The 57671-nt window shown below is 55.9% G+C and carries 45 protein-coding genes, 4 tRNA genes, 3 rRNA genes and 1 riboswitch (2 of these 53 only partly in view); of the genes, 19 read left to right on the plus strand and 33 right to left on the minus strand.

Going from position 1 to position 57671, the window contains the following annotated elements; genetic code table 11:
* Window positions 1-1033, plus strand: the 3' portion of a protein-coding gene (gene rhlB / locus ACW9E7_RS19670; RefSeq protein ID WP_111963512.1) for an ATP-dependent RNA helicase RhlB. Its footprint begins 236 nt before the window's first position; only the last 1033 of its 1269 coding nucleotides appear in the window; its start codon lies beyond the left edge, outside the window; the stop codon is at window positions 1031-1033.
* A gap of 6 nt (window positions 1034-1039) precedes the next feature.
* Complete coding sequence (gene gppA / locus ACW9E7_RS19675) at window positions 1040-2524, plus strand: guanosine-5'-triphosphate,3'-diphosphate diphosphatase (RefSeq protein WP_021242833.1); 1485 nt, start codon at window positions 1040-1042, stop codon at window positions 2522-2524.
* 50 nt (window positions 2525-2574) lie between these two features.
* Here the strand turns inward: gppA and rep are convergent, their stop codons facing one another.
* The gene (gene rep, locus ACW9E7_RS19680; protein WP_115877002.1) at window positions 2575-4599 is read right to left on the minus strand and encodes a DNA helicase Rep; all 2025 of its coding nucleotides are present in this window, start codon (window positions 4597-4599) and stop codon (window positions 2575-2577) included.
* A gap of 112 nt (window positions 4600-4711) precedes the next feature.
* Here rep and ppiC (ACW9E7_RS19685) point away from each other — a divergent pair, with 112 nt between their 5' ends.
* Window positions 4712-4993 carry a peptidylprolyl isomerase PpiC gene (gene ppiC / locus ACW9E7_RS19685; protein WP_004886860.1) on the plus strand — a complete coding sequence of 94 codons (282 nt, stop codon included), beginning with the start codon at window positions 4712-4714 and terminating at the stop codon, window positions 4991-4993.
* A gap of 50 nt (window positions 4994-5043) precedes the next feature.
* A complete protein-coding gene (gene ppiC, locus ACW9E7_RS19690) occupies window positions 5044-5325 on the plus strand; it encodes a peptidylprolyl isomerase PpiC (protein WP_023309650.1) in 282 nt (93 codons plus the stop codon).
* A gap of 93 nt (window positions 5326-5418) precedes the next feature.
* Here the strand turns inward: ppiC (ACW9E7_RS19690) and ilvC are convergent, their stop codons facing one another.
* Window positions 5419-6894 carry a ketol-acid reductoisomerase gene (ilvC, locus tag ACW9E7_RS19695; RefSeq protein WP_325814641.1) on the minus strand — a complete coding sequence of 492 codons (1476 nt, stop codon included), beginning with the start codon at window positions 6892-6894 and terminating at the stop codon, window positions 5419-5421.
* 152 nt (window positions 6895-7046) lie between these two features.
* Between ilvC and ilvY the strand changes: the two genes are divergently transcribed.
* Window positions 7047-7937 carry an HTH-type transcriptional activator IlvY gene (ilvY, locus tag ACW9E7_RS19700; protein ID WP_111963506.1) on the plus strand — a complete coding sequence of 297 codons (891 nt, stop codon included), beginning with the start codon at window positions 7047-7049 and terminating at the stop codon, window positions 7935-7937.
* Here the strand turns inward: ilvY and ilvA are convergent.
* From ilvA to ilvL, 7 genes are all read right to left on the minus strand, one after another.
* Entirely contained in the window at window positions 7934-9478 is a 1545-nt protein-coding gene (ilvA, locus tag ACW9E7_RS19705) for a threonine ammonia-lyase, biosynthetic (protein ID WP_039267211.1), read from the minus strand. The two genes, ilvY and ilvA, sit on opposite strands and share 4 nt — an antisense overlap.
* 2 nt (window positions 9479-9480) lie before the next feature.
* Window positions 9481-11331 carry a dihydroxy-acid dehydratase gene (ilvD, locus tag ACW9E7_RS19710; protein ID WP_458728248.1) on the minus strand — a complete coding sequence of 617 codons (1851 nt, stop codon included), beginning with the start codon at window positions 11329-11331 and terminating at the stop codon, window positions 9481-9483.
* A gap of 60 nt (window positions 11332-11391) precedes the next feature.
* Window positions 11392-12321 (minus strand): branched-chain-amino-acid transaminase, encoded by a 930-nt coding sequence (gene ilvE, locus ACW9E7_RS19715; protein ID WP_023309654.1) that lies wholly within the window; start codon window positions 12319-12321, stop codon window positions 11392-11394.
* Between the two features lie 18 nt (window positions 12322-12339).
* Window positions 12340-12603: an acetolactate synthase 2 small subunit gene (gene ilvM, locus ACW9E7_RS19720; protein WP_023309655.1), complete on the minus strand. Its 264-nt coding sequence runs from the start codon at window positions 12601-12603 to the stop codon at window positions 12340-12342.
* Window positions 12600-14246: an acetolactate synthase 2 catalytic subunit gene (gene ilvG, locus ACW9E7_RS19725; protein WP_048703488.1), complete on the minus strand. Its 1647-nt coding sequence runs from the start codon at window positions 14244-14246 to the stop codon at window positions 12600-12602. The genes ilvM and ilvG overlap by 4 nt, the downstream gene beginning before the upstream one ends.
* 2 nt (window positions 14247-14248) lie before the next feature.
* Window positions 14249-14299, minus strand: coding sequence for a peptide IlvX (ilvX, locus tag ACW9E7_RS19730; protein WP_166792073.1), 51 nt, complete (start codon window positions 14297-14299; stop codon window positions 14249-14251).
* Window positions 14300-14385: 86 nt separating this feature from the next.
* Window positions 14386-14484, minus strand: coding sequence for an ilv operon leader peptide (ilvL, locus tag ACW9E7_RS19735; RefSeq protein ID WP_001311244.1), 99 nt, complete (start codon window positions 14482-14484; stop codon window positions 14386-14388).
* A 341-nt stretch (window positions 14485-14825) separates the two neighbouring features.
* On the opposite strand from ilvL, the gene ACW9E7_RS19740 reads away from it, so the two are divergent.
* Window positions 14826-16346 carry a YifB family Mg chelatase-like AAA ATPase gene (locus ACW9E7_RS19740; RefSeq protein WP_458728249.1) on the plus strand — a complete coding sequence of 507 codons (1521 nt, stop codon included), beginning with the start codon at window positions 14826-14828 and terminating at the stop codon, window positions 16344-16346.
* A 30-nt stretch (window positions 16347-16376) separates the two neighbouring features.
* Here the strand turns inward: ACW9E7_RS19740 and ACW9E7_RS19745 are convergent, their stop codons facing one another.
* A complete protein-coding gene (locus ACW9E7_RS19745) occupies window positions 16377-16715 on the minus strand; it encodes a MaoP family protein (RefSeq protein WP_008501577.1) in 339 nt (112 codons plus the stop codon).
* Window positions 16716-16833: 118 nt separating this feature from the next.
* Between ACW9E7_RS19745 and hdfR the strand changes: the two genes are divergently transcribed.
* The gene (gene hdfR / locus ACW9E7_RS19750) at window positions 16834-17655 is read left to right on the plus strand and encodes an HTH-type transcriptional regulator HdfR (protein ID WP_133295337.1); all 822 of its coding nucleotides are present in this window, start codon (window positions 16834-16836) and stop codon (window positions 17653-17655) included.
* Window positions 17656-17753: 98 nt separating this feature from the next.
* Here hdfR and ACW9E7_RS19755 read toward each other — a convergent pair.
* The 9 genes from ACW9E7_RS19755 to btuB form a co-directional block, all read right to left on the minus strand.
* Window positions 17754-17829: transfer RNA gene (locus ACW9E7_RS19755), tRNA-Trp, on the minus strand.
* A gap of 53 nt (window positions 17830-17882) precedes the next feature.
* A tRNA-Asp gene (locus ACW9E7_RS19760) sits at window positions 17883-17959 on the minus strand.
* A gap of 55 nt (window positions 17960-18014) precedes the next feature.
* Window positions 18015-18130, minus strand: a 5S ribosomal RNA gene (rrf, locus tag ACW9E7_RS19765).
* 72 nt (window positions 18131-18202) lie between these two features.
* Window positions 18203-21107: ribosomal RNA gene (locus ACW9E7_RS19770) — 23S ribosomal RNA — on the minus strand.
* 172 nt (window positions 21108-21279) lie between these two features.
* Window positions 21280-21355 (minus strand) — tRNA-Ala (locus ACW9E7_RS19775).
* A gap of 107 nt (window positions 21356-21462) precedes the next feature.
* Window positions 21463-21539 (minus strand) — tRNA-Ile (locus ACW9E7_RS19780).
* Window positions 21540-21608: 69 nt separating this feature from the next.
* Window positions 21609-23150: ribosomal RNA gene (locus ACW9E7_RS19785) — 16S ribosomal RNA — on the minus strand.
* Together the 16S, 23S and 5S rRNA genes with 4 tRNA genes alongside form the textbook arrangement of a ribosomal RNA operon.
* A 381-nt stretch (window positions 23151-23531) precedes the next feature.
* Window positions 23532-24383: a glutamate racemase gene (gene murI, locus ACW9E7_RS19790; RefSeq protein ID WP_023309660.1), complete on the minus strand. Its 852-nt coding sequence runs from the start codon at window positions 24381-24383 to the stop codon at window positions 23532-23534.
* Window positions 24328-26181, minus strand: coding sequence for a TonB-dependent vitamin B12 receptor BtuB (gene btuB / locus ACW9E7_RS19795; protein WP_458728250.1), 1854 nt, complete (start codon window positions 26179-26181; stop codon window positions 24328-24330). Before btuB ends, murI begins: the two co-directional genes overlap by 56 nt.
* 66 nt (window positions 26182-26247) lie before the next feature.
* Window positions 26248-26423: riboswitch (cobalamin riboswitch) on the minus strand.
* Window positions 26424-26527: 104 nt separating this feature from the next.
* Here btuB and trmA point away from each other — a divergent pair.
* Window positions 26528-27628 carry a tRNA (uridine(54)-C5)-methyltransferase TrmA gene (trmA, locus tag ACW9E7_RS19800; protein ID WP_111963978.1) on the plus strand — a complete coding sequence of 367 codons (1101 nt, stop codon included), beginning with the start codon at window positions 26528-26530 and terminating at the stop codon, window positions 27626-27628.
* Between the two features lie 52 nt (window positions 27629-27680).
* On the opposite strand, the gene ACW9E7_RS19805 is transcribed toward trmA, so the two are convergent.
* Complete coding sequence (locus ACW9E7_RS19805; RefSeq protein ID WP_008501783.1) at window positions 27681-28040, minus strand: YijD family membrane protein; 360 nt, start codon at window positions 28038-28040, stop codon at window positions 27681-27683.
* Window positions 28041-28049: 9 nt separating this feature from the next.
* On the minus strand, window positions 28050-28688 hold the full coding sequence (gene fabR, locus ACW9E7_RS19810) for an HTH-type transcriptional repressor FabR (protein WP_008501784.1): 639 nt from the start codon (window positions 28686-28688) through the stop codon (window positions 28050-28052).
* Between the two features lie 196 nt (window positions 28689-28884).
* Here fabR and sthA point away from each other — a divergent pair, with 196 nt between their 5' ends.
* Entirely contained in the window at window positions 28885-30285 is a 1401-nt protein-coding gene (sthA, locus tag ACW9E7_RS19815; RefSeq protein WP_008501785.1) for a Si-specific NAD(P)(+) transhydrogenase, read from the plus strand.
* Here sthA and oxyR read toward each other — a convergent pair.
* The gene (oxyR, locus tag ACW9E7_RS19820) at window positions 30268-31185 is read right to left on the minus strand and encodes a DNA-binding transcriptional regulator OxyR (RefSeq protein WP_008501786.1); all 918 of its coding nucleotides are present in this window, start codon (window positions 31183-31185) and stop codon (window positions 30268-30270) included. The two genes, sthA and oxyR, sit on opposite strands and share 18 nt — an antisense overlap.
* 486 nt (window positions 31186-31671) lie before the next feature.
* On the opposite strand from oxyR, the gene ppc reads away from it, so the two are divergent.
* Together ppc and ACW9E7_RS19830 are read left to right on the plus strand one after the other, a co-directional pair.
* Window positions 31672-34323 (plus strand): phosphoenolpyruvate carboxylase, encoded by a 2652-nt coding sequence (gene ppc, locus ACW9E7_RS19825; protein WP_458728251.1) that lies wholly within the window; start codon window positions 31672-31674, stop codon window positions 34321-34323.
* Window positions 34324-34418: 95 nt separating this feature from the next.
* Window positions 34419-35267, plus strand: a complete 849-nt coding sequence (locus ACW9E7_RS19830; RefSeq protein ID WP_288459957.1) for an AraC family transcriptional regulator — start codon at window positions 34419-34421, stop codon at window positions 35265-35267.
* Here the strand turns inward: ACW9E7_RS19830 and ACW9E7_RS19835 are convergent.
* The 5 genes from ACW9E7_RS19835 to ACW9E7_RS19855 are packed head-to-tail and all read right to left on the minus strand — an operon-like array spanning window position 35254 to window position 40217.
* A complete protein-coding gene (locus ACW9E7_RS19835; protein WP_288459955.1) occupies window positions 35254-35610 on the minus strand; it encodes a PTS fructose-like transporter subunit IIB in 357 nt (118 codons plus the stop codon). The two genes, ACW9E7_RS19830 and ACW9E7_RS19835, sit on opposite strands and share 14 nt — an antisense overlap.
* Window positions 35611-35612: 2 nt before the next feature.
* Window positions 35613-36488: a [formate-C-acetyltransferase]-activating enzyme gene (locus ACW9E7_RS19840; protein ID WP_288459952.1), complete on the minus strand. Its 876-nt coding sequence runs from the start codon at window positions 36486-36488 to the stop codon at window positions 35613-35615.
* Window positions 36454-38751 (minus strand): formate C-acetyltransferase, encoded by a 2298-nt coding sequence (locus ACW9E7_RS19845; protein ID WP_288459950.1) that lies wholly within the window; start codon window positions 38749-38751, stop codon window positions 36454-36456. Before ACW9E7_RS19845 ends, ACW9E7_RS19840 begins: the two co-directional genes overlap by 35 nt.
* A gap of 51 nt (window positions 38752-38802) precedes the next feature.
* On the minus strand, window positions 38803-39123 hold the full coding sequence (locus tag ACW9E7_RS19850) for a PTS fructose-like transporter subunit IIB (protein WP_111963972.1): 321 nt from the start codon (window positions 39121-39123) through the stop codon (window positions 38803-38805).
* A gap of 14 nt (window positions 39124-39137) precedes the next feature.
* Window positions 39138-40217: a PTS fructose transporter subunit EIIC gene (locus ACW9E7_RS19855; RefSeq protein WP_288459947.1), complete on the minus strand. Its 1080-nt coding sequence runs from the start codon at window positions 40215-40217 to the stop codon at window positions 39138-39140.
* A gap of 305 nt (window positions 40218-40522) precedes the next feature.
* Between ACW9E7_RS19855 and ptsP the strand changes: the two genes are divergently transcribed.
* From ptsP to gldA, 3 genes are read left to right on the plus strand one after another with little or no spacing between them, the layout of a single operon-like run.
* Window positions 40523-43024 (plus strand): phosphoenolpyruvate--protein phosphotransferase, encoded by a 2502-nt coding sequence (gene ptsP, locus ACW9E7_RS19860; protein WP_288459945.1) that lies wholly within the window; start codon window positions 40523-40525, stop codon window positions 43022-43024.
* 14 nt (window positions 43025-43038) lie between these two features.
* The gene (gene fsa, locus ACW9E7_RS19865) at window positions 43039-43701 is read left to right on the plus strand and encodes a fructose-6-phosphate aldolase (protein WP_133295342.1); all 663 of its coding nucleotides are present in this window, start codon (window positions 43039-43041) and stop codon (window positions 43699-43701) included.
* Window positions 43702-43713: 12 nt separating this feature from the next.
* Window positions 43714-44817, plus strand: a complete 1104-nt coding sequence (gene gldA, locus ACW9E7_RS19870) for a bifunctional L-1,2-propanediol dehydrogenase/glycerol dehydrogenase (protein WP_136196031.1) — start codon at window positions 43714-43716, stop codon at window positions 44815-44817.
* Window positions 44818-44901: 84 nt separating this feature from the next.
* Here the strand turns inward: gldA and katG are convergent, their stop codons facing one another.
* The 3 genes from katG to argE form a co-directional block, all read right to left on the minus strand.
* Complete coding sequence (katG, locus tag ACW9E7_RS19875) at window positions 44902-47082, minus strand: catalase/peroxidase HPI (protein ID WP_136196032.1); 2181 nt, start codon at window positions 47080-47082, stop codon at window positions 44902-44904.
* Window positions 47083-47229: 147 nt separating this feature from the next.
* The gene (gene metF / locus ACW9E7_RS19880; RefSeq protein WP_023309676.1) at window positions 47230-48117 is read right to left on the minus strand and encodes a methylenetetrahydrofolate reductase; all 888 of its coding nucleotides are present in this window, start codon (window positions 48115-48117) and stop codon (window positions 47230-47232) included.
* 262 nt (window positions 48118-48379) lie between these two features.
* Window positions 48380-49531 (minus strand): acetylornithine deacetylase, encoded by a 1152-nt coding sequence (argE, locus tag ACW9E7_RS19885; RefSeq protein ID WP_136196033.1) that lies wholly within the window; start codon window positions 49529-49531, stop codon window positions 48380-48382.
* A gap of 88 nt (window positions 49532-49619) precedes the next feature.
* On the opposite strand from argE, the gene argC reads away from it, so the two are divergent.
* The 3 genes from argC (at window position 49620) to argH (ending at window position 52858) form a co-directional block, all read left to right on the plus strand.
* A complete protein-coding gene (gene argC / locus ACW9E7_RS19890) occupies window positions 49620-50624 on the plus strand; it encodes an N-acetyl-gamma-glutamyl-phosphate reductase (protein WP_111963965.1) in 1005 nt (334 codons plus the stop codon).
* Between the two features lie 6 nt (window positions 50625-50630).
* Window positions 50631-51407, plus strand: coding sequence for an acetylglutamate kinase (gene argB, locus ACW9E7_RS19895; protein WP_090420882.1), 777 nt, complete (start codon window positions 50631-50633; stop codon window positions 51405-51407).
* A 77-nt stretch (window positions 51408-51484) separates the two neighbouring features.
* Complete coding sequence (gene argH / locus ACW9E7_RS19900) at window positions 51485-52858, plus strand: argininosuccinate lyase (protein ID WP_039264229.1); 1374 nt, start codon at window positions 51485-51487, stop codon at window positions 52856-52858.
* A gap of 55 nt (window positions 52859-52913) precedes the next feature.
* On the opposite strand, the gene ACW9E7_RS19905 is transcribed toward argH, so the two are convergent.
* On the minus strand, window positions 52914-55346 hold the full coding sequence (locus ACW9E7_RS19905) for a bifunctional aspartate kinase/homoserine dehydrogenase II (RefSeq protein WP_133295346.1): 2433 nt from the start codon (window positions 55344-55346) through the stop codon (window positions 52914-52916).
* Between the two features lie 2 nt (window positions 55347-55348).
* Window positions 55349-56509 carry a cystathionine gamma-synthase gene (gene metB / locus ACW9E7_RS19910; RefSeq protein ID WP_045909121.1) on the minus strand — a complete coding sequence of 387 codons (1161 nt, stop codon included), beginning with the start codon at window positions 56507-56509 and terminating at the stop codon, window positions 55349-55351.
* A 276-nt stretch (window positions 56510-56785) separates the two neighbouring features.
* On the opposite strand from metB, the gene metJ reads away from it, so the two are divergent.
* The gene (gene metJ / locus ACW9E7_RS19915; RefSeq protein WP_015966498.1) at window positions 56786-57103 is read left to right on the plus strand and encodes a met regulon transcriptional regulator MetJ; all 318 of its coding nucleotides are present in this window, start codon (window positions 56786-56788) and stop codon (window positions 57101-57103) included.
* Between the two features lie 48 nt (window positions 57104-57151).
* On the opposite strand, the gene rpmE is transcribed toward metJ, so the two are convergent.
* A complete protein-coding gene (rpmE, locus tag ACW9E7_RS19920) occupies window positions 57152-57364 on the minus strand; it encodes a 50S ribosomal protein L31 (RefSeq protein WP_003862040.1) in 213 nt (70 codons plus the stop codon).
* A gap of 200 nt (window positions 57365-57564) precedes the next feature.
* On the opposite strand from rpmE, the gene priA reads away from it, so the two are divergent.
* Window positions 57565-57671: the beginning of a primosomal protein N' gene (priA, locus tag ACW9E7_RS19925; protein WP_367896976.1), read on the plus strand. It continues 2089 nt past the right edge of the window; 107 of the gene's 2196 nt are visible here — the first part of the coding sequence; the start codon lies at window positions 57565-57567; the stop codon falls past the right edge of the window.

Genomic DNA, 57671 nt, shown 5'->3' on the forward strand with positions numbered 1-57671 from the left:
CCGCAAAGTTAACCAGCCGCGCGCGCTAATTATGGCCCCGACGCGAGAACTGGCGGTACAGATCCACGCAGACGCTGAACCCCTGGCGCAGGCTACGGGCCTGAAGATTGGCCTGGCCTACGGCGGCGACGGCTACGATAAACAGCTGAAAGTGCTCGAAAGCGGTGTGGATATCCTGATCGGTACCACCGGCCGTCTTATTGATTACGCCAAACAGAACCACATTAACCTCGGTGCCATCCAGGTTGTGGTGCTCGATGAAGCAGACCGCATGTACGATCTCGGCTTCATTAAAGACATTCGCTGGCTGTTCCGCCGTATGCCTCCGGCCAATCAGCGTCTGAATATGCTGTTCTCTGCAACCCTCTCATACCGCGTACGCGAACTGGCGTTCGAACAGATGAACAACGCCGAATATGTTGAAGTGGAACCTGAGCAGAAAACGGGTCACCGCATTAAAGAAGAGCTCTTCTATCCTTCCAATGAAGAGAAAATGCGTCTGCTGCAAACGCTAATTGAAGAAGAGTGGCCAGATCGCGCCATCATCTTTGCGAACACCAAACATCGTTGTGAAGACATCTGGGGCCATCTGGCTGCAGACGGTCACCGTGTTGGCCTGTTGACCGGCGACGTCGCACAGAAAAAACGCCTGCGTATTTTGGAAGAGTTCACCCGTGGCGATCTCGATATTCTGGTCGCAACCGACGTGGCGGCACGTGGTTTACACATTCCAGCCGTGACGCATGTCTTTAACTACGATCTGCCAGACGACTGCGAAGACTACGTACACCGTATCGGTCGTACCGGTCGCGCGGGCGCAAGCGGACACTCTATTAGCCTTGCATGTGAAGAGTATGCGCTGAATCTCCCAGCCATTGAGACTTATATCGGTCACTCTATCCCGCAGAGCAAATACAATCCGGAAGCGCTGTTAAGCGAACTGCCGCCGCCTAAGCGTCTAACCCGCCCACGCTCCGGCAATGGTCCGCGTCGTTCAGGCGGCGCACCGCGTAATCGTCGTCGTTCAGGTTAAGAAAATATGCTCAGCTCCACCTCGCTTTATGCGGCAATTGATCTCGGTTCGAATAGTTTTCATATGCTGGTTGTGCGCGAGGTGGCGGGAAGCATACAAACGCTGACGCGCATCAAGCGCAAGGTCCGCCTCGCGGCGGGCCTGAGCAGCGATAACCACCTCTCACCTGAAGCCATGGAACGTGGCTGGCAGTGTCTGCGACTCTTTGCCGAGCGTCTGCAGGATATCCCGCATGCCCAAATCACCGTCGTCGCCACTGCGACACTTCGCCTGGCGGTGAACGCCGTGGATTTTATTGCCAGAGCGCAGGAAATTCTCGGTTGCCCGGTTCAGGTTATCAGCGGTGAAGAAGAAGCTCGTCTGATTTATCAGGGAGTTGCACACACCACGGGGGGTGACGATCGCCGCCTAGTGGTGGATATCGGCGGTGCCAGTACCGAGCTTGTGACCGGCACCGGCGCGCAGGCAACGTCGCTGTTCAGCCTCTCGATGGGCTGCGTGACCTGGCTTGAGCGCTACTTTACCGATCGTAATCTGGGTAAAGAGAACTTCGACGAGGCGGAAAACGCCGCGCGCGAGGTATTACGCCCGGTCATGGATGAACTGCGCTATCACGGCTGGAAAGTCTGCGTGGGTGCGTCCGGGACCGTGCAGGCCCTGCAGGAAATCATGATGGCGCAGGGAATGGACGAGCGGATTACGCTTGCTAAGCTTCAGCAGTTGAAACAGCGCGCCATTCAGTGCGGACGCCTGGAAGAGCTGGAAATTGAAGGCCTGACGCTTGAACGCGCGCTGGTCTTCCCGAGCGGGCTGGCCATTCTTATCGCTATTTTCACCGAGCTGAACATCCAGTGTATGACCCTGGCCGGCGGTGCGCTGCGTGAAGGCCTGGTCTACGGGATGCTGCATCTGTCGGTCGATCAGGATATCCGCAGCCGTACCCTGCGCAACGTGCAGCGTCGTTTTCTGGTTGATATCGATCAGGCAGGACGCGTATCGCAGCTGGCGTCACGCTTCGCCGATCAGGTTGCTAACGTCTGGGATCTTGATCACCTGAGCCGGGATTTACTCCTGAGCGCGTGCGCGCTACATGAAGTAGGGCTGAGCATTGATTTTAAGCAGGCACCGGCTCACGCAGCGTATCTGGTCCGCAACCTTGATTTACCGGGCTACACGCCCGCGCAGAAAAAATTGCTGGCAACGCTGCTGCTGAACCAGACCAATGCAGTCGACCTCTCCTCTTTGCATCAGCAAAACGCCGTACCGCCGCGCGTGGCCGAGCATCTCTGCCGCCTGCTGCGTCTGGCGATCCTGTTTGCCAGCCGCCGTCGCGATGATTTGCTGCCAGCCATTAATCTTGTGGCCGATGACGAGAAGCTTTCGCTGACGCTGCCGGAAAACTGGATTGAACGTCACCCGTTAGGGGCCGAGATGATCGAGCAGGAGTGCCAGTGGCAGAGCTATGTGCACTGGGTGCTGGAAGTAAAGTAATACGCTGAAGATTGCCGGGTGGCGGCTTCGCCTTACCCGGCTACTCATCATTACCCTTTCTCTTTGGCTTTAGCCAGCATGGCGCGAATGTTCGCCACGTTAGCCTGCCCCTTGTGCATCCGCTCTTCCGCGGTAATCACTTTGCGCTCCTGTTCCCAAATCAGGTCATCCTGCGGCAGCTCCAGCAGGAAACGACTCGGCTCCGGGCGGACGAGTTCGCCATACTGGCGGCGCTCTTTACACAGCGTGAACGTTAGCTCTTTCTGCGCGCGGGTGATCCCCACGTAGGCCAGGCGGCGCTCCTCATCGACGTTATCTTCATCAATGCTGCTCTGGTGCGGCAACAATCCCTCTTCCATACCAACCAGATAGACATACGGGAACTCCAGCCCTTTTGACGCATGCAGCGTCATGAGCTGAACCTGATCGGCCTCTTCTTCGCTCTCGCCGCGCTCCATCATGTCGCGCAGGGTAAAGCGGGTGACGACCTGCGTCAGGGTCATAGGCTCGTCGATTTCAGAGCCCTCCAGCATTTCGGTCATCCAGCTGAAAAGCTGGTTAACGTTCTTCATGCGCATCTCAGCCGCCTTCGGGCTGGCTGAGGTTTCATACAGCCAGGACTCATAGTCGATGCCGTGAATGAGATCGCGCACTGCAGCCACCGGCTCGCGCTCCGCGAGACGCTGTACTTCGCCGAGCCAGTGGGTGAAGCGGGTTAACGAGTCATACCCGCGTCCGGTTAACGTCTGGCTCAGCCCCATGTCGAAGCTGGCGGTAAACATACTTTTGTTGCGGGTCATCGCCCACTCGCCGAGCTTTTGCAGCGTCGCCGGGCCTATCTCGCGTTTTGGCGTATTCACGATACGCAGAAACGCGCTGTCGTCATCCGGGTTAGTGAGCACGCGCAGATAAGCCAGCAGGTCTTTGATTTCTGGTCGTGAGAAGAACGACGTGCCGCCCGAAATTTTGTACGGAATGCGGTTCTGCATCAGCATCTTTTCAAAGACGCGCGACTGGTGGTTACCGCGATAGAGGATCGCGTAATCCTTATATTCGGTTTTGTTGACGAAGTGGTGAGCGATGAGTTCTCCCGTGACTCGCTCCGCTTCATGATCCTCATTGTTGGCGCTGAGCACTTTCAGCTCCGTTCCGTAGCCCAGTTCGGAGAAGAGACGCTTCTCGAATACGTGCGGGTTATTGGCAATCAGGATGTTTGCCGCCTTCAGGATACGACCGGAGGAGCGGTAGTTTTGCTCGAGCTTAATCACCTGCAGCGCCGGGAAATCTTTGCTCAGCAGCACCAGGTTTTGTGGACGCGCGCCGCGCCAGGAGTAAATTGACTGATCGTCGTCGCCTACCACGGTGAAACGCGCCCGATTCCCCACCAGCAGCTTCACCAGCTCGTACTGACTGGTGTTGGTGTCCTGATATTCATCCACCAGCAGGTAGCGGATTTTATTCTGCCAGCGCTCGCGCACCTCTTCATTGCGCTGCAGCAGCAGCGTGGGCAGCAGGATCAGGTCGTCAAAGTCCAGCACGTTGCACGCTTTCATATGCGCATCGTACAGACCGTAGCAGTGGGCGAAGATCCGATCCCGTTCGCCTTTGGCGATCGCCGCGGCCTGGGCCGGCGTCATCAGATCGTTTTTCCAGTTCGAGATCGTCGAGATCAGCTGCTGCAACAGCACTTTGTCATCTTCGATCAGCCCCTCGGTGAGCTCTTTGAGCAACGCCACCTGGTCGGTGTCATCGAAGAGGGAGAAGTTGGACTTCATTCCCAGCGCCGCATACTCGCGTTTGATGATATCCAGCCCCAGCGTGTGGAAGGTGGAGATCATCAGGCCACGCGCTTCTTTACGGCCAAGCGTCTGACCGACGCGCTCTTTCATCTCACGCGCCGCTTTATTGGTAAAGGTGACCGCCGCAATGTGTCGCGCCTGATACCCGCAGTTGCGGATCAGATGGGCGATCTTGTTGGTGATCACACGGGTTTTACCCGAACCGGCCCCTGCCAGCACCAGGCATGGTCCAGTAACGAATTCGACCGCTTGTTGTTGTCCAGGGTTTAAACGCATGGGAGTGTTGCTCAATCTTCGAACGGGGTGTGGATTGTAGCAGAAAGCCGGGCGCAGATTTACCGGCTAATGATAAAGTGGAGAAATCGCGTTTAACCCGTAGAGCAGAACCATGAAAAAGACCGCAGCAGCCCTGCATATTCTGGTAAAAGAAGAGAAACTGGCCCAGGAGATCCTGGCCAAGCTGGAGCGCGGCATCAGCTTTGATCATCTGGCGAAGCGCTACTCTAAATGCCCTTCCGGGCGCAATGGTGGGGATCTCGGCGAGTTTCAACAAGGTGCGATGGTCGGCCCGTTCGATCAGGCGGTCTTTAGCTGCCCGCTTCTGAAGCCCTACGGCCCTGTAAAAACCAAATTTGGCTACCATATCATTAAGGTGCTTTATCGCCGCTGACGCGTGGTATATTGCGCCCCGATTTATTTCAACCTATTCAAGGCACGATCATGGCAAAAACAGCAGCAGCAGTGCACATCCTCGTTAAAGAAGAGAAACTGGCTTTGGATCTTCTGGAGCAGATTAAAAACGGTGCCGACTTCGGGAAGCTGGCGAAGAAGCACTCCATCTGCCCGTCAGGCAAACGCGGCGGCGATCTGGGTGAGTTCCGCCAGGGTCAGATGGTTCCGGCGTTCGATAAAGTGGTCTTCTCCTGCCCGGTGCTGGAGCCAACCGGCCCGCTGCATACCCAGTTCGGGTATCACATTATCAAAGTGCTGTACCGGAAATAAACAGCAAGGCCTTCTCTTAGAGAAGGCCTTTAATGTTTGCACCCTCTCCCCGTGGGAGAGGGTCGGGGTGAGGGCATCAGCCCGCCCCTGTTGTTAACCCGCTACCGCGATACGCTTCATATCGGTCATGTAGCCACGCAGTCTGTGACCCACTTTCTCGATCTGGTGGCTGCGAATGGCTTCGTTCACATCGCGCAGCTGCGCGTTGTCCACGGCACCTTCTGCAATCGCTTTACCCAGATCGCCAGTCTGCAGAGTAGTCATAAACTCTTTCAGCAGCGGTACGCAGGCGTAAGAGAACAGGTAGTTACCATATTCCGCGGTATCAGAGATCACCACGTTCATTTCGTACAGACGCTTACGGGCGATGGTGTTCGCAATCAGCGGCAGCTCGTGCAGTGATTCGTAGTACGCAGACTCTTCGATGATGCCGGAATCCACCATGGTTTCGAACGCCAGCTCAACGCCTGCTTTCACCATCGCGATCATCAGCACGCCTTTATCGAAGTACTCCTGCTCGCCGATTTTACCTTCGTACTGTGGCGCGGTTTCGAACGCGGTTTTACCGGTCTCTTCACGCCAGGTCAGCAGTTTCTTATCGTCGTTCGCCCAGTCCGCCATCATGCCGGAAGAGAATTCGCCGGAGATAATGTCGTCCATGTGTTTCTGGAACAGCGGTGCCATGATGGTTTTCAGCTGTTCAGACAGCGCGTAAGCACGCAGTTTTGCCGGGTTGGACAGACGGTCCATCATCAGCGTAATACCGCCCTGCTTCAGCGCTTCGGTGATGGTTTCCCAGCCGAACTGAATCAGTTTTTCCGCATATGCCGGGTCGGTACCCTCTTCCACCAGCTTATCGAAGCACAGCAGAGAACCGGCCTGCAGCATGCCGCACAGAATGGTCTGCTCGCCCATCAGGTCAGATTTCACTTCGGCAACGAAGGACGATTCCAGCACGCCCGCACGGTGACCGCCGGTCGCCGCTGCCCATGCTTTGGCAATCGCCATGCCTTCGCCTTTCGGATCGTTTTCCGGGTGAACCGCGATCAGGGTCGGCACGCCGAAGCCACGCTTGTACTCTTCACGAACTTCGGTACCCGGGCACTTAGGTGCAACCATCACCACGGTGATGTCTTTACGGATCTGCTCGCCCACTTCAACGATGTTGAAGCCGTGGGAGTAACCCAGCGCCGCGCCGTCTTTCATCAGCGGCTGTACGGAACGCACAACGTCTGAGTGCTGCTTGTCCGGGGTCAGGTTAACTACCAGATCCGCCTGCGGGATCAGCTCTTCGTAGGTACCCACTTTGAAGCCGTTTTCGGTCGCTTTACGCCAGGAAGCACGCTTCTCGGCAATCGCTTCTTTGCGCAGGGCGTAGGAGATATCCAGACCGGAGTCACGCATATTCAGCCCCTGGTTCAGACCCTGTGCGCCACAGCCGACGATGACCACTTTTTTACCCTGAAGGTAGCTCGCGCCATCGGCAAATTCGTCGCGCGCCATGAAGCGGCATTTGCCCAGCTGCGCCAGCTGCTGGCGCAAGTTCAGTGTATTAAAGTAGTTAGCCATGGGTGATACCTCGTGATGTTGTGTGTCTTATTGTTCGGTTCGCGTTTCAGCGAGAATGTACCCACATTACAACAGGAAATTTATTGCGGAAATTGATATATTCACAACGTCATGTTGCAATTTTTGCAATGTAAAAAGAGGGAGTGGAATCGGTGGATTTACGCGATCTGAAAATGTTCCTGCACCTGACGGAAAGCCGTCATTTTGGCCGCAGCGCCCGGGCGATGCACGTTAGCCCCTCCACGCTTTCACGCCAGATCCAGCGCCTTGAGGAAGACCTCGGCCAGCCCCTGTTCGTGCGCGACAACCGCACCGTCACCCTCACGGAAGCGGGCGAAGAGCTACGCATTTTTGCCCAGCAGACGCTGCTGCAGTACCAGCAGCTGCGGCACTCGATTGACCAGCAGGGGCCGTCACTTTCCGGCGAGCTGCATATTTTTTGCTCCGTGACCGCCGCTTACAGCCATCTGCCGCCCATCCTTGACCGCTTCCGCGCGGCGCATCCGTCGGTTGAAATTAAGCTCACCACCGGCGATGCCTCCGACGCAATGGAAAAAGTGGTGACGGGCGAAGCGGATCTCGCCATTGCCGGGAAACCTGAAACCCTGCCGGGCGCGGTGGCATTCTCCATGCTGGAGAATCTGGCGGTGGTACTCATTGCCCCGGCGCTGCCCTGCCCGGTGCGTAACCAGGTGTCGGTGGAAAAACCGGACTGGTCCACGGTACCGTTTATCATGGCCGATCAGGGGCCGGTGCGCCGTCGTATTGAGCTGTGGTTCCGCCGCCAGAAAATCAGCAACCCGTCGATTTACGCCACGGTCAGCGGCCATGAGGCGATGGTGTCGATGGTGGCGCTCGGCTGCGGCGTGGCGCTGCTGCCGGAGGTGGTGCTGGAAAATAGCCCGGAACCGGTGCGCAATCGCGTGATGATTCTGGAGCGCAGCGATGAGAAAACGCCGTTTGAGCTTGGCGTGTGCGCACAAAAAAAGCGGCTGCATGAGCCGCTTATTGATGCGTTCTGGACGATATTGCCGAACCACTAACCTGCCAGGAAGAACCTGAACGCCGGGTTATGGGTTTCGTCGTGACACTCATAGCCCAGCTCGTTCAGCCGCGTTTCGAAATCCGGCTCGTGCTCGCCCAGTTCAAACGCCGCCAGCACGCGGCCGTAGTCGGTACCGTGGCTGCGGTAGTGGAAAAGGGAGATGTTCCAGTGCGTGCCCAGCGTGTGCAGGAACTTGAGCAGCGCGCCAGGCGATTCCGGGAACTCAAAGCTGAACAGGCGTTCCCTGAGCGGCTTCGATGGACGCCCGCCGACCATGTAGCGCACGTGCAGCTTCGCCATCTCATCGTCGGAGAGATCGACTACGCTATAGCCGCCTTCATGCAGCAGATTAAGGATCTCTTTACGCTCCTCCACGCCACGGCTCAGACGCACGCCGACAAAAATGCAGGCGTCTTTGGCATCGGCAAAACGGTAGTTAAACTCCGTCACCGAACGGCCGCCCAGCAGCTGACAAAATTTCAGGAAGCTGCCCTTCTCTTCCGGAATGGTCACCGCCAGCAGCGCTTCACGCTGTTCCCCCAGCTCGCAGCGCTCGGACACGTAGCGCAGACCGTGGAAGTTCACGTTGGCACCAGAAAGCACGTGCGCCAGACGCTCGCCGCGAATGTTGTGCTGCGCGATGTATTTTTTCATGCCCGCCAGCGCCAGAGCGCCGGACGGTTCCGCCACCGCACGAACGTCTTCGAAGAGATCCTTCATCGCCGCGCAGATCGCATCGCTATCCACCGTGACGATATCGTCGAGATATTCCCGGCACAGGCGGAAGGTTTCGTCGCCAATACGCTTCACCGCCACGCCCTCGGCAAACAGCCCGACGCGCGGCAGGTCTACCGGATGCCCGGCATCCAGCGCCGCTTTCAGGCAGGCAGAATCTTCCGCTTCCACGGCAATGACTTTGATCTGCGGCATCAGCTGTTTGATCAGCACCGCCACGCCTGCGGCTAAGCCACCGCCGCCCACCGGAACAAAGACGCGGTCGAGATGGGCATCCTGCTGCAGCAGCTCCAGCGCCAGCGTGCCCTGCCCGGCAATCACCATCGGGTGGTCGAACGGCGGCACCCAGGTAAAGCCCTGCTGCTGCGCCAGCTCAATCGCTTTGGCTTTGGCTTCGTCAAAGTTGGCGCCGTGGAGCAGCACTTCGCCGCCGAAACCGCGCACCGCGTCGACTTTGATATCTGCGGTAGCAACCGGCATCACGATCAGCGCCTTCAGCCCCAGACGAGCAGACGAGAACGCCACGCCCTGGGCGTGGTTGCCCGCCGACGCGGTAATCACGCCGCGCGCTTTTTGCTCGTCGGTCAGCCCGGCCATCATCGCGTAGGCGCCGCGCAGCTTAAAGCTGTGCACCGGCTGACGGTCTTCGCGCTTGACCAGAATGACGTTGTCGAGGCGCGAAGAGAGTTTTTCCATTTTCTGCAGGGGCGTAACCTGCACGGCTTCATAGACCGGCGCGCGTAGCACCGCTCTCAGATATTCCGCCCCCTCAGGGGCGGCGGATAAGGGTTGTGACTCGGCCATCATTAGCCCCCAAGTTTAGATTTATCGCGCACCGCGCCTTTATCTGCACTGGTGGCAAGGCTCGCGTAGGCGCGCAGGGCGAAGGAGACTTCACGCTGGCGGTCTTTCGGCGTCCAGGCTTTGTCGCCGCGGGCCTCCTGCGCTTCACGACGGGCCGCAATTTCCTGGTCGCTCAGCTTCAGCTGAATGCCGCGATTCGGAATGTCGATTTCGATCAGGTCACCGTCTTCGATGATGGCGATGTTGCCGCCGCTTGCCGCTTCAGGGGAAACGTGGCCGATAGAGAGGCCGGAGGTGCCGCCGGAAAAACGTCCGTCGGTAATCAGCGCACACGACTTACCGAGTCCCATAGATTTCAGGAAGGTGGTTGGGTAGAGCATCTCCTGCATGCCCGGGCCGCCTTTCGGTCCTTCGTAGCGAATAACAACCACGTCGCCTTCCACCACTTTGCCGCCGAGGATGGCATCTACCGCTTCATCCTGGCTTTCGTATACCTTAGCCGGACCGGTGAATTTCAGGATGCTGTCGTCCACGCCTGCGGTTTTCACGATGCAGCCGTTTTCCGCGAAGTTACCGTACAGCACGGCCAGACCGCCGTCTTTGCTGTAGGCATGTTCCAGCGAGCGGATGCAGCCTTCGGCGCGGTCATCGTCCAGCGTGTCCCAGCGACAATCCTGCGAGAATGCCTGGGTGGTGCGAATACCCGCTGGACCGGCGCGGAACATTTTTTTCACCGCGTCGTCTTTGGTCAGCATGACGTCGTACTGGTCCAGCGACTCAGGCAGCGTCAGACCAAGCACGTTTTTCACGTCACGGTTCAGCAGCCCGGCGCGATCCAGCTCACCGAGAATGCCCAGCACGCCGCCCGCGCGGTGTACGTCTTCCATATGGTACTTCTGGGTGCTCGGCGCGACTTTACACAGCTGCGGGACTTTGCGGGAGAGCTTGTCGATGTCGCTCATGGTGAAGTCGATTTCGGCTTCCTGCGCGGCGGCCAGCAGGTGCAGAACGGTGTTGGTGGAGCCGCCCATGGCGATATCCAGCGTCATCGCGTTCTCAAACGCGGCCTTGCTGGCGATGTTGCGCGGCAGCGCGCTGGCGTCGTCCTGCTCGTAGTAGCGTTTGGTCAGCTCAACGATGCGCTTACCGGCGTTGAGGAACAGTTGCTTACGGTCGGCGTGGGTCGCCAGCAGCGAGCCGTTACCCGGCTGAGAAAGACCCAGCGCTTCGGTCAGGCAGTTCATGGAGTTGGCGGTGAACATACCGGAACAGGAGCCGCAGGTCGGACACGCGGAGCGTTCCACCTGGTCGCTCTGCTCGTCAGAGACTTTCGGGTCCGCGCCCTGGATCATCGCATCGACCAGGTCGAGCTTGATGATTTTGTCGGAGAGCTTGGTTTTCCCCGCTTCCATCGGGCCGCCGGAGACGAAGATCACCGGAATGTTCAGGCGCAGGGAGGCCATCAGCATCCCCGGGGTGATTTTGTCGCAGTTGGAGATGCAGACCATCGCATCGGCGCAGTGGGCGTTCACCATGTACTCTACGGAGTCGGCGATCAGCTCGCGCGACGGCAGTGAATAGAGCATGCCCCCGTGCCCCATCGCGATACCGTCATCCACCGCAATGGTGTTGAACTCTTTCGCCACGCCGCCGGAGGCTTCGATTTGCTCGGCAACCAGCTTACCGAGATCGCGCAGGTGCACGTGGCCCGGTACAAACTGGGTGAAGGAGTTCACCACGGCGATAATCGGCTTGCCGAAATCGGCGTCGGTCATTCCGGTGGCGCGCCACAGCGCGCGGGCTCCCGCCATATTACGGCCGTGGGTGGTGGTGGCTGAACGATACTTAGGCATGCTTTATTGACTCCCGTCTGACTATTTAATGGGACGGTGCGTGCCGTCCCAAATTTATGCTTAGTGATTAACCTGATCCAACCAGCCGTATTTATCTTCTGTTTCGCCGGTGAAGAGGCCAAAGAACGCTTGCTGAATACGTTTGGTGACCGGACCGCAGCGGCCTTCGCCCACCTGGATACCGTCCACGCTGCGTACCGGCGTGATTTCAGCCGCCGTGCCGGACATAAACACTTCATCTGCCAGATACAGGGATTCGCGGGACAGTACCTGCTCGCGTACTTCGATACCCAGATCTTTCGCCAGCTTGATGATGGCGTCACGGGTGATGCCCGGCAGCGCGGACGAGGTGAATGGCGGCGTGAACAAAATGCCGTCTTTCACTTCAAACAGGTTTTCACCCGCACCTTCAGAGATGTAGCCATTTACGTCGAGGGCGATACCTTCCTGATAGCCGTGGCGGCGCGCTTCGCTACCGACCAGCAATGAGGAGAGATAGTTCCCGCCTGCTTTCGCGGCGGTCGGGATAGTGTTTGGCGCAACGCGGTTCCAGGAAGAGACCATTGCGTCGATCCCCTGCTCCAGGGCTTCTGCACCCAGGTAAGCACCCCACGGGAACGCGGCAATGATCACATCTGTGGTATAGCCGGCTGGCGGGTTCACGCCCATACCGACGTCACCCACGAAGACCAGCGGACGGATATAGGCGCTGGTCAGGTTGTTTTTACGGATCACGTCGCGGCAGGCTTCCATCAGCTCATCAACGCTTTGTGAAACCGGAAAACGATAAATTTTGGCTGAGTCATGCAGACGCTGCATGTGTTCGCGATGGCGGAACACCACTGGCCCTTTGTGAGAATCGTAGCAGCGGATGCCTTCAAATACGGAGGTACCGTAGTGCAGCGCGTGGGACATCACGTGGACCTTCGCGTCCTCCCAGCGAACCATCTCACCGTTGAACCAAATGTAATCAGCTTTTTTTGTCGTCATTTTTTCGTCCTGTCACGCTTAAGCGCGGATTTGTTGTGATGTGGTTGTGCTCTGGCAGATGGCAACATGGGCAACGTCTACCAGCTTTGATAACTGACTAAACAGTAAGTCGACCGACCGCGGGCTGGCAACGGTTAATTCGATACTGATATTCCGGGCGTCAGTGGCCGCCTCCATATTCATAGAGCAAATCTGAAAACCACGATGACGCACCACACGCAAAACGCGTTCTAAGGTTTCCGGGTTGAAGCGAGCCTGTACGGCGACCTGATGCTGCATCATGATAATTTCTCCATCATTTGTGAGTTACTGGCACCAGGCGGTACCAACGGCCAGACGTTCTCGAGTTCGTCGATTGAGACATGAAGCAGGTAAGGCCCATCGCTGTTCAGCATGGTGTCGAGCGCCGCTTCAACCTGATCTTTACGGGTGATGTGCTGACCAGGGATGCCAAAGGCGCTGGCCAGGGTGAGGAAATCGGGGTTATCGGTGAGAGTCGTTTCGCTGTAACGCTCCTGGAAGAACAGCTGTTGCCACTGGCGAACCATCCCTAAACGCTGGTTATCAAGCAACACGATCTTCAGCGGTAACTGCTTGCGCTTAACGGTGCCGAGCTCCTGAACGTTCATCATGAAGGAGCCGTCACCGGAGATACAGATAACGGTATCGTTCGGGCGGGCAACCTGCGCGCCAACGGCTGCCGGCAGACCGAAGCCCATGGTACCCAAGCCGCTGGAGGTGATGAAGTTTTCCGGACGGGTGTAGGTCATGTGCTGCGCGGACCACATCTGGTGCTGGCCTACGTCGGTGGTGACGACGCTGTCAGCCGGTTTACGGTCGGACAACTGCTTCAACAGCAGCGGCGCGTAGATGGCCTCGCCGGGGTGGTCGTAACGCCAGGCGTGCTCGGCGCGCATATCAGCGGTGTGCTGACGCCATGCGTTGATATCCAGCGGCTGCTGCAATGCCGGTAACAGCGCGTTGAGATCGCCCTGCAAGGCGACATGCGCCTGACGCAGCTTGTTCATTTCCGCCGGGTCGATATCCATATGGATGACTTTGGCGTTCGGCGCAAAGGTATTCAGCTTGCCGGTGACGCGGTCGTCAAAACGGGCACCTACGGCGATGAGCAGATCGCACTCCTGCACCGCCAGGTTTGCCGCTTTGGTGCCGTGCATCCCCAGCATGCCCAGATAGTAGGGGTAATCCGCGTCGACTGCACCGAGACCTTTCAACGTGCAGGTCGCTGGCATCTGCGTTGTTGCGATAAATTCGCGCAGGGCAGGAACGGCCTGTGCCATGCCGACGCCACCGCCGACGTACAGCATTGGCTGTTTCGCCTGGGCCAGCATCTGACGGGCCTCTTCAACTTCCGCTTCCGGAAAGGCATCGTCGCTTTCAACGGTAGAGAAGTGCGGTTCCAGCTCGCCGAGTGCCACCTGGATATCTTTCGGGATATCGACCAGTACCGGACCAGGACGACCTGAGTTTGCCACGTCGAACGCTTCTGCCATTACGCGCGGCAGCTCTTCCAGAGACTGGACGAGGAAGCTGTGTTTGGTGCAGGCCAGCGATAAACCGAGGACGTCGACTTCCTGAAAAGCATCGGTACCGATGAACGGAGACGCCACCTGCCCGGTGATGGCGACAACGGGAACGGAATCCAGCAGCGCGTCAGCCAGGCCGGTGATCAGGTTCGTCGCGCCCGGGCCTGAAGTCGCCATACACACGCCGGTTTTACCGGTCGCGCGGGCATAACCGATGGCTGCCATCGCTGCGCCCTGCTCGTGTCGGCACAAGAGATGTTCCACGCCGCCGTCATACAGTGCATCGTAAATCGGCATAATTGCGCCACCCGGATAACCGAATACGGTTTCGACTCCCTGCGCGCGCAACGCATGTACTACCCACTGTGCCCCATTCATAGTTAGTTCCCCGTCATAAATCGGGAGAAACAGAATTTTGTGCTAGTCGTCATTCTCTGCTCCTCATTTACGTTTTTTAGTCATAAAAAAACCCCCGGACCTTTCGGTGCGGGGGTCTTAGTTCGTTAAGGCTTGATTTCTAAGCCTTTCCTCGTCCAAGTGCAGCCCCGCACGGTGGGATAATAATCACCACCACGCTAATCACGACCAGGCTAATCACTCGTAGAAGGGCTGTCATTTTCAGTTCTTTTTGCATCTTGTTCGAAGGAATACCTAAAGAGTTATCACAGTTTTTAAATCAAACACAAGATTTATTTATGACGAATTTGATTAGGTAGCGAATCATATTTCTAAAAACCGTTGTTTTATATACGGAAATTAGAAAATGAATATTTTTCATTTTTTCCCTGCGGTTCTTACCGTCAAAACGGTGCTTTTTATATTCTGCGAGGAGGTTTCCACGGTTATGCAAGGGTTTCAGTGTGCGCTTAAAATCTCTGAACGGGCGGCGTAAATTCGCAAAATGACGCTAAACAGACAAAACCGACGTTGGCATAGTCACACCAGGAGGTAGTGCAAATGTCACTGTCAGTTGTTTATACGCGTGCGGCTCTCGGGGTAAAGGCACCGCTTATTTCCGTCGAGGTTCATTTGAGCAATGGGCTACCCGGACTCACTCTTGTCGGGTTACCTGAAACGACGGTTAAAGAGGCCAGGGATCGCGTTCGAAGCGCAATAATAAATAGCGGTTATACCTTCCCCGCGAAGAAGATCACCATCAACCTTGCCCCCGCCGATCTGCCTAAAGAGGGGGGACGATACGATTTACCTATCGCAATTGCCCTTCTCGCGGCTTCTGAGCAGCTTAATACGACACGGCTAGGCTCGTATGAGTTCGTTGGCGAACTCGCGCTTACAGGCGCGTTAAGAGGCGTTCCCGGTGCGATATCGGGAGCGCTGGAAGCCATACGAGCAGGACGGCAAATCATTGTCGCCAATGAAAACGCATCAGAAGTGAGTCTTATCGCCGAGAAGGGGTGTCTCATCGCAGGGCATTTACAGGAAGTGTGTGCCTGGCTGGAAGGGCGTCATGAACTGTCCGAGCCGGAGGAGTGTGATGATGCTATAGCGGATGCACCAGAGGATCTCAGCGAGATTATGGGGCAGGAGCAAGGGAAACGGGCGCTGGAGATTACGGCTGCAGGTGGACACAATCTTCTGTTAATTGGCCCGCCGGGTACGGGTAAAACCATGCTGGCAAGCAGGTTGAGTGGGTTACTTCCACCGCTCAATAATCATGAAGCGCTGGAAAGTGCCGCCATATATAGCCTTATCAGTTCGACGTCGTTGCAAAAACAGTGGCGCCGTCGTCCTTTTCGTTCCCCGCATCATAGCGCTTCACTGATGGCAATGGTCGGCGGCGGGGCGATTCCGGGACCGGGAGAGATCTCGCTGGCACACAATGGCATTCTGTTTCTTGATGAGCTGCCTGAGTTTGAGCGCCGAGTGCTGGATGCACTGAGGGAGCCCATTGAATCCGGTGAGATACATATCTCACGCACGCGAGCCAAAATAAGCTATCCCGCGCAGTTTCAGCTGGTCGCGGCGATGAATCCCAGCCCGACGGGTCACTACCAGGGAAACCATAACCGCTGTACGCCAGAGCAGACGTTGCGCTATCTGGGTAAGTTATCCGGCCCGTTCCTCGACCGTTTCGATTTATCCCTCGAAATCCCCCTCCCCCCGCCGGGTCTGCTCAGGCAAACGGGCATAACGGGTGAAAGCTCAGCGGAGGTACGCGAACGGGTGATTGCAGCCCAGACGCGGCAGTACGCTCGTCAGAACAGGCTGAATGCACGGCTGGATAATGCCGGGATCCGGCAGTTTTGTTCCCTTAACAGTGAGGATGCGGGATGGCTTGAGGAGACGTTGACGCGCTTTGGGCTGTCTATACGTGCGTGGCAGCGTTTGCTAAAAGTGGCCAGAACCATTGCTGACGTGGAGGGGTGCACTGACATTGAGAGAAAGCATTTGCAGGAGGCGCTGAGCTACCGCGCTATCGATCGTTTGCTGCTGCATCTGCAGAAGTTGCTGGCATAAAAAAAGGGGCCGTAGCCCCTTCTCTTCATTTTAATCATCAGACTCGGTGTAGTCTTCTGCACCTTCCATCTGCGGCTTGCCGCCAGACAGCGTATGGAAGCGCTTTGGACGCTTAATGCGTGCCATATATTTGATCCACACACGTTCCGCTTCAGACTGAGGCTCACGCTCACCACGGCAAACGGAAACAAACTGTTTTTCGTCTTCGGTCGCAGGTTCACGCTTACCCAGATCCAGCTCGTTAAAGGCATAACCATGACGCTCAAGCAGTTGAGCTTCTTTGATGGTGAAATCGCCGTGACGAGAGAACCCGCGCGGATAATGTTTATTGTCGAAAAAACGATTAGTCGTCGTAAAGCTTTCCGCCATCCTACACGCTCCTAATTCTTTGGCCGAGCTATTTATGGCGCGGAGTATTAGTTACGCTTGACAGAGTGTAAAACAAAACATTTAAATCATAACGACAAATAATTTTGCGGAGAAAGATGTGGATACGGAATTGCTTAAAACTTTCCTTGAAGTGAGCAGAACACGCCACTTTGGGCGAGCAGCTGAAGCCCTTTACCTGACGCAGTCAGCAGTCAGTTTTCGTATTCGACAGCTGGAAAATCAACTGGGTGTGAATCTTTTTACTCGCCATCGTAACAATATTCGCTTAACGCCTGCCGGTGAGAAACTGCTGCCGTACGCAGAAACGCTCATGAATACCTGGCAGGCAGCACGTAAAGAGGTGGCGCATACTTCGAGGCATAATGAGTTCTCGATTGGGGCCAGCGCTTCTCTGTGGGAATGTATGCTAAGTCAGTGGCTTACCCGGCTATATCATTCACACGGCCACCTGCAATTTGAAGCGAGAATTGCGCAACGGCAGTCGCTGGTTAAGCAGCTTCATGAGCGTCAGCTTGATCTTCTGATCACAACTGAAGCCCCCAAGATGGACGAATTTAGCAGCCAGATTGTAGGCCAGTTTGGTCTGGCGCTTTATGCCTCTGAACCTTCGATGATGAAGGCAGATCTGACCTATTTGCGCCTGGAATGGGGGCCAGATTTTCAGCAGCATGAGACTGGATTGATTGCACCTGATGATGTTCCACAGTTAACAACCAGCTCTGCGGAGATCGCCTGTCAGCAACTGCCCTTGCTGAGAGGATGTACCTGGTTACCTGTTCGCTGGGCAGACGCTAAAGCGGGGCTGCATACGGTGATGGATTCCACCACGCTTACCAGACCGCTGTATGCAATTTGGCTGCAAAACAGTGATAAGCAAGCACAGATAAAAGATCTGTTAAAAATCAATGTAATGGATTGATACATCAGCCAGCAGAAATGCTGGCTGAATATTAAGAAGAGGCCTTTTTGCTGGATTTCAGGCAAAAAAAATCCTTTGCCGAAGCAAAGGATTATATATGGCAGGGGCGGAGAGACTCGAACTCGCGACACCCGGTTTTGGAGACCGGTGCTCTACCAACTGAGCTACGCCCCTAAAGTTTTTTGCCATTAAGCCTGCCAAAAAGGCAGGCTTAATGTCTTAATAAGTGGCGGAACGGACGGGACTCGAACCCGCGACCCCCTGCGTGACAGGCAGGTATTCTAACCGACTGAACTACCGCTCCACCGAAGACTGCTGTAACCACCGGATTTATGCACCGGCTTACTACTTAATTTGATGCCTGGCAGTTCCCTACTCTCACATGGGGAGACCCCACACTACCATCGGCGCTACGGCGTTTCACTTCTGAGTTCGGCATGGGGTCAGGTGGGACCACCGCGCTAAAGCCGCCAGGCAAATTCTGTTAATCTGTATCAGGCTGAAATTTGATTGTTCTGTCTCTTCGCCAAAACATCTTCGGCGTTGTAAGGTTAAGCCTCACGGTTCATTAGTATCGGTTAGCTCAACGCATCGCTGCGCTTACACACCCGACCTATCAACGTCATAGTCTTTAACGTTCCTTCAGGAGACTTAAAGTCTCAGGGAGAACTCATCTCGGGGCAAGTTTCGTGCTTAGATGCTTTCAGCACTTATCTTTTCCGCATTTAGCTACCGGGCAGTGCCATTGGCATGACAACCCGAACACCAGTGATGCGTCCACTCCGGTCCTCTCGTACTAGGAGCAGCCCCCCTCAATTCTCCAGCGCCCACGGCAGATAGGGACCGAACTGTCTCACGACGTTCTAAACCCAGCTCGCGTACCACTTTAAATGGCGAACAGCCATACCCTTGGGACCTACTTCAGCCCCAGGATGTGATGAGCCGACATCGAGGTGCCAAACACCGCCGTCGATATGAACTCTTGGGCGGTATCAGCCTGTTATCCCCGGAGTACCTTTTATCCGTTGAGCGATGGCCCTTCCATTCAGAACCACCGGATCACTATGACCTGCTTTCGCACCTGCTCGAGCCGTCACTCTCGCAGTCAAGCTAGCTTATGCCATTGCACTAACCTCCTGATGTCCGACCAGGATTAGCTAACCTTCGTGCTCCTCCGTTACTCTTTGGGAGGAGACCGCCCCAGTCAAACTACCCACCAGACACTGTCCGCAACCCGGATCACGGGTCTACGTTAGAACACCAGCCATTAAAGGGTGGTATTTCAAGGACGGCTCCACGCAGACTGGCGTCCACGCTTCAAAGCCTCCCACCTATCCTACACATCAAGGACCAGTGTTCAGTGTCAAGCTATAGTAAAGGTTCACGGGGTCTTTCCGTCTTGCCGCGGGTACACTGCATCTTCACAGCGAGTTCAATTTCACTGAGTCTCGGGTGGAGACAGCCTGGCCATCATTACGCCATTCGTGCAGGTCGGAACTTACCCGACAAGGAATTTCGCTACCTTAGGACCGTTATAGTTACGGCCGCCGTTTACCGGGGCTTCGATCAAGAGCTTCGCGTTGCCGCTAACCCCATCAATTAACCTTCCGGCACCGGGCAGGCGTCACACCGTATACGTCCACTTTCGTGTTTGCACAGTGCTGTGTTTTTAATAAACAGTTGCAGCCAGCTGGTATCTTCGACTGATTTCAGCTCCACCCGCAGGGGCTTCACCTACATATCAGCGTGCCTTCTCCCGAAGTTACGGCACCATTTTGCCTAGTTCCTTCACCCGAGTTCTCTCAAGCGCCTTGGTATTCTCTACCTGACCACCTGTGTCGGTTTGGGGTACGATTTCGTGTTACCTGATGCTTAGAGGCTTTTCCTGGAAGCAGGGCATTTGTTACTTCAGCACCGTAGTGCCTCGTCATCACACCTCAGCGTTAATAAGGTACCGGATTTACCTGGAACCTCCGCCTACATGCTTAAACCGGGACAACCGTCGCCCGGCTAACATAGCCTTCTCCGTCCCCCCTTCGCAGTAACACCAAGTACAGGAATATTAACCTGTTTCCCATCGACTACGCCTTTCGGCCTCGCCTTAGGGGTCGACTCACCCTGCCCCGATTAACGTTGGACAGGAACCCTTGGTCTTCCGGCGAGCGGGCTTTTCACCCGCTTTATCGTTACTTATGTCAGCATTCGCACTTCTGATACCTCCAGCATGCCTCACAGCACACCTTCAACGGCTTACAGAACGCTCCCCTACCCAACAACACATAGTGTCGCTGCCGCAGCTTCGGTGCATGGTTTAGCCCCGTTACATCTTCCGCGCAGGCCGACTCGACCAGTGAGCTATTACGCTTTCTTTAAATGATGGCTGCTTCTAAGCCAACATCCTGGCTGTCTGTGCCTTCCCACATCGTTTCCCACTTAACCATGACTTTGGGACCTTAGCTGGCGGTCTGGGTTGTTTCCCTCTTCACGACGGACGTTAGCACCCGCCGTGTGTCTCCCGTGATAACATTCTTCGGTATTCGTAGTTTGCATCGGGTTGGTAAGCCGGGATGGCCCCCTAGCCGAAACAGTGCTCTACCCCCGAAGATGAGTTCACGAGGCGCTACCTAAATAGCTTTCGGGGAGAACCAGCTATCTCCCGGTTTGATTGGCCTTTCACCCCCAGCCACAAGTCATCCGCTAATTTTTCAACATTAGTCGGTTCGGTCCTCCAGTTAGTGTTACCCAACCTTCAACCTGCCCATGGCTAGATCACCGGGTTTCGGGTCTATACCCTGCAACTTAACGCCCAGTTAAGACTCGGTTTCCCTTCGGCTCCCCTATACGGTTAACCTTGCTACAGAATATAAGTCGCTGACCCATTATACAAAAGGTACGCAGTCACACCACGAAGGTGCTCCCACTGCTTGTACGTACACGGTTTCAGGTTCTTTTTCACTCCCCTCGCCGGGGTTCTTTTCGCCTTTCCCTCACGGTACTGGTTCACTATCGGTCAGTCAGGAGTATTTAGCCTTGGAGGATGGTCCCCCCATATTCAGACAGGATACCACGTGTCCCGCCCTACTCTTCGAGTTCACAGCCTGTGTGCTTTCGTGTACGGGACTGTCACCCTGTACCGTGCGACTTTCCAGACGCTTCCACTAACACACAAGCTGATTCAGACTCTGGGCTGCTCCCCGTTCGCTCGCCGCTACTGGGGGAATCTCGGTTGATTTCTTTTCCTCGGGGTACTTAGATGTTTCAGTTCCCCCGGTTCGCCTCGTTAACCTATGTATTCAGTTAACGATAGTGCAACGAATTGCACTGGGTTTCCCCATTCGGACATCGCCGGGTCAAAGGTTCATATCACCTCGCCGGCGCTTTTCGCAGATTAGCACGTCCTTCATCGCCTCTGACTGCCAGGGCATCCACCGTGTACGCTTAGTCGCTTAACCTCACAACCCGAAGATGTTTCACTTCATGATTGCGAAAATTTGAGAGACTCGAACACACCATTAAAGATGTGTCGTTTCAATTTTCAGCTTGATCCAGATTTTTAAAGAGCAAAACTTCGCAGTGCACCTTTTCAGGTTCACTCTGAAGTTTTCTTGTGTTTGCAGTAAAAGATGGTGGAGCTATGCGGGATCGAACCGCAGACCTCCTGCGTGCAAAGCAGGCGCTCTCCCAGCTGAGCTATAGCCCCATCGTTTTGCAATCTCTGTACCGGTAATTTTTCCTGAGACAAGGCGTGGTAACGCGAAGCATACATCAGTATGTGAGCGTTGCCGCAACGCAGTATCAGGGAAAATTTGGTAGGCCTGAGTGGACTTGAACCACCGACCTCACCCTTATCAGGGGTGCGCTCTAACCACCTGAGCTACAAGCCTGCAGAGATTTTTACTGCTGTTTTTCATCAGACAATCTGTGTGAGCACTACAAAGGCAGGTTCTTTAAGGTAAGGAGGTGATCCAACCGCAGGTTCCCCTACGGTTACCTTGTTACGACTTCACCCCAGTCATGAATCACAAAGTGGTAAGCGCCCTCCCGAAGGTTAAGCTACCTACTTCTTTTGCAACCCACTCCCATGGTGTGACGGGCGGTGTGTACAAGGCCCGGGAACGTATTCACCGTAGCATTCTGATCTACGATTACTAGCGATTCCGACTTCATGGAGTCGAGTTGCAGACTCCAATCCGGACTACGACGCACTTTATGAGGTCCGCTTGCTCTCGCGAGGTCGCTTCTCTTTGTATGCGCCATTGTAGCACGTGTGTAGCCCTACTCGTAAGGGCCATGATGACTTGACGTCATCCCCACCTTCCTCCAGTTTATCACTGGCAGTCTCCTTTGAGTTCCCGGCCTAACCGCTGGCAACAAAGGATAAGGGTTGCGCTCGTTGCGGGACTTAACCCAACATTTCACAACACGAGCTGACGACAGCCATGCAGCACCTGTCTCAGAGTTCCCGAAGGCACCAATCCATCTCTGGAAAGTTCTCTGGATGTCAAGAGTAGGTAAGGTTCTTCGCGTTGCATCGAATTAAACCACATGCTCCACCGCTTGTGCGGGCCCCCGTCAATTCATTTGAGTTTTAACCTTGCGGCCGTACTCCCCAGGCGGTCGACTTAACGCGTTAGCTCCGGAAGCCACGCCTCAAGGGCACAACCTCCAAGTCGACATCGTTTACGGCGTGGACTACCAGGGTATCTAATCCTGTTTGCTCCCCACGCTTTCGCACCTGAGCGTCAGTCTTTGTCCAGGGGGCCGCCTTCGCCACCGGTATTCCTCCAGATCTCTACGCATTTCACCGCTACACCTGGAATTCTACCCCCCTCTACAAGACTCTAGCCTGCCAGTTTCGAATGCAGTTCCCAGGTTGAGCCCGGGGATTTCACATCCGACTTGACAGACCGCCTGCGTGCGCTTTACGCCCAGTAATTCCGATTAACGCTTGCACCCTCCGTATTACCGCGGCTGCTGGCACGGAGTTAGCCGGTGCTTCTTCTGCGGGTAACGTCAATCGCTGAGGTTATTAACCTCAACGCCTTCCTCCCCGCTGAAAGTACTTTACAACCCGAAGGCCTTCTTCATACACGCGGCATGGCTGCATCAGGCTTGCGCCCATTGTGCAATATTCCCCACTGCTGCCTCCCGTAGGAGTCTGGACCGTGTCTCAGTTCCAGTGTGGCTGGTCATCCTCTCAGACCAGCTAGGGATCGTCGCCTAGGTGAGCCATTACCCCACCTACTAGCTAATCCCATCTGGGCACATCTGATGGCAAGAGGCCCGAAGGTCCCCCTCTTTGGTCTTGCGACGTTATGCGGTATTAGCTACCGTTTCCAGTAGTTATCCCCCTCCATCAGGCAGTTTCCCAGACATTACTCACCCGTCCGCCGCTCGCCGGCAAAGTAGCAAGCTACTTTCCGCTGCCGCTCGACTTGCATGTGTTAGGCCTGCCGCCAGCGTTCAATCTGAGCCATGATCAAACTCTTCAATTTAAGTTTGATGCTCGTGAATTAAACTTCGTAATGAATTACGTATGTTCACTCAGAGACTTGGTATTCATTTATTGTCCGAAGACATTAAGAATCCATGTCACTTTGAGTGCCCACACAGATTGTCTGATAAATTGTTAAAGAGCAGTGCAACGCGGCTTTCGCTCACCGTTGCGAGGTCCCGTATATTACGTTTTCCTCGTTCAGAGTCAAGTGATTATTTTCGCTTTTCTCTGCTGGCGTTCATCTCTGAACCCCGCTAACCCGGCGGCCTGTAAGCCGTTGTTCCGTGTCAGTGGAGGCGCATTATAGGGAGTTCTCAGACGTTGACAACCCCTCTTTTAAAAAAAACTTTCAACCGTCTCTTTTTTGCTCAAAACCGTGCTATAGCGCCAGTTTTTCGAGCGTTTCAAAGCCATAACGGCGTAAAACGGGTAAAAGTTGCTCAGTCTCTTTTGTGATAGCCATACAAAACGCGATATTCGCATCGGTAGATTTCGCATCCGGCGCTTCGTGTTCCAGCAGCCAGGCAGTTCGACGAGCGATAGCCGCACCCGAATCCACCAGGCGCGTCCCCTCCGGTAACACCTCCAATAACTCTTCCTGTAATAGCGGGAAGTGGGTACAGCCCAGCACAACGGTATCCGGAGGTTCGGGCATCCGCAGCCACGGACGAAGAATACGACGCAGCTCGTCGAGTGATACCGCCTTTCCATGCAGCTTCGCTTCGGCCATCTCCACCAGCTCGGCCGAGCCCAGCATCGCAATCTGACATTCGTTAGCAAAACGGTCGATCAACTCGCGGGTATAAGGACGCTTTACCGTGCCTCGCGTTGCCAGCAAACCCACTATGCCGTTCGCCGTCAGACGCGCGGCAGGCTTTATTGCAGGGACAACGCCCACAACCGGGAACTGGAATTTTTCACGCAGGGCGGGAAGAGAAACGGTGCTCGCCGTATTACAGGCGATGACGGCCAGCGCAAGGGGATAGCGTTTTTGTACCGCAGTGACGATTTCAACCACACGCTCAACAATAAAATCTTCGCTCTTTTCCCCATACGGGAAAGCGACGTTATCGAAGGCGTAGATGTAATGGAGATCCGGCAGGAGATGCCGAATCTCATCATAGACCGAAAGCCCACCGACGCCGGAATCAAACACCAGCACGGTGGGACGCGGATTAGAAGGTGTAGCTGCCAGACAAGGTGTATTCCCGTCCTGCAGTTTGGTAGCCATAAACTGTCTCGTAATCTTTATCGAACAGGTTGGCTATTTTACCACGAACTGTGAGATGTGAGGTGACAGGATACGAAACTGCGACATCCCAAAGGCTGACACCGCCCATTTTCACGCGTTCTGACGAATAGGTGTCAGGATCAATCGCGACATCATAGCGGGTGCCCAGATAACGGTAGGCAAGGTTCCAGTCGAGATCCCATACCTGCCAGTCAAGCTGGTACTTAACCTGCTGCTTAGAACGGCGGGCCAGTACTTCGTTGGTTTTGGCATTACGCGGGTCGACATAATCATAGGAAATCTGATGTCCGACCGGGCCAGTATCGAACTGTGCCGTCGCTTCCACACCTTTAATACGTGCTTCGTCAACGTTGTAGTAACGATACGTATGCGGATCGCTGTTAATAAGATTATCAATGTCATTTCGATAGCCGGTGATACGCCAGTTGACCGGTCCCGTCAGACCTTCAAAGCCCCCTTCCCACTGCTTACTCTCTTCCGGTTTGAGGTCCGGGTTACCATAAGAGGCGCTGTGGATCTGGCTCATGGTTGGTGCTTTAAATGCGGTACCGTAGGAAGCAATCACGCGATAGCCATACACAAACTCCCACGCCGCACTGGTTTGCCATGTGCCATGGTTACCAAAGTTGGAGTTGTCGTCATTACGCGCCGCCGCTTCCAGCGTCACGCTGCTGAACTGCTGCATTGCCGAAACAAACACGCCGGTATTGCGTTGCTCGTACCCTTTATCCAGGTAGCCCGTTCCGGCCTGCGTCTTCTGCTTTTGCCAGTCCAGACCTGCGCCAATGTTGCCGTGACCGACTTCTACGGTGTTGAGCCATTGGGTGGTATACTGCTTCACGTCATCCATAGTGGCGGAATCAGCGTAACGCCCTTTCTTCGGATCATAGTTCTGATCTTTACTGCGACCGTAACCCGCGACCAGCTGTGACTGGAAAATCCCTTGGTTGTAACGCAGACCGGTATCCCAGTTCTGGCTATAGAGCTGGCGAGTATCAGGTCGTCCATCCACCATAAAGTTGTCGTCGTAGTGATCGTAACCGTCGTACGCGGTGCGGTTGTCATAACCAAAGCCACGGAAGAAGCCGCTCACGCTGTCGATAATCTGCTGTTCCACGGAGCCGTACAGCGATTTACTCATAAAGCCATCGCGGTCCGGCTGGCGCGGAGCATCTTTGGCATCAATATCAAAACCACGGGTATAGGTGTAGTTACCCGCCATGGTGATTTTGGTTTTATCCAGCACGTGCTGGAAAGCGCCGTCATAGGTCTGATAACCCTTAGAGCCGACGCCCGCTGAGATTTCCGCACCCGGCTTGTCACGTCCGGTGATGATGTTGATCACGCCGCCAATCGCATCGGAGCCATACAGGGCCGAACGCGGACCACGGATGTACTCAATACGCTGAATCAGCGAGGTTGGGATTTGGCTCAGATCGGGAACGTTGCTGATCCCGGCGTTATTCAAAGGAATACCGTCAATCAGCACCAGCACATGGCGAGATTCCGTTCCGCGAATAAAAGTCGAAGAGTTCGAGCCCATTCCACCGCTTTGCGCGATATCCACGCCAGGCAGACGTGACATGATTTCCACCACGCTTCTGGCCTGCCAGCGTTCAATATCTTCGCGCGTCACCACGGACGTCGGTGCCAGAACAGTTTTTGCCGGTTGTTCAAAACGATTTGCCGTCACCACCAACGAGTCTGCGCTATCCTGCGCCCAGCCCGAAAATGCCGTGACGGACAACGCCGTCAACAGCGATACTTTTTTAATCATTGTTAAAGCATCCACAATATAAGAAGGATGCCGCAGGCCTCATCGATAGCACGCGATGATGAAACCAAATGCGACGTGATCCCGGCAGGTCTTCGGGCTAGGTGGCTATATAAGGATGAAGACTTCCCATTTTCACAGTGTCTACAACGCTCATCCCGCCAGTCTTTACCGCTGCGCGTCAGCTCCAGATTTACACTGGATTCCCTTTTCACTCTCAGGAGACCGGAAACAGAATGCTACAATTAGACACGTATGGATGTCCAGACAGCTATTGGCCATTAAATCTGGACATCCCCTGAACAATGCCTACAATCGCCGCGTAATTCTTTATCACTCAGGACGCATCATGACCCCAGAACACCTCCCGACAGAACAGTACGACGCGCAGCTGGCAGAAAAAGTTGTCCGCCTGCAAAGTATGATGACGCCTTTCAACGCGCCCGTTCCCGAGGTGTTCCGCTCTCCTGTCAGCCACTACCGCATGCGTGCCGAATTCCGCATCTGGCACGACGGTGACGACCTGTACCACATCATTTTCGATCAGCAGACGAAGTCCCGTATCCGCGTGGACAGCTTCCCGGCAGCGAGTGAGCTTATCAACCAGCTGATGACGCTGATAATGGACGGCGTGCGCAACAATCCGATGCTGCGTAACAAGCTGTTCCAGATTGACTACCTGACCACGCAAAGCAATCAGGCGATTGTCTCTCTGCTATACCACAAAGCGCTGAACGACGAGTGGCGCGAGCAGGCAGAAGCGCTGCGCGATGCGCTACGGGCGCAGAACATCAACGTTCACCTGATTGGCCGGGCGACAAAAACCAAAATCATGCTGGATCAGGACTACGTCGACGAGCGCCTGCCTGTGGCGGGTAAAGAGATGGTCTATCGTCAGGTGGAAAACAGCTTCACCCAGCCGAATGCCGCGATGAACGTGCAGATGCTGGAGTGGGCGCTGAAGGCGACGGAAGGGTCAACGGGCGATCTGCTTGAGCTCTACTGCGGTAACGGCAATTTCTCGCTGGCGCTGGCGCGTAATTTCGACCGCGTCCTCGCAACGGAAATCGCCAAGCCGTCGGTAGCCGCCGCGCAGTACAATATTGCCGCTAACCATATCGACAACGTGCAGATCATTCGTATGGCCGCGGAAGAATTCACGCAGGCGATGAACGGCGTACGCCAGTTTAACCGTCTTGAAGGGATCGATCTGAAGAGCTACCAGTGTGAGACGATTTTTGTCGACCCGCCGCGCAGTGGCCTGGACAGCGAAACCGAGAAGATGGTGCAGGCGTACCCGCGTATTTTGTACATCTCCTGTAATCCGGAGACCCTGTGCAAGAACCTGGAAACGTTAGGCCAGACGCACAAGGTTGAACGTCTGGCACTGTTCGATCAGTTCCCGTATACGCACCATATGGAGTGCGGCGTACTTCTGACGGCTAAGTAAATATCCGGCATTTTGGCAGGTGGCGCTTCGCTTACCTGCCCTACAAAATTCTCTACTCCGGTAACTGGCTCTTGCGGCTACGCATGCGCGAGCCAATCCAGAACACCAGCGCCACAGACAGTACCGCAGGGAAGAAGTTAGAGCCGATATCCGGATACTCCGCGCGCACCACCGTGCTATACAGCAATACGCCCAGAATAAAGCAGGCAGCGGCCAGCCCCGGTAACCCCACCGGCATGGTGCGGTTCAGGTAACGTTGATGCAGGCAGTAAACCGTCAGCACCAGCGCTATAAGCGGGAAAATCGAAAATGGAACGATTGAGCTAAAAATAGCGGCAAACGTACCATTAATGGATAAGCCAGCGATCAATGCCAGCAACAGCGTCCCTTTATCCTGACCTGACTGTTTCATTACTCACCTTCACTCTTCGGTTTGATGTGCCAGTTTCTCTTGTTCACGGCGATACCAGTAGTACGCGCCTTTGGAGATCATCCTGAGCTGCAATACCAGCCGCTCTTCGAGCTGCTTGCGTTGTTCAATGCTGACGTCCAGCGCTTCGGCACCCGCGCTGAAAACAATCGTCACCATCGCCTCAGCCTGTGCTTCAGTAAAGGCACGCGGCATATGGTTTTCGAGTTCAAGATAGTCGGCAAGTTCCGCGATGAAATGCTGAATTTCACGCGCGACGGCGGCACGAAACGCCGCCGATGTGCCCGAACGCTCGCGCAGAAGCAGACGAAACGCGTTGGGGTTATTGCCGATAAATTCCATAAAGGTCGATACGGAGGTGCGGATCACGCTGCCCCCTTTGGCGATACGCTGACGCGCCTGGCGCATCAGCTGACGCAACATCAAACCGCTCTCGTCGACCATGGTCAGGCCCAGTTCATCCACATCACGGAAATGACGATAGAAGGACGTTGGCGCAATCCCGGCCTCGCGTGCGACTTCGCGCAGGCTCAAACTGGCAAAACTCCGCTCAGCACTCAGTTGACTGAATGCGGCTTCCACCAGCGAACGCCGGGTTTTCTCTTTTTGTTGTGCTCTTACGCCCATCACGATAGTTGAATCCTTCCAAAGGCCTGATGGCACTATACCAGAGAATAAAATTAATCTGTTTGTCTGGCTTTGTGAATGATTGTTTACGTGCGGTTTGTGCTCCACTGCCGGAAAAAAGCACAACGATAATTGGGTTACTCCGGCAATGATGTTATGATTCTGTTGCTTTTATGTATAAGAACAGGTAAGCCTTACCATGCCACATTCCTACGATTACGACGCAATAGTTATTGGTTCCGGCCCCGGCGGCGAAGGTGCTGCTATGGGTCTGGTGAAACAGGGAGCCAGAGTAGCGGTCATCGAGCGCTACCATAATGTCGGCGGCGGTTGCACCCACTGGGGCACCATCCCTTCGAAAGCCCTCCGCCACGCCGTTAGCCGCATTATCGAATTTAACCAGAACCCTCTTTACAGCGACCACTCCCGACTTCTTCGTTCATCCTTTGCTGACATCCTGAATCACGCGGACACCGTTATTAACCAGCAGACACGCATGCGTCAGGGATTTTATGAGCGTAACCACTGTGAAATTTTGCAGGGCAACGCGCATTTTGTGGATGAACACACCCTGGCACTCGAATGCCACGACGGTTCGGTTGAAACCATCACGGCTGAAAAATTTGTGATTGCCTGCGGTTCACGCCCGTACCATCCCGCCGACGTCGATTTCTCGCACCCGCGCGTCTACGACAGCGATTCGATTCTGAGCCTGCACCATGAACCCCGCCACGTCATTATCTATGGCGCAGGGGTCATTGGTTGCGAATATGCGTCGATCTTCCGCGGGATGGACGTCAAAGTTGACCTGATCAACACCCGCGACCGCCTGCTAGCTTTCCTCGATCAGGAGATGTCTGACTCCCTCTCCTACCACTTCTGGAACAGCGGCGTGGTGATTCGTCACAACGAAGAGTACGAGAAAATTGAAGGCTGTGACGACGGGGTGATCATGCACCTGAAGTCCGGCAAGAAGCTGAAAGCAGACTGCCTGCTGTACGCCAACGGCCGTACCGGCAACACCGATTCCCTGCAGCTGGAAAATATCGGGCTTGAGACCGACAGCCGTGGTCAGCTCAAGGTCAACAGCATGTATCAGACCGCCCTGCCGCACGTCTACGCGGTTGGTGACGTGATTGGCTACCCGAGCCTGGCCTCTGCTGCCTACGATCAGGGCCGAATTGCCGCTCAGGCGCTGGTGAAGGGTGAAGCAACGGCGCACCTGATTGAAGATATTCCGACGGGCATCTATACCATCCCGGAAATCAGTTCAGTCGGGAAAACCGAGCAGCAGCTAACGTCAATGAAGGTGCCTTACGAGGTGGGTCGTGCGCAGTTTAAACATCTGGCGCGGGCGCAAATCGTGGGGATGAGCGTGGGAACGCTGAAAATTCTTTTCCATCGCGAGACGAAAGAGATCCTCGGGATTCACTGCTTCGGTGAACGCGCCGCGGAAATCATTCATATCGGCCAGGCAATCATGGAGCAGAAAGGTGGTGGTAACACCATTGAGTACTTCGTCAACACCACCTTTAACTACCCGACCATGGCGGAAGCCTATCGGGTAGCCGCGCTGAACGGCTTAAACCGCCTGTTTTAACGCGCTGTCAAAATGGCCATCCATTGCACCGCGGATGGCCTCTGCCAGCTGCTCATAGCGGCTGCGTAGCGGTGAACCCGGACGATAAACCAGGCCAATCGTACGACGCGGTTCCGGCTTAATGCACGGCAGATAGACCACGCCATCACGTTTACGCTCGTGCGGCACCGCCAGCGCAGGCAGAAGCGTAATACCGCTTCCCGCCGCCACCATATTACGCAGCGTTTCCAGACTGGTTGCCCGGAAATGGGTATCTTCATCGGCACCCGCTTCGAAGCAGAAGCCCATAGCCTGGTCGCGCAGGCAGTGGCCATCTTCCAGCATCAGCAGCTTTTCACCGGCCAGATCGGCCATCGGCACGCGATCGCGGTTCGCCCACGGGTGATCTTCATAGATCGCCAGCATCATCGGCTCATCGAACAGCGGTACTTCAATAAAGGCCTCACTCTCTTTTACCAGTGCCAGAATAGCGCAGTCGAGCTTGCCGCTGTCCAGCTGCGCCAGCAGCTGATGCGTCTGAGCTTCGTGCAGGTACATTTCGAGTTTCGGGAACGTCTGGTGCAGCATCGGAATGATGTGCGGCAACAGGTACGGGCCAACGGTTGGGATCAGGCCAATATGCAGCGGGCCGGACATGGCCTCCCCCTGCTGGCTTGCCATTTCCTTGAGCACTTTGACCTCGCGCAGCACGGTGCGCGCCTGATCCACCAGCAGAAGACCTGCCTGTGTGAACAGAACCTTACGACTGGTGCGCTCCAGCAGCATCACGCCCAGCTCGTCTTCCAGCTTGCGGATCTGGCCGCTCAGCGTGGGCTGGCTGACGTGGCAGGAATCTGCCGCGCGGCGAAAGTGACGATGCTCGGCTAACGCTACCAGGTATTCAAGATCACGAATATTCATTATTCATCCTCCGTCGCCACGATAGTTCATGGCGATAGATAGCATAGCAACGAACGATTATCCCTATCAAGCATTCTGTTGAATAATACACCACATAGACGAGGCGGCACGTGTTTGACCCTTGACGTCCCCGCACCGTCAGCGAGTTTCTCTCAAAACTCGAACAACTAAAGCCAACGTGAACTTTTGCGGACCCCGTGGTCCGCTTTTTTTTGCGTAAAAAACCGGAGATAAAAGCAAAATGGCAATCGCAGTTGCCATTTTTAGTGATTAATCCCTTTCCCCTGAAGATTTTCATAAGCATCTCTTATCTGGCGCAATGCGAATTAAATTTCGTAAATTGCCCTCATTTATTCGTTTGCTGAACCGTTTTCGCAGCAATTGACGACGGGGGTTTTACGTGGCTTTATAAAGGGAGATGACAAAATAATGTCCAGAAAATTTTCGCCTGGGCATAAACAAAAATGATGGGGTGACTGGGTTTTTATGAACGAACAATATTCCGCGTTGCGTAGTAATGTCAGTATGCTCGGCAAAGTGCTTGGAGATACCATCAAAGACGCGTTGGGGGAGAACATCCTCGACCGCGTTGAAACCATCCGCAAGCTGTCTAAATCTTCCCGTGCCGGTAACGAGGCCAGTCGTCAGGAGCTGCTCACCACCTTGCAGAACCTCTCAAACGATGAGCTGCTGCCCGTTGCGCGCGCATTCAGCCAGTTCCTGAACCTGGCTAACACCGCTGAGCAATACCACAGCATTTCGCCAAATGGCGAAGCGGCAAGCAACCCGGAAGTCATTGCCCGCACCCTTCGTAAACTGAAAGACCAGCCAGACCTCAACGAAGCCACCATGAAAAAAGCGGTGGAGTCACTTTCGCTGGAGCTGGTGCTGACCGCACACCCCACTGAAATTACCCGTCGCACCCTGATCCACAAAATGGTGGAAGTGAACAACTGTCTGAAGCAGTTGGATAACAAAGACATTGCCGACTACGAACGCAACCAGCTGATGCGCCGTCTGCGCCAGCTGATTGCCCAGTCCTGGCACACCGATGAAATTCGTAAGCATCGTCCAAGCCCGGTCGACGAAGCCAAATGGGGCTTTGCGGTGGTGGAAAACAGCCTGTGGGAAGGGGTGCCGAACTACCTGCGCGAGCTGAACGAACAGCTGGAAGAGAACCTTGGCTACCGCCTGCCGGTCGATTTCGTTCCGGTCCGCTTCACCTCCTGGATGGGCGGCGACCGCGACGGCAACCCGAACGTGACCGCGGAAATTACCCGTCACGTCCTGCTGCTGAGCCGCTGGAAAGCGACCGACCTGTTCCTGAAAGACATTCAGGTGCTGATCTCCGAGCTGTCGATGGTTGAAGCGACGCCGGAACTACGCGCGCTGGCAGGTGAAGAGGGTGCCAGCGAACCGTACCGTTTCCTGATGAAAAAACTGCGCGGTCAGCTGATGGCCACTCAGGCGTGGCTGGAAGCGCGTCTGAAAGGTCAGCGCCTGCCAAAACCAGAAGGCCTGCTCAGCCAGAACGAACAGCTCTGGGAGCCGCTGTACGCCTGTTATAAATCACTCCAGGCCTGCGGGATGGGCATCATCGCTAACGGCGAACTGCTCGACACCCTGCGCCGCGTGAAGTGTTTCGGCGTGCCGCTGGTGCGTATCGACGTACGTCAGGAAAGTACCCGCCATACCGAAGCGCTGGGCGAGCTGACCCGCTACCTCGGCATCGGCGACTATGAAAGCTGGTCCGAAGCCGACAAACAGGCCTTCCTGATCCGCGAGCTGAACTCGAAGCGCCCTCTGCTGCCGCGCAACTGGGAGCCAAGCAACGAAACCCGCGAGGTGCTCAACACCTGTAAAGCGATCGTAGACGCGCCGAAAGGATCGGTGGCCGCCTATGTGATCTCTATGGCGAAGACCCCTTCCGACGTGCTGGGCGTTCACCTTCTGCTGAAAGAAGCGGGAATCGACTACGCCCTGCCGGTCGCCCCGCTGTTTGAGACCCTCGACGACCTGAATAACGCCAACGACGTCATGACCCAGCTGCTGAATATCGACTGGTACCGCGGCTTTATCCAGGGCAAACAGATGGTGATGATCGGCTATTCCGATTCCGCGAAAGATGCAGGCGTGATGGCGGCATCCTGGGCGCAGTATCAGGCGCAGGATGCCCTGATCAAAACCTGCGAGAAAGCCGGTATTGAGCTGACCCTGTTCCACGGACGCGGTGGCTCAATTGGCCGTGGCGGCGCACCTGCACATGCAGCCCTTCTGTCACAGCCGCCGGGAAGCCTGAAAGGCGGCCTGCGCGTCACCGAGCAGGGCGAGATGATCCGCTTCAAGTACGGTCTGCCGGAAGTGACCATCAGCAGCCTGTCGCTTTATACCAGCGCTATCCTGGAAGCAAACCTGCTGCCGCCGCCGGAGCCGAAAGCATCCTGGTGCCATATCATGGACGAGTTGTCTGATATCTCCTGCGATCTGTACCGCGGCTACGTGCGTGAAAACAAAGATTTCGTTCCTTACTTCCGCTCGGCCACGCCTGAGCAGGAGCTGGGTAAACTGCCGCTGGGCTCACGTCCTGCGAAGCGTCGCCCGACCGGTGGCGTAGAGTCTCTGCGCGCGATCCCGTGGATCTTCGCCTGGACGCAAAACCGTTTGATGCTGCCCGCCTGGCTGGGTGCCGGTGCCGCGCTGCAAAAAGTGGTGGAAGACGGCAAACAGAGCGAGCTGGAGACCATGTGTCGCGACTGGCCATTCTTCTCTACCCGTCTGGGCATGCTGGAGATGGTCTTCTCGAAAGCTGACCTGTGGCTGGCGGAATACTACGATCAGCGTCTGGTGAAACCTGAGCTGTGGGCGCTGGGCAAAGAGCTGCGCGAACTGCTGGAAGGCGACATCAAAGTGGTTCTGGACATCGCCAACGACTCACACCTGATGGCGGACCTGCCGTGGATTGCCGAGTCTATTCAACTGCGTAACATCTACACCGACCCGCTGAACGTCCTGCAGGCAGAGCTGCTGCACCGTTCGCGTCTGGCGGAAGAAGAAGGGAAAGAGCCGGATCCACGTGTTGAACAGGCGCTGATGGTGACGATTGCGGGCGTTGCGGCGGGTATGCGTAACACCGGCTAATGCTTTACGCCCGGCGGCGCTGCGCTTGCACGGGCCTACGATAAGTAGGCCGGGTAAGCGTTAGCGCCACCCGGCAATACCCTGGTATCAACACCATGCACCACGACATTACCGATATCCTGAATGACCTGATCAACGGCACAACGCCGCTGCATGAGGTGCATTTTGCAAACCCAGCGACCTCCGCCCCCGAACTTGCCTTGCAGGTCGATTTTCCACGTCTGGAGATCGCGATCGAAGGATCCATGAAAGACCTGGCTGGCTGCGTATTACAGCAGGGTGACGTTTTATACGTCCCGGCTGGCGGCTGGAATAATCCACAATGGCAAGCCCCCGCAACAACGCTGAGCATCCTGTTTGGCAAACAGCAGCTTGGTTTTAGCCTTATACACTGGGATGGCGTAGACGTTCGTAACCTGGCAAAGCAGAACGTTGCCCGCCGTGGTCCGCGTATTGGATCGCTACTCTTACAGACGCTTCATGAAATACAGATGCAGCCCCATGAGCAACAAACCGCGCGGCTGATTATCGCCAGCCTGCTTAGCCACTGCGTCGACCTGCTGGGTAGCCAGATCCAAACCGCCTCCCGCAGTCAGGCTTTATTTGAAGCGATTCGGATCTATATTGACGAACACTACGCCACCCCGCTTACCCGGGAATCCGTCGCGCAGGCTTTTTATATCTCCCCAAACTACCTGTCGCATCTGTTTCAGAAAACGGGCGCAGTGGGTTTCAATGAATACCTGACGCACACCCGGCTGGAACACGCTCGCCAGTTGCTGAAAGGGTATGATTTAAAAGTGAAAGAGGTAGCGCATGCCTGCGGATTTGTTGACAGCAACTATTTCTGCCGGTTATTTCGCAAGAACACGGAGCGTTCGCCTTCAGAATACCGTCGCCAGTATCACAGCCAGCTCACCGGGAAGACCGCTAGTCCAGAATGACCTGAGTATGCTGCGGAGCGGCTAATATCTTACGCACCGCTCCCATCACCTTTTGTGGATCACGTAAAAAGGCGCTAATACCGCACTTCACGTAGCGCGCATTCTCGAAACGCTCACTGCCCGACAGTTCTATATCGGTAATCAGCAATACGACATCGGCACGCTGAATGTCGTCTTCCGTAAGCTCGCTCTCGATGCCCAGCGCTCCCTGCGTCTCGATGTTAACACTCCACCTCTCCTGCTGGCAGAGCTTTTCCAGCCGTTCGGCAGCCATATAGGTATGCGCGACGCCACTGACGCACGCGGTCACCGCCACCAGATGACGTCCCGTTATCACTGTCATATTCAGCCTCCCAGGGTAACATTGAAACCTTCTCGCTCTGCCCGTTGACGCATCGCTGACACCTCATCTTCTGTCGGAGGGATAACTTGCCGCATGCCCCACTCCTGTCCCAGCAGGCGGTATTTTGGCTCCCCATACTGATGAAAGGGCAATAAATGCAGCTGTCGTATTCCTGAAGGTAGCAGGAAATCCAGTACGCGCGTCATGTTCGTTTCGTTGAGCGTATAGCCCGGAATAAGCGGCACGCGGGGAATCACGTTTATCCCGTCAGCCACCAGCTGGCGGAAATTATCCAGCACTCTGGGAAGATTCATTGCCATAATCGATTGGGCCAGATCCGCGTCCATGATCTTCAAATCAAACAGCACTTCATCACACTGGCGAGCCAGCGGTATTAATCGGGACAAAGGGGCATCGCCTGCCGTTTCGATGGCCGAATGCACGCCGAATCGACGCAGCCTTTGTAGTAGCCGTGTCGCGAAAGGTGCCTGCAGCAATACTTCCCCACCCGAAAGCGTCACTCCGCCTCCCGAGGAACGAAAGAATACATCGTCTTTCATTACCTCTTTTTCCAGCTCCTCCAGCGTAACGTCCCGCCCGATAGGCTCAAATGCGCCGGAGGGGCACTCATCAACGTCCCGTAAACAGGGGGCGCAGTTAAGACATTTACTTTCTCTACGCACCATCTCGATTTTCGGCGAAATCGACTCTGGATTCGCACACCACGGACAGCGGTGAGGGCAGCCTTTAAAAAAGACAACCGTACGGATGCCGCGTCCGTCATTCAATGAGTAGCGCTGGATGTTGAAAATACGCGCCACCTCGGCGCGCGTTTCAACCACGTCACAGCTGATGCGCTGTGCGGCGGATAATGTCATCCTGGATCTCCTTCGATAATTCCACAAAGAAGGCGCTGTAGCCGGCAACGCGCACCACCAGCCCGGCAAAATCCTGTGGACGCTGTTGCGCTTCACGCAATGTCTCCGCGTTCACCACGTTGAACTGGATATGCTGCAACTTAAGCTGGGTGAAAGCGCGAAGGAAATCCGCCAGCTTTTGCAGCCCGGCATCGCCTTCCAGCGTCGCAGGGGTAAATTTAACGTTTAGCAGCGTACCGTTAGATAGCAGATAGTTATCCAGCTTGCTTACCGATTTAAGTACCGCCGTTGGGCCCTGCATATCTTGCCCAAGCATCGGCGAAAGCCCACCGTCTGCCAGCTGTTCGCCGGCAAAGCGGCCATCGGGCGTGGCCCCCACCACCGCCCCGAGCGGCACGTGTGCCGACACGGTATAAGACCCCGGAGTGAACTGCCCGCCGCGCGGGTTCCGGTATTTTTCGACCTCTTTACAGTAATGGCGCAGCAGTTCAGCGCTGATGTTGTCGACATCATCGATATCATTGCCGTATTTTTCGAAGCGATTAATCAACCGTGCGCGGATTTTTTTGCCCTCTGGCGTGGCAAAGTTAGCGTTCAATACGGCTAATAGCTCATCAAAACTTAAGCGATGCTGTTCAAAAACCAGCCCTTTCAGGGCGTGCAGTGAATCACTCAGATTGGCTATCCCGATCCCCTGAACGCCAGAAAAGTTATAGCGCGCGCCACCCTCGGTAATATCTTTCCCTGATTCCAGACAATCGCTTATGAATGAAGAGAGTAACGGCACCGGTGCCCAGTCGCGATGGCCGATATCGCAGATATTGCTCCCCTCAACCATTAGCGCAATATAGTGGTTAATTTTGGCGCGGATATGGTCCAGCAGGCCTTCATAACTCAGCGCTGCGTTACCTTCGTTCTCCTGCATCGCGATTTCCATTACCTTCAGCAGGTTAAACATCGCGATATCATGCAGACCGTAGGTTTTACCCGGAATCGACAGTTCTACACAGCCAACCACCGCGTAGTCGCGCGCGTCTTCCAGCGACACCCCCCGATTAAGGAAAGCAGGCACCACCACTTCATCATTGAAAATCTGCGGGATACCGGTGCCCAGGCGGATCGTCTCCGCCGTTTTAAGCAGGAAAGGTCGGTCGATAAGTTCGTTAACCCGTACGCCTAGGTTCGGCTGCGGAAGCTGAACCCTCTGGTAAGCATCCAGGCACAGGAAGGAAAGCACATTCACTGCGCTACGACCGCTCTCCGTTAAGCCGCCCAACAACGCGGTATAACCCGTCGGAAAACCTGCAAAATAACGTGCGCTACTGGTCGAACGTAAAAGCACCACGTCATTGCATTTCACCCACAGCGATTCCAGTAGCTCTTTCAGAAATTCGGGATCGTCCCCCTGCGAGAGTGAAGCCTGATAAAACGGCAACATATACTGGTCGAAGCGCCCGATAGAAAGCGAGCTGGCGTTAGATTCGTATTGCAAAATGACGTTCATATACCAGAACAGCTGACACGCCTGCCAGAACGTTTGCGGCTTATGCTGCGCGTTATGACGCGAGATTTCGGCAATCTTACATAGTTCTTCACGCCGTGAAGCTTCATCACAGCCGGACGCAAGCCTTTCAGCCAGCGCGGCATAGCGCAGAATATGACGCTGGGATGCTTCAAGCAGAATCAGCGCGGCGGCATAGAACATGTTCTGCGCATCGCGGGCACAATATTCTCGCATTTGCGCCACCAGCGCACCCAGCCCGTTATTCAGCAGGCGCGGATAATCAATAATGATATGCCCCTGCCCTTTGTCCGTCTGATTGACGCTGAAAATTTGCGTCCCCACGGCGGCTTTCACCTCATCCGTCATCTGGCTGTTGATGAAATCCTTCATCGACCGTTTTTCCCAGTAGGGATACAGCACGTCACGGTAAATCTGCTTATCCGCTTCGCCGATCTCGAAGCGGTCCTGCGGGCGTGTGGAAAACTGGTCCAGCTCCTTAAGCAGCCAGTACGGATCCATCTCAGGAGACATAATGCCCGCGCGCGGTTTAACGGTCCGGTTTCCCGCAATCAGTTCCTCATCACGAATCGCGATGTTCACATGGTCAAGAATGTACGCCGTGGCTTTTGCTCGCCTGAGGATAACCGGCTCGCCCTCCGTCTGCTGATGGCTGGCGGTATAGAGCAAAGCACGCTCAAGCGAGATTTCACGCGGATTAGCAAAAAGAGCGTCTTTCAAACGCTGGGTACGATTCGTCATGAGGGAACTCCTGTAACGGAAAACGAGCCCGCCCCTAAAGGCGGGAAAGCGTCAGGCGGTTTGCGCCAGGTGGGCATCAATTTTGTTCATGATGGCGTCAGCGCGTTTTACCGCGTCGCTGATATTGACGCGTACAATGGTTTTCCCGGCAAAGCGCTCTTCGAACTTAATGCCGATATCTTTGGTCAGGATCACCATATCTGCGGCGGCAACGTCTTCTGCCGTCAGTTCATTCTCCAGGCCAATCGACCCCTGCGTTTCAACCTTCACTTCCCAACCTTTAGCTTTGGCGGCACTTTCCAGCGCTTCGGCCGCCATGTAGGTATGAGCAACGCCTGACGGACATGCTGTTACTGCAATAATTCGGGTCATGTTCTCTTCCTCACTCAGTTAATTTCGAAATCCAGATCTAGGTCGTCCTCTTTTTCCACGACCTGTTTTGCATTCTTACGGGCAATACTCTTCAGCACGTTAACGCTAATGGCCGTCACCACAGCCCCCACGGCAACCGCCGCGATGTAGCCGAGTTTGCCCTCCACCACAGGGAGAACGATGAGCCCGCCCCAGCCGGCATAGCATTGCGCGCCCATCACGGCGGCCGTCACTGCGCCAGATGCGGATCCCAGCATGATGGAGGGAATGACACGCAGAGGATCGGCTGCGGCGAACGGAATGGCCCCTTCGGTGACCCCCACGCAGCCCATCACTAATGCGGCCTTACCCGCTTCACGCTCTTCACCGGTAAAATTCTTGCGATTAATCACCGTCGCCAGGCCTAATCCCAGCGGTGGCACACAGATACCGACTGCCGCAATCGCCACCACGGTGTAGACGCCCTGTGCAACGCAGATCAGCATGAAGGCATAGGCGACTTTATTAATCGGGCCGCCCATGTCGAAGGCCAGCATCAACCCCATGATGACGGCCAACACTACGATGCTGCCCTGCTGCATCCCTTGCAGCCACTGGGTTAAGCCCGCCGTCAACGCGCCAACTGGTTCACCCAGACCCCACATCATGATGCCTGCGGTAACAAAGGTGCCGATGATAGGGATGATGAAGATAGGCATGACGGATCGCAGCACTTTCGGGACCGGCAGTTTTTTCAGATACCAGACGACAATCCCGCCGAGGATCCCGGCAATAATGGCGCCGAAGAAACCCGCACCGAAGCTGTTACCGACCCACGCGGCAATAGCGCAAGGCGCCAGCGCTGCGCGCTCGGCAATGGAATAGCCAATATAGGCGGCCAGGAAAGGCACCATCAGCGTCAACCCTGCTACGCCGATATCGAATAGCTTTTTGAGGTTGGGATCGGTTGCTGCATCCGGGACCGCACCCTTGCCGTACAGCATGACCGAGACCGCCAGCAAAATACCGCCTGCGACCACGAACGGGATCATGTGTGATACCCCGGTCATCAGATGCTGCCGCGTGTTCTTGAGAATATGCACCAACTCTTTCATATGTCGCTCCTGGCCTAAAACCATAAAGATGTTGTGGCAAACAATAGGCAATCAGGAAGACGGCTAACAGGAGACAAAAAGGCCATTTACTGGATTTTTGTAATGTCGAAATAAAAATGAGATCCGCCTCCACATTTCTGATCAATGGTACGCATCAGACAAAACACCACAACCTGTGAGTCAAATCTCACTTTTCACGTGATATTACATTTGTCCAGCTTTTGGCAGATTTGTCACATGGCGCGCGTCATCAACACACTCGTATGCTGTTGCCCAATGAATGAGGATTGATTTCAGGAGTGTGTATGGCTCTCGTAGTGGAATTTACCTGTGAATTACCCAACGGTGTTCACGCGCGTCCGGCAAGTCATGTGGAGACGCTGTGCAATACGTTTATCTCGCAAATCGAATGGCACAACCTGCGCACAGACCGTAAAGGGAATGCCAAGAGCGCACTGGCACTTATTGGTACCGATACGCTGGCAGGCGACGCCTGTCGTCTGGTGATCCATGGTGAAGATGAGCAGAACGCCCATCAACATCTGGAACAATGGCTCCGGGAAGAATTTCCACACTGTGATGCGCCGCTCGCAGAAGCCATCAATACTGGGCGCGATCCGCTGCCAGAATCTCTCGCACGCCTTAATCCAACGCTCTTTCGCGCCCTGCCTGTGTGCAGCGGTAGTGCCCAGGGCGTGCTGACGTTGCTGACCTCGCTGGATCTCAATGCACTGACGGATTTACCCGACGGGAAAAGCGTGGAAGATGAACAGTCAGCGCTGGACAACGGACTCACCCTGTTGGTGAAAAACATTGAACTTCGTGCGCTGGACAGCGACAGCACCGCCAGCGCAATTCTCGACGCGCACAGATCTCTGGCGACGGATACCTCTCTGCATCAGCATCTTCTTGCTGGCGTGAGCCAGGGGCTAAGCTGCGCGCAAGCGATAATCGCCACAGCCAACCATTTCTGCGATGCGTTCTCTCGCTCCAGCAGCAGCTACTTACAGGAACGTGTGCTGGATGTGCGCGATGTTTGCTATCAACTTTTACAACAAATTTATGGTGAACAACGCTTTCCGGCACCGGGACAACTCACTCAGCCGAGCGTCTGCCTTGCCGACGACCTCACGCCCGGCCAGTTCCTGGAACTCGATAAAACTTTGCTTAAGGGGCTACTGCTAAAAAGCGGTGGAACAACCTCGCACACCGTTATTCTTGCACGCTCCTTTAATATTCCGACACTAGTGGGCGTCGACAGCGAAAGCCTGCTGCAGTGGCGCAATAAGCCCGTATTTATCGATGGCAATGCCGGTGCGGTCGTGGTCAATGCCAGCGATGCGGTAACACGCTACTACCGACAGGAAGCACGGGTACAACAGGCACTACGCGAGCAGCAGGGCATCTGGCTTGACCGGGAAGCCAGAACCGCAGACGGCCTGCGCGTTGAGATTGCCGCTAACATCGCCCATGCGGTGGAAGCGCAGGCAGCATTTGGGAACGGCGCCGAGGGCGTTGGCCTGTTTCGCACCGAAATGCTTTATATGGACCGCAGCAGCGCGCCCGGTGAAAACGAGCTCTACAACATTTTCTGCCAGGCGCTGGAAAGCGCAAACGGGCGCAGCATCATCGTGCGGACCATGGATATCGGCGGCGATAAACCGGTGGAGTATCTGAATATCCCGGCCGAAAATAACCCGTTCCTCGGCTACCGCGCCGTACGTATTTACGAAGAATATGCAGTGCTTTTCTCCACCCAGCTTCGGGCGATCCTGCGCGCCTCTGCTCACGGCAGCCTGAAGATAATGATCCCGATGATCTCTTCCATGAAAGAGATCCTGTGGGTGAAAGAGAAACTTGCCGAAGCGAAACAACAGCTCCGCGCGGAACATACTCCGTTTGATGAGAAAATCCCGCTCGGCATCATGCTGGAAGTGCCTTCTGTAATGTTTATCATCGATCAGTGCTGCGAAGAGATTGATTTCTTTAGCATCGGTAGCAATGACCTGACGCAGTATCTGCTGGCCGTTGACCGCGACAACGCCAAAGTCACACGCCATTACAACAGCCTTAACCCGGCCTTCCTGCGGGCGCTGGATTACGCGGTGCAAGCCGTCCATCGCCAGGGTAAATGGATTGGCCTGTGCGGCGAACTGGGTGCAAAAGGTTCGGTGTTGCCATTGCTGGTGGGTCTGGGTCTGGATGAGCTGAGCATGGGGTCGCCCGCCATTCCGGCAACCAAAGCGCGTCTGGCTCAGCTTGATAGCCGCGCCTGCCGCCAGTTGCTGAATCAGGCTATGGCGTGTCGCACTTCGCTTGAAGTGGAACACCTGCTGGCGCAGTTCCGCATGAATCAGCAGGACACACCGCTGGTCATACCACGCTGCATTTCACTGGACAATGACTGGAACAGTAAAGAAGAGGTCATGAAAGGAATGACCGATAACCTGCTGCTTGCAGGACGTTGCCGCTATCCCCGCAAGCTGGAGGCCGATCTGTGGGCGCGCGAAGCCGTCTTCTCCACCGGTCTCGGCTTTAGCTTTGCCATTCCGCACTGCAAATCGGAGCACATTGAGCAATCCACCATTAGCGTTGCACGCCTGAAAGCCCCCGTCACGTGGGGGGATGAAGAAGCACAATTCATCATCATGCTGACGCTGAACAAACATGCCGCGGGCGATCAGCATATGCGTATTTTTTCCCGCCTGGCACGCCGCATCATGCATGAAGATTTCCGCAACGCGCTGGTTAACGCCAGCTCCGGGGAGGCGATTGCTTCCCTGCTACAACACGAATTAGAACTGTAAAACGAGGAAGAGTGATGGAACTGTACCTGGATACCGCCAACGTGGCGGAAGTTGAACGCCTGGCGCGCATTTTTCCCATAGCGGGCGTCACCACCAATCCGAGCATCATTGCCGCCAGCCGTGAATCCATTTGGGACGTGCTGCCGCGCCTGCAAAAAGCCATCGGGCCAGAAGGCACGTTGTTTGCTCAAACCATGAGCCGCGACGCAGAAGGCATGGTGGAGGAAGCCAAACGTTTAAGTAACGCCATCCCGGAAATTGTGGTGAAAATCCCGGTGACGGCTCAGGGGCTCATCGCGATTAAAGCATTGAAAAAAGAGGGGATAACCACGCTGGGAACCGCCGTTTACAGCGCGGCGCAGGGCTTGCTTGCCGCACTGGCAGGCGCGAAGTATGTCGCGCCGTACGTAAACCGCGTTGACGCTCAGGGCGGTGACGGCATTCGCATGGTCCAGGAGCTGCAATCCCTACTGGAACTGCACGCGCCGGAAAGCAAAGTGCTGGCCGCCAGCTTCAAAACGCCGCGTCAGGCGCTGGACTGCCTGTTGGCGGGATGCGAGGCAATCACGCTTCCCTTAGACGTAGCGCAACATATGCTCGGCACACCGGCGGTAGAGTCAGCCGTAGAGAAGTTCGAGCAAGACTGGAAAAACGCGTTTGGTAACCTCAATCTCTAAGGGAGAACTGTTATGGACCGTATCATTCAATCGCCGGGAAAATATATCCAGGGCGCTGATGTGCTTACCCGTCTCGGCGACTATTTGAAACCCCTGGCCAATCGCTGGCTGGTTGTCGGTGATAAATTTGTGCTGGGTTTTGCCGAAGAGACCCTGCGTCAGAGTTTTAAAAATGCGGAACTCTATGCCGAAATAGCGCCATTTGGCGGCGAGTGTTCACAAAATGAAATCGATCGGCTGAAAAAACTGGCCGACGGCGCCGACTGCCTGGCAGTCCTGGGCATCGGCGGCGGTAAAACGCTGGATACCGCCAAAGCGCTGGCTCACTTTATGGACGTGCCCGTCGCCATTGCACCGACTATTGCCTCCACCGATGCGCCGTGCAGCGCCCTTTCCGTTATCTACACCGACAGCGGCGAGTTCGATCGCTACCTGATGCTGCCGCACAACCCGAACATGGTCATTGTGGATACCAAAGTGGTAGCAGGTGCGCCGGCACGTCTGCTGGCCGCCGGGATTGGCGATGCGCTGGCGACCTGGTTTGAAGCACGCGCCTGCTCGCGCAGCGGTGCGACCACCATGGCGGGCGGCAAATGTACGCAGGCTGCGCTCGCGCTGGCCGAGCTGTGCTACAACACGCTGATTGAAGAGGGTGAAAAAGCCATGCTTGCAGCGGAACAGCATGTAGTAACACCGGCGCTGGAACGCATTATCGAAGCCAACACCTATCTTAGCGGCGTAGGATTTGAAAGCGGCGGACTGGCGGCGGCACACGCTATTCATAACGGTATGACGGCGGTACCGGACGCGCACCACTTCTATCACGGTGAAAAAGTGGCGTTTGGTACGCTGACGCAGCTGGTGCTGGAAAACGCGCCGGTAGAAGAAATAGAGGCCGTCGCGGCGCTTTGCCACAGCGTTGGGCTGCCGATTACGCTGGCACAGCTAAATATTAAAGAAGATATTCCGGCCAAAATGCGGCTGATCGCAGAGGCGTCCTGTGCGGAAGGAGAAACCATCCACAATATGCCTGGCGGCGTGTCGCCGGATCAGGTTTACGCGGCGCTGCTGGTGGCTGACCAATATGGGCAGCGGTTCCTGCAGGAGTGGGAGTAACTGGCATGAATAAAAATCCCCGCATCGGCGGGGATTTTTTTGCCCGTAGGCCGGGTAAGGCGTAGCCGCCACCCGGCACAAGGGTTACTTCACGTCAAACCGGTCCAGATCCATTACCCTCGCCCATGCTGCAACGAAGTCGCGGACAAACTTCTCGTGTGCATCATCACTGGCATAAACCTCGGCCAGCGCGCGCAGCACGGCGTTTGAACCGAAGACCAGATCGGCGCGGGTGGCGGTATATTTCACTTCACCGCTGACGCGATCGCTTCCGGCAAACAGCTCATTTGATTCGTCGGTCGCCTTCCACTGGGTATTCATGTCCAGCAGGTTCACGAAGAAATCATTGCTCAGCACGCCTTCGCGGTTGGTGAACACGCCGTTCTTACTGCCATCAAAGTTGGCACCCAGCACGCGCAGGCCGCCGATCAGCACCGTCAGCTCCGGTGCGGTCAGCGTCAGCTGTTGGGCTTTATCAATCAGCAGGGATTCCGTCGTGGACACATCCACCTGCGCACGGTAGTTGCGGAAGCCATCAGCAACCGGTTCGAGCAGGTTAAACATCTCGATATCCGTCTGATCCTGACGCGCATCCACGCGTCCCGGCGTAAACGGAACGTTGACGTAAACGCCCGCCGCTTTTGCGGCCTGCTCAACGCCTACCACGCCCGCCAGCACGATAATATCGGCCAGAGAGGCTTTGTTGGTGGTGCGCTGGATAGCCTCCAGAGCCGGCAGCGCACGAACCGCTGCGGCGTTCACGTCCCAGTCACGCTGAGGAGCAAGCGCCAGACGCGCACCGTTGGCGCCGCCACGCTTATCGCCACCGCGGAAGGTCGATGCCGACGCCCAGGCCACAGAAACCAGCTCGCTCACAGAGAGGCCAGAGGCCGCAATTTCCGCCTTCAGGCTTTCAATGTCCTCTTTGGTCGGATTGAATACCGCCTCCGGCAGCGGGTCCTGCCAGATCAGATCTTCTTTCGGCACTTCCGGGCCGAGGTAACGCGATTTTGGTCCCATATCGCGGTGGGTCAGTTTGAACCACGCGCGCGCGAAGGCTTCGTTAAAGGCCTGCGGGTCGTTCAGGAAACGGCGGGAAATCTTTTCGAATTCCGGGTCAAAACGCAGCGTCAGGTCGGTAACCAGCATCGTTGGCTTACGTTTTTTGGACGGGTCGAACGGGTCAGGCATGATTTCCGGCGCATCCACGGCTTCAAACTGAATCGCTCCCGCCGGGCTGCGGGTCTGCACCCATTCGAATTTAAACAGGTTCTCGAAGAAGTAGTTGCTCCACTGGGTCGGAGTTTGTGACCAGATGACTTCCAGACCGGAGGTAATGGCATCAGCGCCCACGCCCGTACCGTGCGTGCTCGCCCAGCCGAGGCCCTGCGCTTCAATCGGAGAGGCTTCCGGGTCAGTACCCACGTGGGTGGCTTCACCCGCGCCGTGGGTTTTGCCGAGGGTATGGCCGCCTGCAATCAGCGCCACGGTCTCTTCGTCGTTCATACCCATGTTGCCAAAGGTGGCGCGAATCGCTGCCGCCGCTGACAGCGGTTCGCCGCTGGCGTTTGGCCCTTCCGGATTGACGTAGATCAGGCCCATTTCGGTGGCAGCCAGCGGACGCTTCGCCAGCGCTTCCGGGTCACGGTGGGTCAGCCAGGCTTTCTCATCACCCCAGTTCACGTCCAGATCCGGTTCCCAGACGTCTTCACGTCCGGCACCAAAACCAAAGGTGCGGAAACCCGAGTTTTCCAGCGCCACGTTACCCGCGAGGATAAACAGGTCAGCCCAGGAAATTTTTTGACCGTATTTTTTCTTGATGGGCCACAGCAGACGGCGCGCCTTATCCAGGCTTACGTTATCCGGCCAGGAGTTCAGCGGCGCAAAGCGCTGTTGACCGCGTCCAGCCCCACCGCGCCCGTCAACGGAGCGATAGGTACCCGCGCCGTGCCAGGCCATACGGATAAACAGGCCCGCATAGCTGCCCCAGTCGGCAGGCCACCACGGTTGAGAGTCGGTTAAGAGTGCTTTGAGGTCGCCTTTAAGGGCGGAGTAATCAAGTTTGCTGAATTCTTTGCGGTAGTCGAAGTCTTCACCCAGCGGGTTCGAACGATTGGAATGTTGGTTAAGAAGATCGATGCGGAGTTGTTTTGGCCACCAGTCGCGGCTGCCTGTACCTGCGCCCGCGCTGTGATCGACGCCGCCCTGGTGGAACGGGCATTTGCCGACTGATGCCGCTTTATTGGTCTCGTCTGACGTGCTCATCGCTATGCTCCCTTTTACAGTGTTACCGTTACGATATACACCACTAGCAATAAGTTATAGTTGAATTAATCCACAGATTCGATAGCTGATACCTTTTAACTTTTTCCCCTGTTAAAAAGCCCTCAATTTAAGAGGGCTTTTGGTGTTTTACGCGGGGCGAACGCCCAGAGTGTGGCAGATGGCGTAGCTCATCTCCGCACGGTTTAGCGTGTAGAAGTGGAAATCTTTCACTCCTTCACGGCTTAAAATTTTCACCATGTCCATCGCGATATTAGCCCCCACCAGCTTGCGGGTTTCCGGGTCATCGTCCAGCCCTTCGTACATTTTGGACATCCACAGCGGAATGCGGACATTGGTCATATCAGCGAATTTCTTCGCCTGCTTGAAGTTAGAGACCGGCAGAATACCTGGGATAATTTCAACGTCGATGCCCGCGGAGACGCAGCGGTCACGGAAGCGCAGATAGCTTTCGACATCGAAGAAGAACTGGGTAATGGCGCGATTCGCGCCGGCGTCCACTTTACGCTTGAGGTTAAGCAGATCGGCCTGGGCGCTTTTCGCTTCCGGATGCACCTCAGGATAAGCGGCAACGGAGATATCAAAATCAGCCACGTCTTTCAGCAGCGCGACCAGATCGGCGGCATACATGTCCGGCTTACCGCTGCCCGGCGGCAGATCACCGCGCAGTGCGACAATATGACGGATGCCGTTATTCCAGTAATCCTGGGCGATAGCCCGTAACTCGTCGCGGGTCGCGTCGATACAGGTGAGGTGCGGCGCCGCTTCCAGACCGGTACGATCTTTGATGCCTTTGATAATGCTGTGCGTACGATCGCGCTCGCCGGAGTTAGCGCCGTAAGTCACGGAAACGAACTTCGGCTTCAGGCTGCTGAGACGATCGATAGAGCTCCACAGGGTTTGCTCCATTTCACTGGTGCGCGGCGGGAAAAATTCAAAAGAGACGTTAATCTGACCGTTTACTTCGGCCAGGCTCTGATTCAGTGCTTCCCGCTGGTTGGCGTGAAAAAAGCTCATACCTTACCTCTATCAATCACATGTCGTTGTCTGTTGTCTTGTGAACTTCTATACGTTTAGACGTCCAGATGTAAAAATGACGGAAAAGCAGAGGGACGTCAACATAAATAATCAACAATAACGGTGAGGTTTGCTCAGACAAGATGAAGAAAGTTCATGATGGGGAGTGAGACATCCCCTGCCCAGGACCTTACTGCCCTTTGGGTAAAGGGGAAAAGACCGCACCAGGCAGTCTTCTCCCTATGGGGTGTACGGTGCGGTTTTAATGCCAGCAGAAGTGATGCACAACCTGTGTAATCAGTTCGCGGGTTGGCTTGATGAAGCGGGTTTCCAGATATTCATCCGGCTGGTGCGCCTGGTTGATGGAGCCGGGGCCAAGGACCAGCGTAGGGCAAAGCGTCTGAATAAACGGCGCTTCGGTGCAGTAGTTCACCACGTCGGTTTTCTCACCGAGCAGCTTTTCCACCACCTCAACCAGCTGATGGTCCGGCGGGCATTCGTAACCCGGGATCGGCGGATGCAGTTCGGAGACCGTCAGGCGGCCCGGCCAGCGCTCGCTCACCGGGGCCAGCGCCTCATTCAGCAGGCCGTCGAGATCGCTGAGGGTCATACCCGGCAGCGGGCGGATGTCCATATGCAGTTCGCAGCAGGCGCATATACGGTTCGAGGCATCGCCGCCGTGCAGGCTGCCGAGGTTCAGGGTCGGATACGGCACGGTGAACGCGTCATAGTGATAGCGCTCTTTCAGATCGTCGCGCAGGGCCATGATGCGCCCGATGGCGTCATGCATCAGCTCAATGGCGTTCACGCCGCGCGCCGGGTCGCTGGAGTGGCCGGACTGGCCGAGCACGCGCACGGCCGTAGAGATATGGCCTTTGTGCGCGCGAATCGGTTGCAACGACGTCGGCTCGCCGATGATCGCGCAATCCGGGCGAATCGACGTGTTTTCAGAGAAGTAGCGCGCGCCAGCCATGCTGGTTTCTTCATCAGCGGTCGCCAGAATGTAGAGCGGTTTTTTCAGCTTCGTCACGTCCACGTCACGCAGCGCGTCGAGGATAAAGGCGAAGAAGCCTTTCATGTCGGCGGTGCCCAAACCGTAGAGCTTGTTGTCATGCTCGGTCAGGGTGAACGGATCGCGCGTCCAGCGGCCATCGTCAAACGGCACGGTGTCGGTATGACCGGCCAGCAGCAGGCCGCCCGCACCGGTTCCGGTGCTGGCGAGCAGGTTAAATTTGTGGCGGGTTCCGGGAACGGGCTGAACCTCAACGTTAAACCCAAGATCGCTAAACCAACCCGCCAGCAGATTGATTAAAGTCTCATTGCTCTGATCCAGCGCTTCTTCCGTTGCGCTGATGGACGGTGTGGCAATCAGGGCGCGGTAGATCTCGATAAATGGCGGTAAGTTCATTTTCATTGTTGACACACCTTAGGTCGTGATAGTATCAATATTCATGCAATAAATGTGAATAAAAATACATTAACGTTGAGCATAAAGGAACCCGATGTTGAATACGCTGATTGTAGGCGCTAGCGGTTATGCGGGCGCAGAGCTTGTAAGCTACGTGAATCGCCATCCACATATGACCATAACCGCTTTGACCGTGTCAGCGCAAAGCAATGATGCAGGAAAGTTAATTTCCGATTTGCATCCGCAGCTTAAGGGCCAGGTCGATCTGCCGCTGCAGCCCATGTCTGACATCAGCGAGTTTACCGACGGCGTCGACGTGGTGTTTTTAGCCACCGCGCACGAGGTCAGCCACGACCTGGCGCCGCAGTTCCTGGCGGCTGGCTGCGTGGTCTTCGACCTCTCCGGCGCGTTCCGCGTTAACGACGGCGCGTTCTACGAAAAATATTACGGTTTCACCCATCAGCATCCGGATCTGCTGGAAAAAGCGGTGTACGGCCTGGCGGAGTGGAGCGCTGACAAACTGAAAGAAGCTGACCTGATTGCCGTTCCGGGCTGCTACCCGACTGCAGCGCAGCTTTCCCTGAAGCCGCTGATCGACGCAGGCCTGCTGGATCTGAGCCAGTGGCCGGTGATTAACGCCACCAGCGGCGTGAGCGGTGCAGGCCGCAAGGCGGCGATCTCCAACAGCTTCTGCGAAGTGAGCCTTCAGCCGTATGGCGTGTTTAATCACCGTCATCACCCTGAAATCACGACGCATCTGGGCGCGGACGTCATTTTCACCCCGCACCTGGGCAGCTTCCCGCGTGGGATCCTCGAAACCATCACCTGCCGCCTGAAACCGGGCGTGACCAAAGAGCAGGTGAACGAGGCCTTCACGCAGGCGTATGCGGACAAACCGCTGGTGCGCCTGTACGACAAAGGCGTGCCGGCGCTGAAAAACGTGGTCGGTCTGCCGTTCTGCGATATCGGCTTTGCCGTTCAGGGTGAGCATCTCATCGTGGTGGCCGCAGAAGATAACTTACTGAAAGGCGCTGCCGCACAGGCAATGCAGTGTGCAAATATTCGTTTCGGTTTCCCGGAAACGCAGGCTCTTATTTAAGGTGTGATGATGAACCCATTAATTATCAAACTCGGTGGTGTACTGCTGGATAGCGAAGAAGCGCTGGAGCGTCTGTTTACCGCGCTGGTGAACTATCGCGAGTCACATCAACGTCCGCTGGTGATTGTGCACGGCGGCGGCTGCGTGGTGGATGAGCTGATGAAAGGGCTCAACCTGCCGGTGAAAAAGAAAAACGGCCTGCGCGTGACGCCTGCTGACCAGATTGACATCATTACCGGCGCGCTGGCGGGTACGGCGAACAAAACGCTGCTGGCGTGGGCGAAGAAACACCACATCGCGTCCGTTGGCCTCTATCTGGGCGATGGCGACAGCGTAAAAGTGACCCAGCTCGACGAAGAGCTCGGCCACGTTGGACTGGCGCAGCCTGGTTCGCCTAAGCTGATTAATACGCTGCTGGAAGGGGGTTTCCTGCCGGTGGTGAGCTCAATCGGCGTGACCGAAGAGGGCGAGCTGATGAACGTCAACGCTGACCAGGCAGCAACCGCGCTCGCGGCAACGCTGGGCGCGGATCTGATCCTTCTCTCCGACGTGAGCGGCATTCTGGACGGCAAAGGCCAGCGCATTGCGGAAATGACGGCTGAGAAAGCCGAGCAGCTGATTGCCCAAGGCATTATTACCGACGGCATGATCGTCAAAGTGAACGCCGCGCTGGATGCCGCACGCACGCTGGGCCGCCCGGTGGATATCGCCTCCTGGCGTCACGCTGAACAACTGCCTGCGCTGTTCAACGGTACGCCGATTGGCACGCGTATTCTGGCGTAATCGATTTAACGTTTTGTAGGCCCGGTAAGCGCAGCGCCACCGGGCAATGAAATTCAAAGATATTAAGGAAGCATGTTATGGCACTTTGGGGTGGGCGTTTTACACAGGCAGCGGATCAGCGGTTCAAACAGTTCAACGACTCTTTGCGCTTCGACTACCGCCTGGCCGAACAGGATATTGTCGGCTCTGTGGCCTGGTCCAAAGCGCTGGTGACGGTTGGCGTACTGACCGCAGACGAACAATTACAGCTGGAAGAAGCGCTGAACAATCTGCTGGAAGAGGTGCGTCTTAACCCGCAGCAGATCCTCGAAAGCGATGCTGAAGATATTCACAGCTGGGTGGAAGGCAAACTTATCGACAAAGTCGGCCAACTGGGCAAAAAGCTGCACACCGGACGCAGCCGTAACGACCAGGTCGCCACCGATCTGAAGCTGTGGTGTAAAGATACCGTTGGCGAACTGCTGGCGGCTAATCGTCAGCTGCAGAGCGCACTGGTGGAGACCGCGCAGAACAACCAGGACGCGGTGATGCCGGGTTATACTCACCTGCAGCGCGCCCAGCCGGTGACCTTTGCGCACTGGTGTCTGGCCTACGTCGAGATGCTGGCGCGTGATGAAAGCCGTCTGCAGGACACCCTTAAACGTCTGGACGTCAGCCCGCTGGGCAGCGGCGCGCTGGCCGGTACCGCTTACGAAATCGACCGTGAACAGCTGGCAGGCTGGCTGGGCTTTGCCTCCGCCACCCGTAACAGCCTGGACAGCGTGTCTGACCGCGACCACGTGCTGGAGCTACTTTCCAATGCCTCGATCGGGATGGTGCACCTGTCGCGTTTTGCCGAAGACCTGATCTTCTTTAACTCTGGCGAAGCGGGCTTCGTCGAGCTGTCCGACCGCGTGACCTCAGGCTCATCCCTGATGCCGCAGAAGAAAAACCCGGACGCGCTTGAGCTAATTAGGGGTAAATGTGGCCGCGTGCAGGGCGCGCTGACCGGCATGATGATGACCCTGAAAGGGCTGCCGCTGGCGTATAACAAAGACATGCAGGAAGACAAAGAAGGACTGTTCGACGCGCTCGACACCTGGCTGGACTGTCTGCATATGGGCGCGCTGGTGCTGGACGGCATTCAGGTGAAACGTCCGCGCTGCCAGGAAGCGGCGCAGCAGGGCTATGCGAACTCTACCGAGCTGGCGGATTATCTGGTGGCGAAAGGCGTACCTTTCCGTGAAGCGCACCATATCGTGGGTGAAGCGGTAGTGGAAGCTATTCGTCAGGGTAAACCGCTGGAAGATTTGGCGCTGGCCGACCTGCAGAAGTTCAGCGCGGTTATCGGGGATGATGTGTATCCGATTCTTGCGCTGCAGTCTTGCCTGGATAAACGTGCCGCGAAAGGCGGCGTGTCGCCTAAGCAGGTGGCGCAGGCGATAGCGGATGCGAAAAACCGTTTGGTTTAATCTGTCCTGACTGGTGCCCTCTCCCCCTATGCGGGGAGAGGGCCAGGGTGACGAGTTACAGCAGCTTAGCCAGACGGTTGATGTCGGACTGAATGGCTCCTGCGGTGACATCGCGCCCGGCGCCAGGACCGCGGATCACCAGCGGGTTATCGCGATACCAGCGGCTTTCGATGGCGAAGACGTTATCGCACGGCAGCAGCGCCGCCAGCGGATGCTCAGGACGCACCGCCTCGACGCCGACTCGCGCTTTTCCGTTAGCCTCAAAACGCGCCACATAGCGCAGTACCAGCCCCATCTCGTTCGCCGCTTCCAGACGCTGAACCATCTGCTCGTTAAGCTCTTCACCATTTTCAAAGAAATGGTCCACAGAACCTTCTTCACAGCCGGCAGGCACCAGTGATTCGACGCGTACGGAATCCGGTTCGATGTCGTAACCAGCTTCACGCGCCAGGATTACCAGCTTACGCATCACGTCTTTACCGGAAAGGTCAACGCGCGGATCGGGTTCCGTTAAGCCCTGCTGCCACGCCTGATCCACCAGGTCGGTGAACGGTACGGTGCCGTCAAACTGCAGGAACAGCCAGGAGAGCGTGCCGGAGAAGATACCGCTCAGCGCCAGAATGCTGTCGCCGCTTTCAATCAGGTCACGCACGGTGTGGTTAACCGGCAGGCCCGCGCCCACGGTGGCGTTATACAGCCAGTGACGGCCAGTTTTTTCAAACGCGTCGTGGATCTGACGGTATTTATCGGTGCTGCTCGCCCCCGCCAGCTTGTTGGCGCTGATGACGTGGAAACCGTGGCTGGCGAAATCAAGGTACTGATCGGCAAGCTGTTCGCTGGCGGTAACGTCCAGCACCACCAGATCGTCATACGGGTGCGCGCGCATCCACAGGAACAGCGACTCTTCATCCTGCTCAACCGCTTCATCGTTAAAGAAGGCAAGCGCGCGGCTGGCGTCCAGCCCTTCGTAGTTCAGCAGGCTGCGGCGACTGTCTACCACGCCCGCAAGAATAAATTCAAACCCGGTACGCGCCGAGAGCGTCACCTGTTCGCGGGCAAACAGCTCAAGCCAGCGGGAACCGATATTACCTTTCCCGAACAGCACCAGGCCGATGCGTTTTTCCGCGCGGAACAGGGAGGTATGCAGACCCTGAATCAGGCTTTCGGTTGGCCCTTTGCGCAGAACGGCAACCAGGCTGATGCCCTCTTCCGACTGCCAGGTGAACTCCACCGGCTGCCCTTTCAGCTGCTGCCAGAAGCGGTGGCAGTGCAGCGGGTTACGGGTGACGCCCGCGCCCACCATCGCCACCAGCGCCAGCCCCTGACGCAGGCGAAGTTCGCCCGGCAGGCCTGCTTCATCCAGAATTTTCAGCGCGCTGTCCGCCACTTCTGCGGTATAGCAGAACTGCAGCAGCTGGCGGTCATTGTGAACACCCACGGCCAGCGGACGCACCTGAGCACGTTTCAGGATCGTGTCGATCTCTTTATGCGCCAGCTTGAAGTCCTGCCCCGCAGGCACCTGGAACTCAATCAGGCAGATGTCGTCATGGCTGGTGACAATACGAGCCCCGGTACCGGACGCCAGCACGCGCTCAATGCGCGTGGAGCCTTGATCCGGGGTGTAACTGCAGCGCAGCTGGAGGTCGATATCGCTGCCGGAAACCGGCTGCAGCGTGCGCGCGTGCAGTACCGGCGCAGCCAGACGCGCCAGTTCACTGGCTTCATCCAGGCGCAGCAGCGGCAGCAGGCAGGCATCCTTAACTTTACGCGGGTCCGCGCTGTAAACACCGGCCACGTCGCTCCAGATGGTGACGCGGGACACGCCCGCCAGGGCACCAATCTGCGTTGCCGAGTAGTCCGATCCGTTACGGCCCAGCAGCACGGTTTCGCCCGCGTTGCTGCGGCTGATAAAGCCGGTGACGACAATACGTTTGCCCGGGTGCTGCACCAGCAGCTGTTGCAGCAGCGGGTAGGACAACCCTTCATCCACCTGCGGCTGCGCGGCGCGTTCGGCGCGCAGGAAATCACGCGCGTCGAGCCAGGCCGCTTCCACGCCCAGGTGTTGCAGCACGGCGGCCATGAGGCGTGCGGACCACACTTCACCGTGGCCCACCACTTCGGCATACACCGCATCGGTAATACCGCTGTCCAGCATGGCAGCCAGACGCTCAAGGTCATGGGTGAAGGCGCCGATCAGCCCGTCCGCCACGTCCGCAGGCAGCAGGCCGGCAATCAGCTCGCTCTGGTAACGACGTAAGGACTGTTGCACCTGATGCGCAGAAAGGCGATCGGTCTGGCTCAGTTTCAGCCAGCTAATCAACTGGTTGGTGGTGCTGCCCGCTGCCGAGACAACCATCATGTCACCCGGCTGTGAATATTCCGTCATGATCCCTGCAACGCGCAGGTAACATTTCACATCAGCAAGACTACTACCACCAAACTTGTGCAGCTGACGACCCTTCGCCCCTGCCTGCGCTATCACACTCATGATTACCCCTTGGCTGCGATCCGGAAGCCATTTTCCAGATCGGCAATTAAATCTTCAGAATCTTCAATGCCGGTTGAGATACGCAGCAGCGTCTCAGAAATCCCGGCGGCGGCACGTGCTTCCGGTGCCATACCTGCGTGCGTCATGGTTGCGGCGTGGGAGATCAAGCTTTCAACCCCACCTAAGGATTCCGCCAGCGTAAACAATGACAGCCCGCTCAGGAAGCGACGCAGCGTTTGCTCGTCACCATCCAGTTCAAAACTTAACATCGCGCCAAACCCTTTCTGCTGGCGCGCGGCAATCTCATGCCCCTGATTTTCCGGCAGCGACGGGTGATAAAGCTTTTTCACCAGCGGCTGGGTTTTCAGGAAATCGACAATCGCCTGGGCATTGCGCTGCGCCACGTCCATGCGCGGCGAAAGCGTGCGGATGCCGCGCAACAGCAGATAGCTGTCGAAGGCGCCCGCGGTGACGCCAATGTTATTGGCCCACCATGCCAGTTCGGTGACAACATCCGGATCTTTGGCAATTACCACGCCTGCCACTACGTCAGAATGGCCGTTCAGATATTTAGTGCATGAATGCAATACCAGATCGGCACCCAGTGCGAGTGGGTTCTGAAGGGCCGGACTGAGGAACGTATTATCCACTACACTTATCGCTCCCGCATCCCTTGCGAGCTGACAAATTTTCGCAATATCGACAACGCGCAACAATGGATTGCTTGGACTTTCCACCAGAACCAGCTTTGGTTTCTCTGCCAGAGCCTGTTTCAGCGCCTGTTCGTCGTTTTGATCGACAAACAGCACGCGATAGCAGCCGCGTTTTGCCAGGCTATCAAACAGGCGATAGCTGCCGCCGTAGCAATCGTGTGGGGCAACCAGCAGATCGCCCGGTTTCAGGAACACGGTGGTCACCAGGTGAATGGCGGACATCCCGGTATTGGTTAATACTGCCCCTGCGCCCCCTTCCAGTTCCGCAAGCGCGCGCTGGGTCACGTCACGCGTAGGGTTGCCACGACGCGAGTAGTCATGCGCGCGGGGTTCATTAAATCCGGTGAAGTTGTAGGTACTGGAAAGATGAATCGGCGGGACAACGCAGCCGTACTGCTCGTCATCATTTAATCCGCTACGCACTGCAATAGTGGCCTGTTTACGCGTCATGGTGAGGGCTTCCTGGCGAATGAGGTGAAAAGTCAGGCACCAGAGTAAACATTGAAAGTATGGACGTCAATACATCTGGACATCTAAACTTCTTTGCGTATAGATTGAGCAATGCGCAAATAGCCGTTAAAATTATATGCTTTAGTGCACGCTGCAGCGGCAATATCCGTGCCACGGTATCGTCTCTACGGTAAACTAGACAAGATTGCGGTTCAAAACGGGTGGTTACAGGTTTTGCACCTTTAGATAAATGACTGAGAGGATTAAAGGTATCTCATGGCTGAATGGAGCGGCGAATATATCAGCCCATACGCTGAGCACGGTAAGAAGAGTGAGCAAGTAAAGAAAATTACGGTTTCCATTCCTCTGAAGGTGTTGAAGATCCTCACCGATGAACGTACGCGTCGTCAGGTGAACAACCTGCGCCACGCGACCAACAGCGAACTGCTGTGCGAAGCGTTTCTGCATGCGTTTACCGGTCAACCGTTGCCGAACGATGAAGATCTGCGCAAAGAGCGTAGTGATGAAATCCCGGAAGAGGCGAAGGTGATCATGCGTGAACTGGGTATTGACCCGGAGACGTGGGAATACTGAGAAGCGGATACAAAAAAGGCACCTTGCGGTGCCTTTTTTTCGGGAAACTTATTTAGCGCCCGGGATGCTGAAACGCTTGTTGAAGCGGTCAACACGGCCACCGGTTGCAACGTCACGCTGCTTACCAGTGTAGAACGGGTGGCATTTGCCGCACACGTCCAGGTTCAGATCGTGACCCACGGTAGAGCGGATCTGGATAGAGTTACCGCAAGAACAGTTTGCAGTAATCATTTCGTATTTCGGGTGAATATCTTTTTTCATGGGAGAACCTCAGTTAAGGCCGCGTCGCTCTTCCAGCCCTAACGCCAGACACCACGCGATGTTGATTGTAAGTTCTTTGGCGTAAAGTACACCAAAGGCGGCGAATCATACAGAATTTGACCAACGTATGCAAACTGATCCGCACGCCGCTTTTACTAATGTGTATACTAACGCGCCACTTTTCAAGTCAGGAAGATTCGATGCCCGTCGCTCACGTTGCCCTGCCCGTTCCGCTTCCCCGCACCTTTGACTATCTGCTGCCCGACAGCATGAGCGCCAAAGCGGGCTGCCGCGTGACCGTGCCGTT

Source organism: Enterobacter sp. H2G27, assembly GCF_054403075.1.

Excerpts from the sequence above, each read along its gene's own strand:
- ACW9E7_RS19850 (WP_111963972.1), bottom strand. The coding sequence starts at position 39,123 with ATGACCCGAATTATTGCAGTAACAGCATGTCCGTCAGGCGTTGCTCAT.
- katG (WP_136196032.1), bottom strand. The coding sequence starts at position 47,082 with ATGAGCACGTCAGACGAGACCAATAAAGCGGCATCAGTCGGCAAATGC.
- ACW9E7_RS19855 (WP_288459947.1), bottom strand. The coding sequence starts at position 40,217 with ATGAAAGAGTTGGTGCATATTCTCAAGAACACGCGGCAGCATCTGATG.
- trmA (WP_111963978.1), top strand. The coding sequence starts at position 26,528 with ATGACCCCAGAACACCTCCCGACAGAACAGTACGACGCGCAGCTGGCA.
- ilvA (WP_039267211.1), bottom strand. The coding sequence starts at position 9,478 with ATGGCCGAGTCACAACCCTTATCCGCCGCCCCTGAGGGGGCGGAATAT.
- metB (WP_045909121.1), bottom strand. The coding sequence starts at position 56,509 with ATGACGCGTAAACAGGCCACTATTGCAGTGCGTAGCGGATTAAATGAT.
- murI (WP_023309660.1), bottom strand. The coding sequence starts at position 24,383 with ATGGCTACCAAACTGCAGGACGGGAATACACCTTGTCTGGCAGCTACA.
- argE (WP_136196033.1), bottom strand. The coding sequence starts at position 49,531 with ATGAAAATGAACTTACCGCCATTTATCGAGATCTACCGCGCCCTGATT.
- ilvC (WP_325814641.1), bottom strand. The coding sequence starts at position 6,894 with ATGGCTAACTACTTTAATACACTGAACTTGCGCCAGCAGCTGGCGCAG.
- ilvG (WP_048703488.1), bottom strand. The coding sequence starts at position 14,246 with ATGAATGGGGCACAGTGGGTAGTACATGCGTTGCGCGCGCAGGGAGTC.
- fsa (WP_133295342.1), top strand. The coding sequence starts at position 43,039 with ATGGAACTGTACCTGGATACCGCCAACGTGGCGGAAGTTGAACGCCTG.
- ACW9E7_RS19840 (WP_288459952.1), bottom strand. The coding sequence starts at position 36,488 with ATGACATTATCCGCCGCACAGCGCATCAGCTGTGACGTGGTTGAAACG.
- ppc (WP_458728251.1), top strand. The coding sequence starts at position 31,672 with ATGAACGAACAATATTCCGCGTTGCGTAGTAATGTCAGTATGCTCGGC.
- argH (WP_039264229.1), top strand. The coding sequence starts at position 51,485 with ATGGCACTTTGGGGTGGGCGTTTTACACAGGCAGCGGATCAGCGGTTC.
- btuB (WP_458728250.1), bottom strand. The coding sequence starts at position 26,181 with ATGATTAAAAAAGTATCGCTGTTGACGGCGTTGTCCGTCACGGCATTT.
- metF (WP_023309676.1), bottom strand. The coding sequence starts at position 48,117 with ATGAGCTTTTTTCACGCCAACCAGCGGGAAGCACTGAATCAGAGCCTG.
- ACW9E7_RS19805 (WP_008501783.1), bottom strand. The coding sequence starts at position 28,040 with ATGAAACAGTCAGGTCAGGATAAAGGGACGCTGTTGCTGGCATTGATC.
- gppA (WP_021242833.1), top strand. The coding sequence starts at position 1,040 with ATGCTCAGCTCCACCTCGCTTTATGCGGCAATTGATCTCGGTTCGAAT.
- ACW9E7_RS19745 (WP_008501577.1), bottom strand. The coding sequence starts at position 16,715 with ATGGCGGAAAGCTTTACGACGACTAATCGTTTTTTCGACAATAAACAT.
- ilvL (WP_001311244.1), bottom strand. The coding sequence starts at position 14,484 with ATGACAGCCCTTCTACGAGTGATTAGCCTGGTCGTGATTAGCGTGGTG.
- metJ (WP_015966498.1), top strand. The coding sequence starts at position 56,786 with ATGGCTGAATGGAGCGGCGAATATATCAGCCCATACGCTGAGCACGGT.
- ppiC (WP_023309650.1), top strand. The coding sequence starts at position 5,044 with ATGGCAAAAACAGCAGCAGCAGTGCACATCCTCGTTAAAGAAGAGAAA.
- oxyR (WP_008501786.1), bottom strand. The coding sequence starts at position 31,185 with ATGAATATTCGTGATCTTGAATACCTGGTAGCGTTAGCCGAGCATCGT.
- rep (WP_115877002.1), bottom strand. The coding sequence starts at position 4,599 with ATGCGTTTAAACCCTGGACAACAACAAGCGGTCGAATTCGTTACTGGA.
- argB (WP_090420882.1), top strand. The coding sequence starts at position 50,631 with ATGATGAACCCATTAATTATCAAACTCGGTGGTGTACTGCTGGATAGC.
- ACW9E7_RS19845 (WP_288459950.1), bottom strand. The coding sequence starts at position 38,751 with ATGACGAATCGTACCCAGCGTTTGAAAGACGCTCTTTTTGCTAATCCG.
- ilvE (WP_023309654.1), bottom strand. The coding sequence starts at position 12,321 with ATGACGACAAAAAAAGCTGATTACATTTGGTTCAACGGTGAGATGGTT.
- ptsP (WP_288459945.1), top strand. The coding sequence starts at position 40,523 with ATGGCTCTCGTAGTGGAATTTACCTGTGAATTACCCAACGGTGTTCAC.
- sthA (WP_008501785.1), top strand. The coding sequence starts at position 28,885 with ATGCCACATTCCTACGATTACGACGCAATAGTTATTGGTTCCGGCCCC.
- ACW9E7_RS19740 (WP_458728249.1), top strand. The coding sequence starts at position 14,826 with ATGTCACTGTCAGTTGTTTATACGCGTGCGGCTCTCGGGGTAAAGGCA.
- ilvD (WP_458728248.1), bottom strand. The coding sequence starts at position 11,331 with ATGCCTAAGTATCGTTCAGCCACCACCACCCACGGCCGTAATATGGCG.
- gldA (WP_136196031.1), top strand. The coding sequence starts at position 43,714 with ATGGACCGTATCATTCAATCGCCGGGAAAATATATCCAGGGCGCTGAT.
- ACW9E7_RS19835 (WP_288459955.1), bottom strand. The coding sequence starts at position 35,610 with ATGACAGTGATAACGGGACGTCATCTGGTGGCGGTGACCGCGTGCGTC.
- rpmE (WP_003862040.1), bottom strand. The coding sequence starts at position 57,364 with ATGAAAAAAGATATTCACCCGAAATACGAAATGATTACTGCAAACTGT.
- ilvM (WP_023309655.1), bottom strand. The coding sequence starts at position 12,603 with ATGATGCAGCATCAGGTCGCCGTACAGGCTCGCTTCAACCCGGAAACC.
- ACW9E7_RS19905 (WP_133295346.1), bottom strand. The coding sequence starts at position 55,346 with ATGAGTGTGATAGCGCAGGCAGGGGCGAAGGGTCGTCAGCTGCACAAG.
- ppiC (WP_004886860.1), top strand. The coding sequence starts at position 4,712 with ATGAAAAAGACCGCAGCAGCCCTGCATATTCTGGTAAAAGAAGAGAAA.
- ACW9E7_RS19830 (WP_288459957.1), top strand. The coding sequence starts at position 34,419 with ATGCACCACGACATTACCGATATCCTGAATGACCTGATCAACGGCACA.
- argC (WP_111963965.1), top strand. The coding sequence starts at position 49,620 with ATGTTGAATACGCTGATTGTAGGCGCTAGCGGTTATGCGGGCGCAGAG.